The 55,832-nt window shown below is 63.1% G+C and carries 54 protein-coding genes and 1 tRNA gene (2 of these 55 running past the window's edge); 29 read left to right on the top strand and 26 right to left on the bottom strand.

Annotated features, from left to right (window positions below):
* Positions 1 to 138, bottom strand: the 5' portion of a protein-coding gene (locus FJ941_RS14985; RefSeq protein ID WP_140506676.1) for a hypothetical protein. Its footprint begins 348 nt before the window's first position; 138 of the gene's 486 nt are visible here — the first part of the coding sequence; it begins with the start codon at positions 136 to 138; the stop codon falls past the left edge of the window.
* Positions 139 to 494: 356 nt separating this feature from the next.
* Between FJ941_RS14985 and FJ941_RS14990 the strand changes: the two genes are divergently transcribed.
* Genes FJ941_RS14990 through FJ941_RS15005 form a run of 4 tightly spaced genes read left to right on the top strand, consistent with a single transcriptional unit; the run spans position 495 to position 2,613 of the window.
* A complete protein-coding gene (locus FJ941_RS14990) occupies positions 495 to 1,169 on the top strand; it encodes a GntR family transcriptional regulator (RefSeq protein WP_140506677.1) in 675 nt (224 codons plus the stop codon).
* A 45-nt stretch (positions 1,170 to 1,214) separates the two neighbouring features.
* A complete protein-coding gene (locus tag FJ941_RS14995; protein WP_348640746.1) occupies positions 1,215 to 2,048 on the top strand; it encodes a Crp/Fnr family transcriptional regulator in 834 nt (277 codons plus the stop codon).
* A gap of 36 nt (positions 2,049 to 2,084) precedes the next feature.
* On the top strand, positions 2,085 to 2,378 hold the full coding sequence (locus FJ941_RS15000) for a hypothetical protein (protein WP_245262076.1): 294 nt from the start codon (positions 2,085 to 2,087) through the stop codon (positions 2,376 to 2,378).
* Positions 2,379 to 2,385: 7 nt separating this feature from the next.
* A complete protein-coding gene (locus tag FJ941_RS15005) occupies positions 2,386 to 2,613 on the top strand; it encodes a hypothetical protein (protein ID WP_140506679.1) in 228 nt (75 codons plus the stop codon).
* A gap of 135 nt (positions 2,614 to 2,748) precedes the next feature.
* Here FJ941_RS15005 and FJ941_RS15010 read toward each other — a convergent pair.
* Both FJ941_RS15010 and FJ941_RS15015 read right to left on the bottom strand, forming a co-directional pair.
* Positions 2,749 to 2,824: transfer RNA gene (locus FJ941_RS15010), tRNA-Ala, on the bottom strand.
* 172 nt (positions 2,825 to 2,996) lie between these two features.
* Positions 2,997 to 3,389 carry a TIGR02300 family protein gene (locus FJ941_RS15015; RefSeq protein ID WP_140506681.1) on the bottom strand — a complete coding sequence of 131 codons (393 nt, stop codon included), beginning with the start codon at positions 3,387 to 3,389 and terminating at the stop codon, positions 2,997 to 2,999.
* A 206-nt stretch (positions 3,390 to 3,595) separates the two neighbouring features.
* On the opposite strand from FJ941_RS15015, the gene aroA reads away from it, so the two are divergent.
* The 3 genes from aroA to rpsA all read left to right on the top strand — a co-directional run bounded on the left by aroA (position 3,596) and on the right by rpsA (position 7,687).
* The gene (aroA, locus tag FJ941_RS15020; RefSeq protein ID WP_140506683.1) at positions 3,596 to 4,954 is read left to right on the top strand and encodes a 3-phosphoshikimate 1-carboxyvinyltransferase; all 1,359 of its coding nucleotides are present in this window, start codon (positions 3,596 to 3,598) and stop codon (positions 4,952 to 4,954) included.
* Positions 4,955 to 5,133: 179 nt separating this feature from the next.
* Positions 5,134 to 5,784 (top strand): (d)CMP kinase, encoded by a 651-nt coding sequence (gene cmk / locus FJ941_RS15025; RefSeq protein WP_140506685.1) that lies wholly within the window; start codon positions 5,134 to 5,136, stop codon positions 5,782 to 5,784.
* 205 nt (positions 5,785 to 5,989) lie between these two features.
* Positions 5,990 to 7,687 (top strand): 30S ribosomal protein S1, encoded by a 1,698-nt coding sequence (gene rpsA / locus FJ941_RS15030; protein WP_008872513.1) that lies wholly within the window; start codon positions 5,990 to 5,992, stop codon positions 7,685 to 7,687.
* A gap of 132 nt (positions 7,688 to 7,819) precedes the next feature.
* Here the strand turns inward: rpsA and FJ941_RS15035 are convergent, their stop codons facing one another.
* The 4 genes from FJ941_RS15035 to FJ941_RS15050 form a co-directional block, all read right to left on the bottom strand.
* Complete coding sequence (locus tag FJ941_RS15035; protein ID WP_027142833.1) at positions 7,820 to 8,527, bottom strand: SDR family NAD(P)-dependent oxidoreductase; 708 nt, start codon at positions 8,525 to 8,527, stop codon at positions 7,820 to 7,822.
* Between the two features lie 237 nt (positions 8,528 to 8,764).
* Positions 8,765 to 10,345 (bottom strand): 5-guanidino-2-oxopentanoate decarboxylase, encoded by a 1,581-nt coding sequence (locus FJ941_RS15040; protein WP_140506686.1) that lies wholly within the window; start codon positions 10,343 to 10,345, stop codon positions 8,765 to 8,767.
* A gap of 105 nt (positions 10,346 to 10,450) precedes the next feature.
* Entirely contained in the window at positions 10,451 to 11,122 is a 672-nt protein-coding gene (locus FJ941_RS15045) for a TetR family transcriptional regulator C-terminal domain-containing protein (RefSeq protein WP_140506688.1), read from the bottom strand.
* Positions 11,092 to 11,964, bottom strand: coding sequence for a dimethylarginine dimethylaminohydrolase family protein (locus FJ941_RS15050; protein ID WP_140506690.1), 873 nt, complete (start codon positions 11,962 to 11,964; stop codon positions 11,092 to 11,094). Before FJ941_RS15050 ends, FJ941_RS15045 begins: the two co-directional genes overlap by 31 nt.
* Positions 11,965 to 12,177: 213 nt before the next feature.
* Here FJ941_RS15050 and FJ941_RS15055 point away from each other — a divergent pair, with 213 nt between their 5' ends.
* From FJ941_RS15055 to FJ941_RS15080, 6 genes are all read left to right on the top strand, one after another.
* Positions 12,178 to 12,993: an ABC transporter ATP-binding protein gene (locus tag FJ941_RS15055; RefSeq protein WP_140506691.1), complete on the top strand. Its 816-nt coding sequence runs from the start codon at positions 12,178 to 12,180 to the stop codon at positions 12,991 to 12,993.
* Positions 12,994 to 13,049: 56 nt separating this feature from the next.
* Positions 13,050 to 13,847 (top strand): transporter substrate-binding domain-containing protein, encoded by a 798-nt coding sequence (locus tag FJ941_RS15060; protein WP_140506693.1) that lies wholly within the window; start codon positions 13,050 to 13,052, stop codon positions 13,845 to 13,847.
* Between the two features lie 205 nt (positions 13,848 to 14,052).
* A complete protein-coding gene (locus FJ941_RS15065) occupies positions 14,053 to 14,718 on the top strand; it encodes an ABC transporter permease (RefSeq protein WP_140506889.1) in 666 nt (221 codons plus the stop codon).
* Positions 14,718 to 15,527, top strand: coding sequence for an ABC transporter permease (locus FJ941_RS15070; protein ID WP_140506695.1), 810 nt, complete (start codon positions 14,718 to 14,720; stop codon positions 15,525 to 15,527). The genes FJ941_RS15065 and FJ941_RS15070 overlap by 1 nt, the downstream gene beginning before the upstream one ends.
* A gap of 88 nt (positions 15,528 to 15,615) precedes the next feature.
* Positions 15,616 to 16,617, top strand: a complete 1,002-nt coding sequence (locus tag FJ941_RS15075) for an Ldh family oxidoreductase (RefSeq protein WP_181169814.1) — start codon at positions 15,616 to 15,618, stop codon at positions 16,615 to 16,617.
* Positions 16,618 to 17,038: 421 nt separating this feature from the next.
* Positions 17,039 to 18,016: a complex I NDUFA9 subunit family protein gene (locus tag FJ941_RS15080; RefSeq protein WP_140506698.1), complete on the top strand. Its 978-nt coding sequence runs from the start codon at positions 17,039 to 17,041 to the stop codon at positions 18,014 to 18,016.
* A 19-nt stretch (positions 18,017 to 18,035) separates the two neighbouring features.
* Here the strand turns inward: FJ941_RS15080 and FJ941_RS15085 are convergent, their stop codons facing one another.
* Positions 18,036 to 19,409, bottom strand: a complete 1,374-nt coding sequence (locus tag FJ941_RS15085) for a cytochrome P450 (RefSeq protein WP_140506700.1) — start codon at positions 19,407 to 19,409, stop codon at positions 18,036 to 18,038.
* A gap of 209 nt (positions 19,410 to 19,618) precedes the next feature.
* Between FJ941_RS15085 and FJ941_RS15090 the strand changes: the two genes are divergently transcribed.
* The 4 genes from FJ941_RS15090 (at position 19,619) to FJ941_RS15105 (ending at position 26,646) form a co-directional block, all read left to right on the top strand.
* On the top strand, positions 19,619 to 20,188 hold the full coding sequence (locus FJ941_RS15090; protein WP_140506702.1) for an NADPH-dependent FMN reductase: 570 nt from the start codon (positions 19,619 to 19,621) through the stop codon (positions 20,186 to 20,188).
* A gap of 81 nt (positions 20,189 to 20,269) precedes the next feature.
* On the top strand, positions 20,270 to 22,957 hold the full coding sequence (locus FJ941_RS15095; RefSeq protein WP_246673836.1) for a caspase family protein: 2,688 nt from the start codon (positions 20,270 to 20,272) through the stop codon (positions 22,955 to 22,957).
* Between the two features lie 81 nt (positions 22,958 to 23,038).
* Positions 23,039 to 25,510, top strand: a complete 2,472-nt coding sequence (gene gyrB, locus FJ941_RS15100; protein ID WP_140506704.1) for a DNA topoisomerase (ATP-hydrolyzing) subunit B — start codon at positions 23,039 to 23,041, stop codon at positions 25,508 to 25,510.
* Between the two features lie 215 nt (positions 25,511 to 25,725).
* Positions 25,726 to 26,646 carry a hypothetical protein gene (locus FJ941_RS15105; RefSeq protein WP_140506706.1) on the top strand — a complete coding sequence of 307 codons (921 nt, stop codon included), beginning with the start codon at positions 25,726 to 25,728 and terminating at the stop codon, positions 26,644 to 26,646.
* A gap of 73 nt (positions 26,647 to 26,719) precedes the next feature.
* Here FJ941_RS15105 and FJ941_RS15110 read toward each other — a convergent pair whose 3' ends face one another.
* The 10 genes from FJ941_RS15110 to FJ941_RS15155 form a co-directional block, all read right to left on the bottom strand.
* Positions 26,720 to 28,126 carry an NAD(P)(+) transhydrogenase (Re/Si-specific) subunit beta gene (locus tag FJ941_RS15110; protein WP_140506708.1) on the bottom strand — a complete coding sequence of 469 codons (1,407 nt, stop codon included), beginning with the start codon at positions 28,124 to 28,126 and terminating at the stop codon, positions 26,720 to 26,722.
* Between the two features lie 6 nt (positions 28,127 to 28,132).
* Positions 28,133 to 28,561 (bottom strand): NAD(P) transhydrogenase subunit alpha, encoded by a 429-nt coding sequence (locus FJ941_RS15115; protein ID WP_181169816.1) that lies wholly within the window; start codon positions 28,559 to 28,561, stop codon positions 28,133 to 28,135.
* A complete protein-coding gene (locus tag FJ941_RS15120) occupies positions 28,558 to 29,832 on the bottom strand; it encodes a Re/Si-specific NAD(P)(+) transhydrogenase subunit alpha (protein ID WP_140506711.1) in 1,275 nt (424 codons plus the stop codon). The genes FJ941_RS15115 and FJ941_RS15120 overlap by 4 nt, the downstream gene beginning before the upstream one ends.
* Positions 29,833 to 29,920: 88 nt before the next feature.
* Positions 29,921 to 30,145: an aa3-type cytochrome c oxidase subunit IV gene (locus FJ941_RS15125; RefSeq protein ID WP_027142816.1), complete on the bottom strand. Its 225-nt coding sequence runs from the start codon at positions 30,143 to 30,145 to the stop codon at positions 29,921 to 29,923.
* Between the two features lie 163 nt (positions 30,146 to 30,308).
* Positions 30,309 to 30,458 (bottom strand): DUF3096 domain-containing protein, encoded by a 150-nt coding sequence (locus FJ941_RS15130; protein ID WP_084636514.1) that lies wholly within the window; start codon positions 30,456 to 30,458, stop codon positions 30,309 to 30,311.
* 122 nt (positions 30,459 to 30,580) lie between these two features.
* Positions 30,581 to 31,267 carry a hypothetical protein gene (locus FJ941_RS15135; protein WP_246673838.1) on the bottom strand — a complete coding sequence of 229 codons (687 nt, stop codon included), beginning with the start codon at positions 31,265 to 31,267 and terminating at the stop codon, positions 30,581 to 30,583.
* A 242-nt stretch (positions 31,268 to 31,509) separates the two neighbouring features.
* Positions 31,510 to 33,825, bottom strand: coding sequence for an EAL domain-containing protein (locus FJ941_RS15140; RefSeq protein ID WP_140506713.1), 2,316 nt, complete (start codon positions 33,823 to 33,825; stop codon positions 31,510 to 31,512).
* Positions 33,826 to 33,916: 91 nt separating this feature from the next.
* The gene (locus tag FJ941_RS15145) at positions 33,917 to 37,411 is read right to left on the bottom strand and encodes an indolepyruvate ferredoxin oxidoreductase family protein (protein WP_140506714.1); all 3,495 of its coding nucleotides are present in this window, start codon (positions 37,409 to 37,411) and stop codon (positions 33,917 to 33,919) included.
* 217 nt (positions 37,412 to 37,628) lie between these two features.
* Complete coding sequence (locus tag FJ941_RS15150) at positions 37,629 to 38,174, bottom strand: hypothetical protein (protein WP_140506716.1); 546 nt, start codon at positions 38,172 to 38,174, stop codon at positions 37,629 to 37,631.
* Entirely contained in the window at positions 38,155 to 38,763 is a 609-nt protein-coding gene (locus tag FJ941_RS15155) for a CGNR zinc finger domain-containing protein (protein ID WP_140506718.1), read from the bottom strand. Before FJ941_RS15155 ends, FJ941_RS15150 begins: the two co-directional genes overlap by 20 nt.
* 141 nt (positions 38,764 to 38,904) lie before the next feature.
* On the opposite strand from FJ941_RS15155, the gene FJ941_RS15160 reads away from it, so the two are divergent.
* The 4 genes from FJ941_RS15160 to FJ941_RS15175 all read left to right on the top strand — a co-directional run bounded on the left by FJ941_RS15160 (position 38,905) and on the right by FJ941_RS15175 (position 43,412).
* Positions 38,905 to 39,810: a branched-chain amino acid ABC transporter permease gene (locus FJ941_RS15160; RefSeq protein ID WP_140506891.1), complete on the top strand. Its 906-nt coding sequence runs from the start codon at positions 38,905 to 38,907 to the stop codon at positions 39,808 to 39,810.
* 182 nt (positions 39,811 to 39,992) lie between these two features.
* The gene (locus FJ941_RS15165; protein WP_140506720.1) at positions 39,993 to 40,577 is read left to right on the top strand and encodes a TRAP transporter small permease subunit; all 585 of its coding nucleotides are present in this window, start codon (positions 39,993 to 39,995) and stop codon (positions 40,575 to 40,577) included.
* Positions 40,577 to 42,364 (top strand): TRAP transporter large permease subunit, encoded by a 1,788-nt coding sequence (locus tag FJ941_RS15170; protein WP_140506893.1) that lies wholly within the window; start codon positions 40,577 to 40,579, stop codon positions 42,362 to 42,364. The genes FJ941_RS15165 and FJ941_RS15170 overlap by 1 nt, the downstream gene beginning before the upstream one ends.
* 19 nt (positions 42,365 to 42,383) lie before the next feature.
* Positions 42,384 to 43,412 (top strand): zinc-dependent alcohol dehydrogenase family protein, encoded by a 1,029-nt coding sequence (locus FJ941_RS15175; RefSeq protein WP_140506722.1) that lies wholly within the window; start codon positions 42,384 to 42,386, stop codon positions 43,410 to 43,412.
* 102 nt (positions 43,413 to 43,514) lie between these two features.
* On the opposite strand, the gene FJ941_RS15180 is transcribed toward FJ941_RS15175, so the two are convergent.
* On the bottom strand, positions 43,515 to 44,624 hold the full coding sequence (locus FJ941_RS15180; protein WP_140506723.1) for a TRAP transporter substrate-binding protein: 1,110 nt from the start codon (positions 44,622 to 44,624) through the stop codon (positions 43,515 to 43,517).
* Between the two features lie 263 nt (positions 44,625 to 44,887).
* On the opposite strand from FJ941_RS15180, the gene FJ941_RS15185 reads away from it, so the two are divergent.
* The gene (locus FJ941_RS15185) at positions 44,888 to 45,661 is read left to right on the top strand and encodes a gamma-glutamyl-gamma-aminobutyrate hydrolase family protein (protein WP_140506725.1); all 774 of its coding nucleotides are present in this window, start codon (positions 44,888 to 44,890) and stop codon (positions 45,659 to 45,661) included.
* Here FJ941_RS15185 and FJ941_RS15190 read toward each other — a convergent pair whose 3' ends face one another.
* The 5 genes from FJ941_RS15190 to FJ941_RS15210 form a co-directional block, all read right to left on the bottom strand.
* A complete protein-coding gene (locus FJ941_RS15190) occupies positions 45,662 to 46,066 on the bottom strand; it encodes a hypothetical protein (protein WP_181165950.1) in 405 nt (134 codons plus the stop codon).
* Between the two features lie 79 nt (positions 46,067 to 46,145).
* Positions 46,146 to 47,129 (bottom strand): 2-hydroxyacid dehydrogenase, encoded by a 984-nt coding sequence (locus FJ941_RS15195; protein ID WP_140506728.1) that lies wholly within the window; start codon positions 47,127 to 47,129, stop codon positions 46,146 to 46,148.
* A complete protein-coding gene (locus FJ941_RS15200; RefSeq protein WP_140506730.1) occupies positions 47,126 to 48,148 on the bottom strand; it encodes a LacI family DNA-binding transcriptional regulator in 1,023 nt (340 codons plus the stop codon). Before FJ941_RS15200 ends, FJ941_RS15195 begins: the two co-directional genes overlap by 4 nt.
* A 65-nt stretch (positions 48,149 to 48,213) precedes the next feature.
* The gene (locus FJ941_RS15205; protein WP_181165949.1) at positions 48,214 to 49,098 is read right to left on the bottom strand and encodes a DMT family transporter; all 885 of its coding nucleotides are present in this window, start codon (positions 49,096 to 49,098) and stop codon (positions 48,214 to 48,216) included.
* Between the two features lie 307 nt (positions 49,099 to 49,405).
* Positions 49,406 to 49,774, bottom strand: coding sequence for a DUF4304 domain-containing protein (locus FJ941_RS15210; RefSeq protein WP_140506734.1), 369 nt, complete (start codon positions 49,772 to 49,774; stop codon positions 49,406 to 49,408).
* Positions 49,775 to 49,870: 96 nt separating this feature from the next.
* Here FJ941_RS15210 and FJ941_RS15215 point away from each other — a divergent pair, with 96 nt between their 5' ends.
* Together FJ941_RS15215 and FJ941_RS15220 are read left to right on the top strand one after the other, a co-directional pair.
* The gene (locus FJ941_RS15215) at positions 49,871 to 50,350 is read left to right on the top strand and encodes a hypothetical protein (protein WP_140506736.1); all 480 of its coding nucleotides are present in this window, start codon (positions 49,871 to 49,873) and stop codon (positions 50,348 to 50,350) included.
* Positions 50,351 to 50,409: 59 nt separating this feature from the next.
* Positions 50,410 to 50,853 carry a hypothetical protein gene (locus FJ941_RS15220; protein ID WP_210242223.1) on the top strand — a complete coding sequence of 148 codons (444 nt, stop codon included), beginning with the start codon at positions 50,410 to 50,412 and terminating at the stop codon, positions 50,851 to 50,853.
* A 16-nt stretch (positions 50,854 to 50,869) separates the two neighbouring features.
* On the opposite strand, the gene FJ941_RS15225 is transcribed toward FJ941_RS15220, so the two are convergent.
* Positions 50,870 to 51,277 (bottom strand): DUF2000 family protein, encoded by a 408-nt coding sequence (locus tag FJ941_RS15225; RefSeq protein WP_140506737.1) that lies wholly within the window; start codon positions 51,275 to 51,277, stop codon positions 50,870 to 50,872.
* Positions 51,278 to 51,331: 54 nt separating this feature from the next.
* Here FJ941_RS15225 and FJ941_RS15230 point away from each other — a divergent pair, with 54 nt between their 5' ends.
* On the top strand, positions 51,332 to 52,201 hold the full coding sequence (locus FJ941_RS15230) for an AraC family transcriptional regulator (RefSeq protein ID WP_140506739.1): 870 nt from the start codon (positions 51,332 to 51,334) through the stop codon (positions 52,199 to 52,201).
* Positions 52,202 to 52,213: 12 nt separating this feature from the next.
* On the opposite strand, the gene FJ941_RS15235 is transcribed toward FJ941_RS15230, so the two are convergent.
* Positions 52,214 to 52,684 carry a MarR family transcriptional regulator gene (locus FJ941_RS15235; protein ID WP_140506741.1) on the bottom strand — a complete coding sequence of 157 codons (471 nt, stop codon included), beginning with the start codon at positions 52,682 to 52,684 and terminating at the stop codon, positions 52,214 to 52,216.
* Positions 52,685 to 53,104: 420 nt separating this feature from the next.
* Between FJ941_RS15235 and FJ941_RS15240 the strand changes: the two genes are divergently transcribed.
* The 4 genes from FJ941_RS15240 to FJ941_RS15255 all read left to right on the top strand — a co-directional run.
* Positions 53,105 to 54,169: a GTP-binding protein gene (locus FJ941_RS15240; protein ID WP_140506743.1), complete on the top strand. Its 1,065-nt coding sequence runs from the start codon at positions 53,105 to 53,107 to the stop codon at positions 54,167 to 54,169.
* Positions 54,170 to 54,248: 79 nt separating this feature from the next.
* Positions 54,249 to 54,527, top strand: a complete 279-nt coding sequence (locus FJ941_RS15245; protein WP_140506744.1) for a DUF1778 domain-containing protein — start codon at positions 54,249 to 54,251, stop codon at positions 54,525 to 54,527.
* Entirely contained in the window at positions 54,524 to 55,051 is a 528-nt protein-coding gene (locus FJ941_RS15250) for a GNAT family N-acetyltransferase (protein ID WP_140506746.1), read from the top strand. Before FJ941_RS15245 ends, FJ941_RS15250 begins: the two co-directional genes overlap by 4 nt.
* Before the next feature lie 94 nt (positions 55,052 to 55,145).
* Positions 55,146 to 55,832, top strand: the 5' portion of a protein-coding gene (locus FJ941_RS15255; RefSeq protein WP_140506748.1) for a WD40 repeat domain-containing protein. The gene runs 288 nt beyond the window's last position; the window shows 687 of its 975 coding nt (coding positions 1-687); its start codon is at positions 55,146 to 55,148; the stop codon falls past the right edge of the window.

Raw genomic sequence — 55,832 nt, forward strand, 5'->3', positions numbered from 1 at the left:
GGCGTCGGCGATGCCGTCTAGCCGTCTCACACCGATCGCGCCATAGGGATAGCCGTGCCTTGCCACCGCCAGGCTCAGCGCCATGAGCAAGGCGGTCAGCACCGCGACCAGTGCGAAGGATGTGAGGGCTTTGCTCATGATGTTCCTGTCCCGGGCGAATCAGACAGGAACTGATGTAGCCGATGGTCGTAAATTGCGGGTAAGCTTTCACCCGGGATAACCGACAAGGGCGAAGCCACTTAGCTCGACGGTGCCGCTCGTCCCGGCCGCCGGTGATAAATCAGCTCCAGGCGTGCAGCGGCGGATTTTCGCCGTTGAGGAAATTATTTGCCGAGGATCTAATGTTTCCAGCGCACCGGATCGTGCAGCGTGTGCGTGCGGGCGCTGCGCCAGCGTCGAGGGTGCCGGCCAGTCCGCGTCGACCGAGGCTCCCATTCCGATTTACATTCTAATATAATCTGACCATTCCCGGTGAACGAAGCTATGGATTTGCCATGGACCTGGACCCTTCGACCCTCAATCGGGCGCTGCCGCTCCGCGATCAGATCTATCAGAAGATCCGCAACCTGATCGTCGTCGGACAGATGAAGCCGGGGGAAGTGATCAACGAGGTGGCCATCGCGGAGGCGCTCGGCGTTTCGCGCACGCCGGTGCGGGAAGCGGTCAAGCGCATCAGTGACGAAGGCCTGGTCAAGATCCTGGCGCAGACCGGCACCTATGTCGCGCCGATCAGCCGCGCCGATCTCGAGGAAGCCTATATCATCCGCCGGACCCTGGAGATGGAGAGCGCCAGGCGCGCGGCCGTCAAGCTCACGCCGGCGTCCGCCGAACTGCTGGAGGACAATATGGCGGCGCACAGGCTTGCCATATCGCGCGGCAGATACGCGACCGCGATCCAGCTCGACGATGTCTTCCATCGCACTATTGCCGAAATCTGCGGCCTGCCGATGATCTGGCGGGCGGTCGACATCTCGAAGGCGCAGATGGACCGCGGCCGTTACCTCGCCATTCCAAAGCCCGGCTATGGCGAACAGACGATCGAGCAGCACGAAGCCATTCTCGACGCCCTGAAGCGACACGATGCCGAGGGCGCGGCACAGGCGATGGAAAACCACCTCGAGACGTCGTTCCGCAACACGCTCGAAGTCGCCGCCGACCTTCTCGGCTGAAAACCCGCGACCGGAAGCGATCGTCGCAGGAAGAAGGGTCTTAGGGTGGCCTCGCCCGACGCGGGGCGCAATTATTTGCCAAGCCCGCCTATGGGGCGTAGACTTGATTATCGGCCGCCATTTATCCGGATGCAGCCGACAGTGAGAGGTACGTGCTCTTGCCCGTTAGGGAGAAGAGCCATGCCTCAATCGACTTTTCGCAACCATGTTTTGAATACCCTCACGCCTGAGGATTTCGCGCTTTTACGGCCATCGATGCATCACGTCGAACTGGCCATCAAAGCCCGGCTGGAGATCGCATATCAGCCGATCGAGCATGTATATTTCCCCGAGACCGGTATCGCATCGGTGGTCGCCGCCATGACCGGAGGGCGGCAAAGCGAAGTCGGCCTGATCGGCTATGACGGCATGACGGGCATTGCGGTCGTCCTCGGCCAGGACAGGTCTCCCAATGAAACCTATATCCAGGTCGCCAGCAAAGGCTGGTCCCTGCCGGTTGAACCGCTTCGCATGGCGATCGCCGGCAGCCAGACCCTTCGCCCGTCACTGCTTCGCTACGCCCACGAATTCCTGATCCAGTCTTCGCGAACGGCGCTGGTCAATGGCCACTCGAAAATCGAGGAACGGCTGGCCCGCTGGTTGCTTATGGTCAACGACCGCGCCGAAGGAGATATCATCTATCTGACGCATGAATTTCTGGCGACCATGCTTGGTTCCCGACGCCCCGGCGTTACCACGGCTCTCCAGATGCTTGAATATCGAGGGCTTGTTCACGCCAAGCGCGGCGAGATCACGATTGTCGACCGCACCGGAATGATAAAACTCACGCACGGCGCATATGGCGAGGAGGAGCAGCGTCACTTCGGCATCGCCGGCTGACTGTCCGGAATCGGACAGAGCCTTGAAGAGCGCCGCATGTTGGTCGAAAGTCGTATTGGCTTGGATTTCAGGGAGGCATTCTTGATGACCAATACGTTTCACACCATCACGGTGGAAGGAGCGGCCGAAGCCTATGTCCTTTCCAGGGGCAAGGCCCGCTTTCTCTCCATTGCACAAGCAATCCGCGCCATCCGAACACTTATGCCGGCATGCAAGGCCACCGATCACGAATTGGAGGAGATGCTGGCGGCGGCCTGCATCGCTCACATGGTGCCCGTCGCCTTCGACGCGGCAGAGCCAGACGGCTCAGCACCGCGTCTCCATTCGTAGGCCGGAGATGTTCGCGCTGGCGCAGAGGACTGTTTCCACGGAGGTTCGCCAGGCGATTGTCCGCTACCTGATCGACAATGTTGACAGCCCCTGCGTTTCGCTATCCGAAATTATCCGCGCCGTAAGAAACATGTTTCCGCTTTGCGAGCTCACGGATTGGGAACTTGGCGACCACGTAGCGCGAAGCGCGATAGATGCGGGATTTGCCATCGAATTCGACGCCGACGTTCCGTGACCGTTCGAGCTCGGTCGCCCCTGATTTGTTGAATGAGGGGCATCCGGATGCGCAGCCCAAGTCAGACGTCGCCGCGAAGCTGGAGACGTCACGCCAGATCAGTACACTTCAAAGGGTTGTCCTAAATAGACTGTTTGGTGGAGCCAATCGGGATCGAACCGACGACCTCTTGAATGCCATTCAAGCGCTCTCCCAACTGAGCTATGGCCCCACTCCCGGCAGTCAGCCGGCGCCGTTTCCGGCGAGAGATCGGCGCGGGTTGGAAAACCGCGCCGTTAGTGCAGGCGGCTTCTAACCCCGCCTTTCCCAGATATCAAGCCTTCATCGGCGGCTTTTTCTTCACAGGCGGTGAAAGCCGGCAAAGGCTCGCGTTCGAGACCTTATCAGACCTCGTCATCGTCGTCGCCGACGCCGATCATGTCGGAAACGTCGTCTTCTTCTTCCTCTTCGTCGGCGAGGAAGGTGTCATCCTCGTCGTCGCCGAGGTCGACGTCATCCTCGTCGTCGCCGAGATCGGGAAGATCGTCGCTCTTGGTATCGTCTTCCGCCTCTTCGAGCGAGACGACCTCGACGCCCTCTTCGTCCTCGGCGTCCACTTCCTTCTCGGCCACTTCCTCCTCCTCCTCCTCGACGGCGGCGATCTTGCCTTCATCGAAATAGGAACGTGGATAGCTCTTGCCGGTATAGGGCGAGACGATCGGGTCCTTGTTCAGGTCGTAGAATTTCCGGCCCGTTTCAGGGTCGATACGTTTTGTGCCAAGTTCGGTTTTTACCACGGCCAAGCCTCGTCAATAAAAGAGTGGTCCCCTTAACCACAGTTTGCAGCGCTGTCAAAGCGAAAAGCCGGCGTCACAAAACCAAGCATTGAAAGGCCTCGCGCCAAGTGAGGACCACGGGGATGACCATTTCGCCTCGCCGTGATACGAGACCGCCGCAACAAATGAAAAGCGCCGGTCAGCCGGCATCCGTCCAGGGAAATTCCATGTCTCACGCCGCCGCTGCCAAGCCGGCCATCGCCCGCAAGTCACCAGCCCTTTCCGGCACGGCCCGCGTGCCGGGCGACAAATCGATCTCGCACCGCTCCTTCATGTTCGGAGGGCTCGCCTCCGGCGAAACCCGCATCACCGGCCTGCTCGAAGGCGAGGACGTGATGCGCACGGGGGCGGCCATGAAGGCGATGGGCGCGCATATAGAGAAGCACGGCGCCGAATGGGTGATCCGCGGTACCGGCAACGGGGCGCTGCTGCAGCCGGAAGGACCGCTCGACTTCGGCAATGCCGGCACCGGCTCGCGGCTGACCATGGGCTTAGTCGGCACCTACGACATGGAGACGACCTTCATCGGCGATGCTTCGCTATCCGGCCGGCCGATGGGGCGCGTGCTTGAACCCTTGCGCCAGATGGGCGTGCAGGTGCTCAAAGCCACGCCCGGCGACCGCATGCCGATCACGCTGCATGGCCCAAAACACGCGGCACCGATCACCTACCGCGTGCCGATGGCCTCGGCGCAGGTGAAGTCGGCGGTGCTGCTGGCCGGGCTGAACACGCCAGGCATCACCACGGTGATCGAACCTGTGATGACGCGCGACCATACCGAAAAGATGCTGAAAGGCTTTGGCGCCAACCTGTCGGTCGAGACCGACGAGCGCGGCGTGCGCCACATCTTCATCGAAGGCCAGGGCAAGCTGACCGGCCAGACCATCGCGGTGCCGGGCGACCCTTCATCGGCGGGTTTCCCGCTGGTGGCTGCGCTGATCGTGCCGGGCTCGGACATCACGATTGAAAATGTGCTGATGAACCCCACCCGCACCGGCCTGCTTCTCACGCTGCAGGAGATGGGCGGCCAGATCGACATCTTGAACCCGCGCAATGCCGGCGGCGAGGACGTCGCCGACCTGCGCGTGCGCTACTCCGAACTGAAAGGCGTCACCGTGCCTCCCGAGCGGGCGCCGTCGATGATCGACGAGTATCCGGTGCTGGCCGTTGCCGCCAGCTTCGCCGAGGGCGAGACGCTGATGCAGGGGCTGGAAGAACTGCGGGTGAAGGAGTCCGACCGGCTCTCGGCCGTGGCCACCGGGTTGAAACTCAACGGTGTCGACTGCACCGAGAGCGAAGCTTCGCTTGCTGTGCGCGGCAGGCCGGACGGCAAGGGTCTGGGCGGTCATCCCAACGGGCGGGACACGACCGTTGAGACCCATCTCGACCACCGCATCGCCATGAGCTTTCTGGTGATGGGACTGGCGACGGAGAAGCCGGTGACGATCGACGACCAGGCGATGATCGCGACGAGCTTTCCGGAGTTCATGGGGTTGATGAAGGGACTTGGCGCGAAGATTGAGTGACCGTTAATGGCAAACCTCCAAGGTAGCGGCCAAATAGGGATGTCGGAGGGACAAAGAAAAGGCGCCAGCGCCGAAACTGCCAATCTCCCCCCTTGTTGTGGGGGAGATATCCGGCAGGACAGAGGGGGGCGCGACAGATCGCTACGCCTGTCTGGATCATTGCACTTGGCGGCCCCCCGATGAGCACACCATTCACCATCGCCATTGACGGCCCCGCAGGCGCCGGCAAGGGCACACTGGCGCGGCGGCTGGCCGACCACTACCGGCTGAACCTGCTCGACACCGGACTGACCTACCGCGCCGTCGCCTATGCGCTACTTCAACACGCACTGCCGCTCGACAATGTCTCGGCGGCCGAGACCGCTGCCCGCCAGGTCGACCTGGCAAAACTCGACCGGGCGGTGCTGTCGGCGCATGCGGTTGGCGAAGCGGCTTCGAAGATCGCGGTTTTCCCGACCGTGCGCCGCATCCTGGTCGAAAAGCAGCGCGACTTCGCCAGGACGCCGCCGGGTGCGGTGCTTGACGGCCGCGACATCGGCACCGTCGTATGCCCCGACGCCGACATAAAGCTCTACGTGACGGCCAGCGCCGAAGTGCGGGCACAACGGCGGCTGGCCGAGATCGAAAGCATCGGCGGCACGGCCAATTTCGCCGAAATCCTTGCTGATATCCAACGCCGCGACGAGCGCGACATGGGCCGGGCCGACTCGCCCTTGAAGCCGGCCCCCGACGCGCACTTGCTTGATACCAGCGAAATGGCTATAGAAGCCGCGTTTCTCGCGGCCATGTCTGTCATCGACGACGTGCTGGCCAAGAGAAACAAGGCCTGATCCGGGTTTTCATGCTGCTTCCGATTGCCGGAGGCGAAGAAAATACCCATATCGGGCACGAACCAGCCTGCCAGCATTCTTCATGCGCCGGAATTGCCGCCCAAAAAGCGGCCCAGGGCTTTTAGCCCGGAACGCCGGCAGGCCAACGCAACGCTAACCCACGGCGCCCGTCCCGCTTGAGATGCGGGGCACTCCAGGAGAAACAATGTCAGCTGCAAATCCCACTCGCGATGATTTCGCGAGCCTGCTCGAAGAATCATTCACCGCCGGCCACTCCGGCGAAGGTCAGGTCGTCAAGGGCACGATCACCGCGATCGAAAAGGACATGGCCATCATCGACGTCGGCCTCAAGGTCGAAGGCCGCGTGCCGCTGAAGGAATTCGGCGTCAAGGGCAAGGACACCACTCTCAAGGTCGGTGACACCGTCGAAGTTTATGTCGAGCGCATCGAGAACGCGCTTGGCGAAGCGATGCTTTCGCGTGAGAAGGCCCGCCGCGAAGAGAGCTGGGTCCGTCTCGAAGAGAAGTTCACCAAGGGTGAGCGCGTCGAAGGCGTCATCTTCAACCAGGTCAAGGGCGGCTTCACCGTCGACCTCGACGGCGCCGTGGCCTTCCTGCCGCGCAGCCAGGTCGATATCCGCCCGATCCGCGATGTTTCCCCGCTGATGCACAACCCGCAGCCTTTCGAGATCCTCAAGATGGATCGCCGCCGCGGCAACATCGTGGTGTCGCGCCGTACCGTGCTCGAGGAGAGCCGCGCCGAACAGCGTTCGGAGATCGTGCAGAACCTCGAAGAAGGCCAGGTTGTCGAGGGTGTCGTCAAGAACATCACCGACTACGGTGCGTTCGTCGACCTCGGCGGCATCGATGGACTGCTGCACGTCACCGACATGGCCTGGCGCCGCGTCAACCATCCGACCGAAATCCTCAACATCGGTCAGACGGTCAAGGTGCAGATCATCCGCATCAACCAGGAAACCCACCGTATCTCGCTCGGCATGAAGCAGCTCGAGAGCGACCCGTGGTCCGAGATCGGCACCAAGTTCCCGATCGGCAAGAAGATCAAGGGCACCGTCACCAACATCACCGACTACGGCGCGTTCGTCGAGCTGGAGCCGGGCATCGAGGGTCTCATCCACGTTTCGGAAATGTCGTGGACGAAGAAGAACGTGCACCCCGGCAAGATCCTGTCGACGACGCAGGAAGTCGATGTGGTGGTGCTCGAGGTCGATCCGGCCAAGCGCCGCATCTCGCTCGGCCTCAAGCAGACGCTGGAGAATCCGTGGCAGGCTTTCGCCTCGAGCCATCCGGTCGGCAGCCAGGTCGAGGGCGAGGTCAAGAACAAGACCGAGTTCGGCCTGTTCATCGGCCTCGAAGGCGACGTGGACGGCATGGTGCACCTCTCCGATCTCGACTGGACCCGTCCGGGCGAGCAGGTCATCGAGGAGTACAATCGCGGCGACATGGTCAAGGCGCAGGTGCTCGACGTCGACATCGACAAGGAGCGCATCTCGCTCGGCATCAAGCAGCTGGCCAAGGACACGGTCGGCGAAGCAGCGACGAGCGGAGAACTGCGCAAGAACGCGGTCGTCACCTGCGAAGTCATCGGCGTCAAGGATGGCGGTCTGGAAGTGCGGCTGGTCGACAGTGGCATCGAGACCTTCATCAAGCGCTCCGACCTCAGCCGCGATCGCGACGAGCAGCGCCCCGAGCGCTTCACCGTCGGCCAGAAGGTCGACGCCCGCGTCATCGCGTTCGATAAGAAGACCCGCAAGCTGCAGGTCTCGATCAAGGCGCTGGAAATCGCCGAAGAGAAGGAAGCGGTCGCCCAGTACGGCTCGACCGACTCCGGCGCTTCGCTGGGCGATATCCTGGGTGCCGCGCTGAAGAAGCAGGGCAGCTAAGCTCTTCTCGCAGCCTTGAAAACAAAACCCCGCCGGATCGCTCCGGCGGGGTTTTTCTTTGACGAATGCTGTCGGAGGCCGGTTACAGCATGTCGCGGCGACTAGGATTCGCCCGACCTGCTGCGACATGCATTAAGCGCGTCCGTAAAGCGGCACCAGCGTTCCGCTCATCGCCTGGTTGGTGGGCGAGGCGAGATAGGCGATTGCTTCAGCCGCCGCTTCGAGGCTGACCCATTTGGTGAAATCGGCATCCGGCATGTCGGCGCGGTTTGCCGGCGTGTCGAGCGTTGAGGGGGCGACGGCATTGACCAGGATGCCATTGGCCTTGAGCTCTTCCGCCATTGCCACCGTCATGGCGGCCACCGCGGCCTTGCTGGCCGTGTAGGCGACCATCCCGGCGCCGCGCCTGGGGTCGAGCCCGGCGCGCGCGGTGACATTGACGATGCGGCCGGCAGAGCCCGACGCCAGCATCGAGCGGATAGCCGCGCGGCTGCACAGGAAGGTGGTGCGGGCGTTGGTGTCCATCATCTCGGCAAAGGATGCCGATTCGATCTTTTCCACCGGTGCCTTGGCAAAGCCGCCCGCCAGATGGATCGATCCCCACAAGGCAGGGACCTGGGAATAGAAGGCTTCGACCTTGGCGGAGTCCGACAGGTCGACATTGTGCGCCAGCTTCACATTGTCATGCGCGGTGAAGGGGAAATGTGAAGGCGCGGCGGCGTGCGCGTTCGGCACATGGCAGATCGCGCCCTGCTCCAGCAGTCTGCCGACCACCGCCCCACCGAGCGCGCCGGTTCCACCGGTCACAACGATATGCCTGCCTTCAAGTGTTTCCATCATCCTGGACCGCTCCTGTCATTTTTATGACTTTTGTCGTTGGTTTGCCGCGCCGACGCGAAGCGTCGCGCCTTTCAGCCGATCACTCAACCGATATCTCGACATGGCAGCCGTCACGTCTTTGCATGCGTCAGGACATCGTCGAATAGCGAAGCCACCCGGAAGCGGCGCACGCCTTTCAGGACTACGTCGGCGAATGATCCGCCTCCGGACGGGGGGACCAAGGCCAGCCTGGATGGTTCAAACGACCGTGATTTCGATCACGCGCGGCAGTCCCGTTGCCCGGGCGTGCTTCAGCGCCTGAGGCAAGGCGCCGATGTCGGCCAGCCTTTCGGCGCCAATACCATAGGCTTCGGCCAGCTTGCAGAAATTGGGCGGCGCCGGCGACACGCCGACAGGTTCAACGCCGACATCGAGCATCGAGGTCTCGATCTCGCGATAGCCCCTGTTGTTCCAGACGACGAAGATGACAGGCGCTTCGGAATCCAGCGCTACGGCTATCTCCGGCAAGGTGAACTGGAAGCCGCCGTCGCCGGTCAGGCAGACCACCGGTGCATCGGGCATGGCGAGTGCCGCGCCGATCGCCGCCGGAGGGCCATAGCCCAGCGCGCCGAAGCCGGTCGCGGCATTGAACCAGCCGCCAGGCCGGTCGTGGTCGTAATAGAGATTGGCGGCGTAAATCGGCTGCGTCGAGTCGCCGACGATGATGGCCCCGGGCAAGGCATCGCGGATCATTTCCACGGCGTGCACCTGCGCCGCATAGGCCGGGCTCAACTCGGCAAAGGCGGCCTTTCGCCCCGTCGCGGCGCGGCCATGACCATCTTCACCGGCTCTGTGGGCCGGATCGATCGCCGTAAGCAGGGCCTCGATCGCCTCGGCGCAGTCAGCCTGGATGGCGACCGTCACCGGGCGCCGCGCAAGCTGGTCGGCACCGATGTCGATACGGATCAGGTTTGAAGGCAGCACAAAGCCGCCGTCGCCATAGCCGTCATAGTCGGTCGCGCCGAATTCGGTGCCGGCGGCGATCACCAGATCGGCATCGGCCATCAGCGCGCGAACCGCCTTCAGACTCGGACTTGCCGGTACGCAGAGCGGATGGCGGTGCAGCAACCCGCGCGCATTGGTCGTCTCGACGACGGGAGCGCCCAGCCTTTCGGCGAGGCGCCGCAGCGGGGCTTCCGCCTTCTTGGCACCGCCGCCGGCAAGGATCAGCGGACGGCGCGCGGCGGCGATGAGCTTGGCCGCGTTCACAATTGCCGCACCATTGGGTGCCGGAGGCGCCGCATTGCTGAGCAGGGCGGCGATGCCGTCCGCCGGCTTGACCATGACGTCGGTCGGGATCTCGATATGCACAGGACCGGGCCGCGAGGAGGAAAACAGGGCGAAGGCCCGCGCCAGCGCACCGGGCAACTCGCTGGCCCCGGTGACGCGTACCGACATCAGCGCCACCTTCTCCATCATGCCGCGCTGGTCAGGCAATTCATGCAGAAAGCCGAGCCCCTTGCCGAGCGTATCGGTGGCGTTGACGCCAGAAATCACCAGCATCGGCACCGAATCGGCGCGCGCCTGGCCCATGGCGGTGATGGTGTTGGTCAGACCCGGCCCGGTGATGACGAAGGCGACGCCCGGCCTGCCGCTGGCGCGGGCATAGCCGTCGGCCATGAAGCCGGCGCCCTGTTCGTGGCGCGGCGTGACATGGCGGATCTTCGACCTCGCCAGGCCCCGATAGAGCTCGACCGTGTGGACGCCGGGGATGCCGAAGACGGTGTCGACGCCATGGGCCTCGAGTAGCGAAATCAATGCTTCGCCGATGGTGGTCATTGGTTTTCTCCCGGTTAGAGCGGATTATTGGTTCCGCTCTGTCTCTTTGTTTCCTACGCAATTGCGAAGGGAAAGCGTACGCGGTTTTCCCGGGAAAACCGCTTCTCACTTTTCCTGGAATTGCTCTAGCGGCGCGAGGCCGAGCTCGGCCTCGACAGCCTTGACGCCAATCGCCGCCAATTCGCCGGGCGAGAACATCTCGCCGGCCAGGCAGCCTTCTATCCAGAGCCCGTCGATTATCGCATTGATCGCGATGGCATGGTGGCGCAGCTCGCTTGCGTCCGGCTTGTGCTGTTCGGCGGCGAGCACTTCAGCCACAACCGCTTCCACCTCGTTGCGAAAGCCAAGGTAGCCTTCGCGGTGGGCACGGGCCAGGGCAGGATCCGCACTGGCGCGGCCGATGAAGGTTGCCCAGAGCGAAAACACCCGCGCGTCGATGATCGGCGCATTGAGATTGGCGGTGACGAAGGCCGCAAGGCGCTGGCGCGGCGAGGCGCCGTCCATGACCAACGCCGCCTTCGCCTGCTCGGTCATGCGGCTGACCAGCGCCGTATAGGCTTCCTGCAGCAATTCTTCCTTGCCCGGGAAATAGTGCCCGATCAGCCCGGCGGTGACGCCGGCACGCAATGCGATGGTGCGCAGGCTGGCGCCTTGCAGGCCATGTTCCGCCACGCTGTCCAGAGTCGCTTCGATCAGATCCTGCCGCCGCCGCCCCTCGCCCTCGCGACGGAACTTACGGCGCGCATTCATTGGCGCAGGATCGGTCGCGTCAGGCATGTCGGCCCGCCTTCGCAGGCGATGCAGAGCGCATCCGCCTCGAAGATTTCAACCGTGCAGCCGGCGGCTTCCATCGCGGCCTTGGTTCTGGGAAAGCCCGCGACGGCAATGACGTTGAGCGGGCTGGTCGGCAGTACGTTCAGGCTGAGGCCATTGGACGCGGCGAACTCTTCGGCATCGCCTTCGACCAGCCGGATGCCGCGCGCCTTCAGCGCCTGATAGAACGGGGCCGGTAAAAGCGGCGAATAGACCAGCGCCAGGTCGTCGGCCAGCGGGCTGATCACCGACATCAGATGCAGGCACGCCTCTTCGCCCTGCCACAGCGGCAGATCGAAGCCGTAGACGGAAATGCCCAGCGGCGTCAGCAGATTGGAAACCTGCTGGATGCCTTCCTGGTTGGAGCGGACACCGCGCCCGATCGCCAGCGTGCGGGCATCGACCCATACACAGTCACCACCTTCGACCTGGCCAGGAGCCTCGACGCGGCCGAGGATCGGAATGCCCAGTCTTCTGTAGGTTTCCTCATGCAGCGAAGGCTCGCCGGCCCGCAACGGCTTACCCATGGACAGGATCAGCGCGCCGCGGTCGGTCATCAGCGAGGGGTCGTGCGTGAACACCGAATCCGAAAGTCCGTCGGCCTTGTCCTCGATCCATTCGATCTCGGCGCCTGAAGCGGCCACCAGCTCAGCAAGGACCGCGTGCTGCGAGGCTGCTTTCGCCGGGTTGAATCCCGGGCCATAGTGCCAGGCGGCCCTGTCGGCGTCGCGCATGGCGTTGGCCGCCGACCGCATCAGCACGCGCCGCAGCGGCGCCGCCATGGACTGTGATCCGAAAGCGCTCATCGATGCCCTTTTTAGGCTGAAAAAAATCGAGAAAATTTCATGAGACGTTATTTATACACTTGCACAACAAGGCCGCAAGTGCCGTAATGAGCGGGATTGACGGGCTCGCTCTGTTGAGTCCATGCTTGAAATCTGGAGCAGGGCAGTACAGCGTATGTTGATTAGCCGGGTAGACGTTCGACGAACCGCCGGCGGCCATATGGAGGTCATTTGGTGAGCGCTCTGGCAGCTGCCAAGATCTCATCCGGCGAGGCGCAGGACTGCGCCGCAGAAGCCATCCATGTCGAGAACCTGCACAAGAAATTCGGTCAACTGCATGTGCTGAAGGGCGTATCGCTGTCGGCGCGCGACGGCGAGGTCATCGCCATCATCGGCGGCTCGGGCTCGGGTAAATCGACGCTGCTGCGCTGCATCAACTGCCTGGAAAATCCGACCAGCGGCATCATCCGTGTCAATGGCGAGGAGATCAAGCTCAAGGCGGACAGCCATGGCCACACCATTCCGGCCGACCGCAGGCAGATCGAACGCATCCGCTCCAAGCTCGGCATGGTGTTCCAGAATTTCAACCTGTGGAGCCACATGACGCTGATCGAAAACGTCATAGAGGTGCCCGTGCATGTACTGGGCATCAAGCGCGACGAGGCTGTCGCCCAGGCCGAAAAGCTGCTGGCGCGTGTCGGGCTCGCCGAGAAGCGCGATGTCTACCCGGCCTATCTCTCCGGTGGCCAGCAGCAGCGCGCCGCGATCGCTCGCGCCTTGGCCATCAATCCGCGTGTCATGCTGTTCGACGAACCGACCTCGGCCCTCGATCCTGAACTGGTCGGCGAAGTGTTGAAGGTGATCGGCGATCTGGCGCGCGAAGGCCGCACCATGGTGCTGGTCACCCACGAAATGAAATTCGCCCGCGAGGTCGCGACCCACGTCGTCTACCTCTACAACGGGCTGGTCGAGGAGGAGGGACCACCGGAGCAGATCTTCGGCGCGCCCAAATCCGAAAGGCTCAAGCAGTTCATCCGCAACATCGGCTAGGGAACGGCCGGGACGGAAGAAAACCGGGAACCAACAACAAACTGGGAGTTCTGAAAATGAAGACTGTTCTGAAGACATTCGCCACGGCGCTGCTGCTCGGCGTCGCCGCCATGGGCGTGGCCAAAGCCGATCCGGTCAAGATCGGCGTCGCCGCCGAACCCTACGCGCCCTTCACCTCGCCCGACGCTTCGGGCAAATGGGTCGGCTGGGAGATCGACTTCATCGACGCCGTTTGCGCCGAGGAAAAGCTCGATTGCGTCATCACCCCTGTCGCCTGGGACGGCATCATCCCGGCGCTGACCACCAAGAAGATCGACCTCATCGTCTCGTCGATGTCGATCACCGACGAACGCAAGAAGACCATCGACTTCTCGGACAAGTACTACAACACGCCGACCGCGATCATTGGCCCGAAGGACCAGAAGTTCGGCGCCACGCCTGACGATCTCAAGGGCAAGGTCCTCGGCGTCCAGGTGTCGACGGTGCATGCCGTCTACGCCAAGAAGCATTTCGGCCCCACGGCATCCGAGAACAAGGAATACCAGACGCAGGACGAAGCCAACAACGACCTTGCCGCCGGCCGCCTCGACGCGGTGCAGGCCGATTCCATCGCGCTCAAGGAGTTCCTCAAGACAGACCAGGGCAAGGCCTGCTGCGACCTCAAGGGCATGGTGGCCCCTGACGACGAAGTGCTCGGACCGGGCGTCGGCGCCGGCGTGCGCAAGGAAGACACCGATCTGAAAGAGAAGATCAACGCCGGCATCAAGGCGATCCGCGCCAACGGCAAATATGACGAGATCTCGAAGAAATACTTCGATTTCGACATTTACGGCGGCGCCACGCAGTCGAACTGACGACCCTCGCATGGGCTGGAGGACAGGGCGCTGACGTCCCCATCCTCCAGCTAGCCAGTCCACGCATGCTTGCCGCCGGCCGCTGGTGCCGGCGGATCGAGCCAGCAATCCGGGGGCGACGCTGATCGAATCCTTTCTTCCGGCCTCCGCGGCCGGCATCGTCGAACTCCTCTCGCCGGCGCCCGTCGGCTGGGGTGGGACCCTTTTGCTCGGGCTCTTGCATTCGCTCGAGATCGCAGTCGGCGCCACGATCGTCGGCCTGCTGATTGGAACCTGGGGTGCCTATGGCAAGCTCTACGGCGGGCCCGTGGTGCGCGACCTGTTCGCGGTCTACACCACGGTGGTGCGCGCCGTGCCGGAACTGGTGCTGATACTGCTGCTCTATTATGCCGGTACCGACCTGATAAACCAGGTGCTGGCCGCGATGGGTTACCAGCGTGTCGATATAAGCGGGCTGGTGGCCGGCATTGCCGTGCTCGGCTTCGTCCAGGGCGCCTATTCGACGGAAGTCATCCGCGGCGCGATCCTCGCCATTCCGCAGGGCCAGATCGAAGCCGCTCGCGCCTTCGGCATGTCTCCCGGCCTTCTATTGCGGCGCATCACACTGCCGGCGATGCTGCCTTTCGCCATTCCGGGCCTCGCAAATCTGTGGCTGATCGCCACAAAGGACACCGCGCTGCTGGCCGTCGTCGGCTTCTTCGAACTGACGCTGGCGACACGACAGGCGGCGGGCGTCACCAAGGCCTATCTGGTTTTCTTCCTCGCCGCCGGCGTGCTGTATCTCTGCGTGACGCTGGTTTCGAACTTCCTGCTTGGCCGCGCCGAGAAATGGGCGCGGCGCGGCATGCCTTCCATCAAGGAGGCACGCTGATGACCAGCGAAACAGCCGTCATCGACACGGCGGCGCGCGCTTCGCTCTGGCTGCAGCCACATCGCATCGTGCTGATCCTCATCGCGTTGGGGCTCGTGGCCTCGGCCGCCTATTTCATGCGCTGGGACTGGCTGCCGCAATATTGGGAAATGGGCCTGATGGGCATCTGGCGTGCCCTGTGGATCCTGGCCGTCACCTGTACGCTCGGCGTCATGATCGCCCTGCCCGTCGGGCTGGCGCAGGCGGCTGGTTCGATCTGGGTCGCGGCACCGGCGAAAGTGTTCTGCACCATCATTCGCGGCACGCCGCTGCTTCTGCAGCTATGGCTGCTCTATTACGGGCTGGGCTCGCTGTTCCCGCAATATCCATGGATCCGCGAATCCTGGATGTGGCCTTATCTCAGGCAGGCCTGGCCGTACGGCGTGCTGGCGCTGACCTTGTCCTTTGCCGGCTATGAAGGCGAAGTGATGCGCGGCGCCTTTGCCGGCGTGCCCAAGGGGCAGCTGGAAGCCGCCCGCGCCTTCGGCATGAGCCGCTGGAAGATCTTCCGCCGCATCTGGCTGCCTCAAGCGTTCTATCGGGCGCTGCCGACGCTGACTGGCGAGACCGTGCTGCAGCTGAAATCGACGCCGCTGGTGGCGACCATCAGCGTGATCGACATCTTCGCCGTCTCGTCCAAGGTGCGGCAGGACACCTACCTCACCTACGAGCCCTTGCTGCTCCTGGCGTTGATCTATATGGCGATCACCGGCATTCTGGTCTTCGCGTTCAGCCGGATCGAGGCGCGGATTCCGGTCAAGATCGGGTAAGCGAGTAGTGAATAGGAAATAGTGGGCTGCTTGCCGGTTTTATCCTACTGACTACTCCCTATTTCCTACTCACTCAGGAGCAGCCCTGATGCAACTCAGTCTCGACCAGGCAAAAGGACTGTGCCGGATGGCGGCACTTGGCGCCGGCGCCAATGAGGAAGCGGCGCAATCGCTCACCGCCTCGATCGTCGCGGCCGAGGCGGAAGGACTTGCCACCGTCGGGCTGTCGCATTTCATCGATTACCTCGAGGCGTTCGAGGCCGGGCGCATCGACGGCAATGCCGATCCGGTGATCACGCGGCCGGCGCTGGCCATCTATCTCTCGGACGCACGCCGCGGGCTGGCGCATACCGGATTCGACCGCACCATCGACGACCTCGCCAAGGCGGCAAGACTGTTCGGCGTCGCCATCTTCTCGCAGAAAAACGCCTATACGTGCGGGGCGCTCGGCTACTTCACCGGCCGGCTGGCGGCGCAGGGGCTGGTGTCGTTCGCCGCCACCAACGGCCCGGCCGTCCTGGCCGGCTCGGGGTCGGTCAAGCCGGTCTATTGCACCAATCCGATGTCGTTCGCCGCGCCCGCCGCCGACGGCGCGCCGCTGGTCATCGACCAGTCGTCGAGCGCCACCGCCTTCGTCAACATCCGCAAGGCGGCGGAAGACGGCAAGAAGATTCCCGAAGGCTGGGCGCTGGACGCCAGCGGCAATTCGACGACCGACCCGGCCGCCGCCATGAAGGGCGCCATGCTTGCCTTTGGCGGCCAGCGTGGCGCCAACATCGCGCTGATGGTCGAAGTGCTGGCGGCGGGCCTGTCGGGCGCCAACTGGTCGCTCGACGCACCGTGGTTCAGCGGCGGTCCCGACAGTCCGGGAACCGGCCTGTTCGTGCTCGCGGTCGAGCCGAAGCTACTCGATCCGGATTTCGAGCAGCGCATGAAGGACCAACTCGACCGGCTGCGCCGACGCTATGGCGTGCATGTGCCCGGCCGCGCCCGGGCCGAAGCGGTCGAGAAGGCGCAGGCGCGCGGCATCACCGCGCCCAAGGCGGTGATCCAGCGCATCTCCGAATTCGCTGAGCGCTATTCGGTCTGAAGAAACTGACGAAATTTCCCGCGCGTCGGTGAACCTTCCCGCGCCTCGCGACGACCAATGGCTGTCCGGGTCGGGTTTGCCCGGTCGGTGTCTTCTGTCGGATGCGTTCAGGGCTGGGGCGGGCGTACTTGCTTCACGCCACGCTGATACCGTCTCAGGTCAGGCCGCCTCGTTGGACCCTGCTTTCGGCGCGAACGTCACCCGGAAAACCCCGCTTCGGCGGGGTTTTCTGCGTCTGTCGTTCGCGGCGCCAAAACATGATGAAAGTGCCATGCGCTTTCGCCAAAAACCGCTTCACACTTTTTCTGGAATTGCCCAAGAAACAAGGATGACGCGACGACGCGTCACCCTTTGCCTTTAGCGCAAAACGGACTATGAAACGGCTCAGCCAAGCCATCTGGAACGCGCGCCGGAGCCCGCCATGACCGAAATCCTGCAGACCCCAAAGCTCGTCGTCGTCTTTGGCGGGTCAGGCTTTGTCGGCCGTCATGTCGTGCGGGCGCTGGCCAAGCGCGGCTATCGTATCCGGGTCGCCTGCCGGCGGCCCGATCTTGCCGGCCATTTGCAGCCACTCGGCAATGTCGGTCAGATCCAGCCGGTGCAGGCCAATGTGCGCGTACGCTGGTCTGTCGACCGCGCCGTGCAAGGCGCCGACCACGTCGTCAATCTCGTCGCCGTCCTGCATGAGAGCGGCCGTCAGAAATTCTCCGCCGTGCACGAATTCGGTGCTCGCGCTATCGCCGAGGCCGCGCGCGCCGTAGGCGCCGGCTTCACCCATATTTCGGCGCTCGGCGCCGATCTGGACTCCAAATCGGATTATGCGCGCACCAAGGCGTTAGGCGAGAAGGCCGTGCTGGAGACGATCGCGGACGCCGTGATCCTCCGGCCGTCGATCAATTTCGGGCCCGAAGACAGCTTCTTCAACCGCTTCGCCAACATGGCGCGTTATTCGCCGGTGCTGCCGCTGATCGGCGGCGGCCAGACCAAATTCCAGCCGGTCTATGTCGGCGATGTTGCTGAAGCTGTTGCGCGCTCGGTCGACGGCAAGATCGATGGCGGCCGGGTCTATGAGCTTGGCGGCCCCAACGTGCTCACTTTCAAGGAGTGCATGCAGGAAATGCTCACCGTGATCGAGCGCAAGCGCCTGCTGGTGCCGGTGCCGTGGTGGGTGGCCAACATCCAGGCCTCGATCCTCGGCCTGCTGCCCAATCCGATGCTGACCAAGGACCAGGTGACACAGCTGCGCGAGCACAACATCGTTTCGGACGAAGCCGCCAAGGCCAACCGGACACTGGCGGGGCTCGGCATCCAGCCGCAATCGATCGCGACGATCCTGCCCAGCTATCTCTGGCGCTTCCGCGCCGCCGGCCAGTTCCAGCAGCGCAAGCCCGCGGTATAATCTCCAGAAGCGTCAGCCCTCAACGATGACGAGGCGTGATCCGCATCGGCAGCCCGCCTTGCGGCTGCGTGGTTAATTTCTGCACCGGCCAAGGTTTTGTTTCAGCGGTCGCGTCGAAGCGGAAGCGTGACAAAAGGATGGCGAGCGCGATGATCGCCTCCTGCATGGCGAAACTGGCGCCTATGCAGACGCGCGGTCCCGCGCCGAAGGGCAGATACTGGAAGCGGTCGATCTTTTCACGGTTTCCCGGGTGGAAGCGTTCGGGCAGGAAAGCGTCGGGCCGGTCCCACAACTTCCTGTGGCGGTGGACGACCCACGGCATCACCAGCACGGCGGCGTGCTTGGGAATATAAAGGTCCCTCCACATTTCCGGCACGATCGGCTCGCGGTTGATCGATGGCGCCGGCGGGTAGAGCCGAAGCGCCTCGTCGAAGGCGGCGCGTGTCAGCGGCATGGCGTCGAGCCACTTCGTCGGATCGGGCTCGCGCGCCAGCACCTGGTCGATCTCCTGTTCGACGCGGTCGCGCTCCCAGGGCGATTCGGCCAGGCAATAAAGCGTCCATCCGAGCGCGCGCGCCGTGGTCTCGTGGCCGGCACCGATGAAGGTGATGATGTTGTCCTCGACTTCCGGGCGTGTCAGTCCGTCGGGGCCTTCGGCCTTGAGCAGCAGCGTCAGGAAATCCTGGGGCACGGCATCGGGGTCGCGCCTGAACTTCTCTTCGCGCATCTTGACCGTGTCGGTCACGATCTTGCGGAAATAGGCCATCGTCTTGCGGCCGCGGATGCGGGTCAGCCGTGGCAGCCAGTCGGGCGCACGCAACAGGTCGAGCGGGTCGACGCGGCCCATGGTCTCGAACAGGCGGTCGATCTCGTTTTCGAAACTGCCCGGCTCGCCTGCGATCTCGCCGGAAAACAGCGTCTCGGCTAGGATGTCGTAGGTGAGCAGCGTCATGTCATGGGCGATATCGGACGCGCCGCCTGCCTCGTAACGGGTGACGAACTCCAGCGTGCGTTTCAGCATCGGCTGGGCAAAGCCGAAAATGTGGCGCGGTGTGAACACCGGCGCCATCGCCTTGCGCGACCGCTTCCACACCTCGCCCTCGGCGGTCAGCAGGCCATCGCGCAGGATCGGCCTCAGGATCTTCTGGCGCACCGTCGCCATCTTGTAGTTTTTGGCGTTGTCGACCAGCACATGGCGGATCAGGGCGGGATCATTAGCGATGACCAGCGGCCCGCCGGCGCCCTTGGCCGAAATCCAGGGTTCGTTGTAGGTCGGCTCGCCCCAGAGTTCGAGCGGGTTGCGATAGACGATGCGGATCATCTCCAGCGTCGAAGGCGGCGACGTGCGCGGCTTCGGGGCGGGAGGAACGAAGGGGGCGGGCTGAGTATCCATGGAGTGCTCCGCTGTTCCCATCAATGTAGTGGCTGGCACACCGGGCGTCCATGTGGCCAAACGGCAGAGCGGACCATGACTTCAGGAACGCAGGCAGACGGTCTGTTCATCCGATCGTGACCGTTCCGTCAGGGCTCCGACCTTGTCCGCTGGAACGCTCTGCCGTAGTGACGGTCACCAACGGATACCGCCTGACAAAGGAGCCTGCCTTGAAGCACCAGTTGAACATCATCATCGGCAGCACGCGGCCCGGCCGCGCCGGCTCGGTTTTCGCCGAGTGGCTGGAGACGTTCGCGCGCGAGCACGGAAAATTCGAGCCGGTGCTGACCGACATCGCCGCGTTCGGTCTGCCGGTGCTGGACGAACCCTATCATCCAAGGCTCGGCAATTATCAAAACGACCACACCAAGGTCTGGTCGAAGGCGATCGACGCTGCAGACGCCTTAGTCTTCGTGGCGCCGGAATACAATTATTTCGTGGCGCCCGCGATCGTCAACGCGGTCGACTATCTCGCCCGCGAATGGAGATACAAGCCAGCCGCCATCCTCAGCTATGGCGGTGTTTCCGGCGGCCTGCGCGCGGCGCAGGCGCTGAAACCGCTGCTGACCGCGGTCGGGATCATGCCGATCCCGGAAGGTGTCGCGCTGCCGCTGTACCAGAAACTGCTCGACGAGAATGGCGCCTTCGATGCCAGCGAGCAGGTGCGGGGCGGAACCAAGACCATGCTGGACGAACTGTTGCGCTGGAGCGAGGCGTTGAAACCAATGCGCGCTGCCTGAGAGAGCCGCTCTCAGCGCGGCTTGCTCGCGCCATAAAGAGGTGGAATGGTCGGCAAATGACTGAGCCGGGGGCGGTTCGACTTGCGTTTGCTGTTTGCCTTGCTGCTGATGCTTGCGACCACCGCCGCGGCGGTGGCGGAGCGGCGCGTGGCATTGGTCATGGCCGATGACGACTACCGGCTGGTCCGGCCGCTTGCCAACCCCATCCATGACGGCGAGGCGATGGAGGCGGCGCTGAAGAAGCTTGGTTTCGAGGTGGTGCTCGAAACCAATCGTGACCTCAGGCGCATGCGCCGCGCGCTCGACGATTTCCGCGAAGACGCCAAGGGCGCCGACGTGGCGCTGGTGTATTTCTCAGGCCATGGCGTCGAAATATCGGCCGACAACCGGCTGCTGCCGGTCGATGCCGACGCGTCTTCGCTCGATGCGCTGGACAAGACCAGCCTGCCGCTGGAAGAGGTGCGCGACGCGGTCGCCGCCACCGCGAAAGTCGGGCTGATCGTGCTCGATGCCTGCCGCAGCGATCCGTTCTCGAGGAATGGCGGCACCAGTCGTGGCGCGACCTCGCTGGCCAAGGATGTCGCCGACAGCGTAAAACCGGGTCTTGGCCGCATCGGGCGGGCGGAAAACATCCTGTTCGCGTTCTCGGCCGCACCCGGCGAGACGGCCGCCGATGGCACCGGCCAGAACTCACCCTTCACCACGGCGTTGACCAAATATCTCGGCACCGACGGGCTTGAGATTCGCTCGGTGCTGACGCTGGTGCAGCAGGAGGTCTACGACGTGTCGCGCGGCAAGCAGCTACCCTATGTCGAGAGCGGCCTGCCGAAGCTGTTTTTCGCCGCTGCCGCCAAGGAGCAATTGCCGGAGCGCGAAAGGCTGCTGCTGGCCATGGCCGACGTGACGCCGGAGATGCGGGGCGAGGTCGAGCGGATCGCCAGCGACGCCGACATGCCGCTGGCGCCGCTCTATGGGGCGTTGATCAGCGCCGACACCAGCCATCTGTCGGCGGAGAGCCTGAATGCCCGGCTGCGCGAGGCGGCGGACGCCTTCGTCAAGGTGCGTGCCGAGATGAAGACGCTGGCTGCCGACGATCCGCGTATGACGGATCTGCGCCGTCAGGCCGAGGAGCAGCTGGCCCTGGGCGCCTTCGGCACCGCACAGGCGAAGTTGGCCGAGGCGGTCGGCATCGACGAAGTGTCGCGCAAGGCGCTGAAGGTGAATTTCGTCGATCGAACGCTGTCGCAGGCCGCGACGCTGTTCCTGTCGGCGGGCACGGCGCGCGCCGACCTCGATTATGCGGCGGCCATCAAGGGCTATGAAACGGTGCTGTCGCTGTATGGCGAGGCCGGACAGACCTCGCTCAGCCTGGAACAAGCCGACCGCCAGAGCAGCACGCTGGACGAGCTCGGTCTGCTCTATACGACGGTCGGCAATGTCGAGGCGGCCGGCCGGGCCTTCACCGCCCTGTTGGCCAACCTCGAGCAGCGGTTGCTTCTGGAAACCGATCCCAGCGTCAAACGCGATCTCGCCATCAGCCATATCAAGCTCGCCAACATAGAGATGGCGCAAGGCGATCTGCCAAACTCGCTCGAAAACTATGAGGCGGCCAGGGGCATGCTGCAGGAGCTGACCGCAAGCGTGCCGGACAAGAAAGACTGGCTCGGTGATCTTGCCATGGCCAATGACAAGATCGGCAACGTGCTGGCGACGCAAGGCGATGTGGGTGCGGCGGCCCAGGCCTATCAACAAAGCCTGTCGATCAAGCAGAAATTGGCCGACGCCGAGCCGAACAGCGCTTATCTGCTGCGCGACCTGACCATAACCTATGACGAAATCGGCGACCTTGCCCGTACCGCCGGCCAGTTGAACAGCGCCCAGACCGCCTTTGAAGAGAGCCTGAGACTCCGGCGGGCGCTGGCCGAGAACAAACCCGACGACCTTGAGCGCCAGCGGGCTGTCTCTGTCAGCCACGAGAGGATCGGCGACGTGCTGCGCGAGCGAGACGACGCCGCCGGCGCGCTTGTGGCCTACAACAAGAGCCAGGCGATCGCCGGGAGCCTGGTGCGCCGCGACCCTAACGATACCGACTTGAAGCGCGACCTGTCGATCAGTTACGCCAAGATCGGCAACGCGTTCAACGACCAGGAGAACTGGCCGGCAGCACTGGTCTCCTATCAGAAAGCGCTGGCCGTAGCGCGTGACCTTGCCCGGAGTGACCCCGGCAACACCGGCTGGCAGCGCGACCTGTCGGTCTGTCTGGAAAAGGTTGCCGGTGTGCTTGATGCGCAGGGCAATGTCAGCGAGGCGCTGCAAAACTACCAGGACAGTCTTGCCATCGCCGACCGGCTGGCCCAGCTCGACCCAGGCAATTCCGACTGGCAACGCGACCTGTCGATCACTCTGTCGGAAATCGGCATGCTGGAGACCAAGCAGCGCCACTTCGAGGGCTCCAAGAGGGCCTTCGAAGCCAGCCTCGGCATCCGCCAGCAACTGGCTCAGTCCGATCCGAACAATGCGGTTTGGCAATTTGATCTGGTGCAGGCTTACATCAACTATGCGCGCCAAGGATCCGAAGGCGGTGCTGACCAAGGCGCTGAACCTGACGCTGGAGCTCGACCGCACGGGCCGGCTGGCGCCCAGGGACAAATCCACGATCAAATATTTGCGCGGCCTTCTCGCCAAAATCAACGCCCGAAAAAAATAGCCGGCCGCCGGCTTGGGATTTGCGCCGGAAATGCCTGCAAACCTTGGAAAAACCGCCTTTAGCGCCTATATCTATCGATCTCAGAAGCGCGATTCGGGGCTAATTTTCGCGCTGCAAAAACGGCATCTAGACAATAGGTTTTCATGAGCGACCAGACCGAGAACACCAACGGCGCTGAAGCCGAATACGGCGCCGATTCCATCAAGGTTTTGAAGGGGTTGGATGCTGTCCGCAAGCGGCCGGGCATGTATATCGGCGACACCGATGACGGCTCGGGCCTGCATCACATGGTCTACGAGGTGGTCGACAACGCCATCGACGAGGCGCTGGCGGGCCATGCCGACCTGGTTTCGGTGACGCTCAACCCCGATGGCTCGGTGACGGTTATCGACAATGGCCGTGGCATTCCGACCGACATTCACCCCAGCGAGGGCATTTCGGCGGCCGAAGTGATCATGACGCAGCTGCATGCCGGCGGAAAATTCGACCAGAACTCCTATAAGGTGTCTGGCGGCCTGCATGGCGTCGGCGTCTCGGTGGTCAACGCGCTATCGGCCTGGCTGAAGCTCAAGATCCGCCGCAACGGCCAGATCTTCGAAATGAGCTTTACCCATGGCGATGCGGACGCGCCGCTGAAGGCGACCGGCAGCTACGAACAGAACAAGCGCCCGGGCACCAATGAGGGCCGCAGCGGTAGTGAGATCACCTTCTTTCCGTCCGCCGAGACCTTCACCATGGTCGAGTTCGATTTCGGCACGCTGGAGCACCGGCTGCGCGAGCTCGCCTTCCTGAACTCCGGCGTGCGCATCGTGCTGACAGACGCCCGTCATGCCGACGTCGTGAGGCATGAACTGCACTATGACGGGGGCCTCGAAGAGTTCGTCAAATATCTCGACCGGGTCAAGAAACCGCTGATCGAGAAGCCGATTTCCATCAGGGCCGAGCGTGACGGCATCACCGTCGAAGTTGCGATGTGGTGGAACGACAGCTACCACGAGAATGTGCTGGCCTTCACCAACAACATTCCGCAGCGCGATGGCGGCACCCATCTGGCCGGTTTTCGCGGCGCACTGACCCGCCAGATCACCGGCTATGGCGAATCCTCGGGCCTGACCAAGAAGGAAAAGGTCTCGCTGATCGGTGACGATTGCCGCGAAGGCCTGACGGCGGTGCTGTCGGTCAAGGTTCCCGACCCGAAATTCTCGTCGCAGACCAAGGACAAGCTGGTCTCGTCGGAAGTCCGTCCCGTGGTCGAGGGACTGGTCAACGAAGCGCTCGGCACGTGGCTCGAAGAGCATCCGGCCGAGGGCAAGGTGGTCGTCGACAAGGTGATCCAGGCCGCGGCGGCGCGCGAAGCCGCGCGCAAGGCGCGCGACATCACCCGCAAGACCTCGCTCGGCGTCACCTCGCTGCCGGGCAAGCTGGCCGACTGCCAGGAACGCGACCCGGCGAAGTCCGAAATCTTCATCGTCGAGGGCGACTCGGCCGGCGGCTCCGCCAAGGGCGGCCGTTCGCGCCAAAACCAGGCGATCCTTCCCCTGCGCGGCAAGATCCTCAATGTCGAGCGGGCCCGCTTCGACCGAATGCTCTCGTCCGACATGATCGGCACACTGATCACCGCGCTCGGCACCTCGATCGGCAAGGACGAATTCAACGCCGACAAGCTGCGTTATCACAAGATCATCCTGATGACCGACGCCGACGTCGACGGCGCCCATATCAGGACCCTGCTGCTCACCTTCTTCTTCCGGCAGATGCCGGAGCTGATCGAGCGCGGCCACCTCTACATCGCCCAGCCGCCGCTCTACAAGGTGACCCGCGGCAAGAGCTCGCAATACATCAAGAATGAGAGCGCCTTCGAAGAATTCCTTATCGATTCGGGATTGGAGGAAGCGTCCCTTACGCTCGGCTCAGGGGAAGTGCGGACCGGACAGGATCTGCACGGCGCCGTCGCCGATGCGCTTGCCGTGCGCCAGCTCATCAACGGCTTGCACACGCGCTATAACCGCGACGTCGTCGAGCAGGCGGCGATCGCCGGCGGGCTCAATCCCGATGTCTTCGCCGATCTCGGTCGCGCCAACGCGATGGCCGAGCGGATCGCGCAACGCCTCGACATCATTGCCGAGGACACCGAGCGCGGCTGGACCGGCCGCATGTCGACCTCGAACGAGGGCATCGGCGGCTATGTCTTCGAACGCACCGTGCGCAGCGTCAAGGAATACGCCCATCTCGACATGGCACTGATCAATTCCGCCGACGCACGCCAGCTCGACCGCTACGCGCAGCGCCTCAGCGAGGTCTACGGGGCGCCGCCGGTGCTGCGCCGCAAGGAGGTGTCCGAGACAGTCTCGGGACCGCTGGCGCTGCTCAACGCGGTCTTTGCCACCGGCCGCAAGGGGCTGACCATGCAGCGCTACAAGGGTCTCGGCGAGATGAATGCCGAGCAGCTCTGGGAAACCACGCTCGACCCGAATGTGCGTTCGCTGCTGCAGGTCAAGGTCAACGATGCGACCGATGCCGACAGCCTGTTCTCGCGGCTGATGGGCGACGAGGTGGAGCCACGACGCGAATTCATCCAGGACAACGCACTGTCGGTTGCAAATCTGGATATTTGAGGTTTCGCCCAGCCTTTTCGGTACATTGGCGTAGCTCGGGCGCGCGCCAATAATGAGGACCTGCCGGAACAGAAGGCTTTCAGAGACATTGTGACAGTGTCGATCACAATTTCTTGCAGGAGGCTTTCATGGGACGCGGCATTCTACTCTGGTTGCTCGGAGTTCCGATTCCGATCATCATTCTTCTCATGCTTTTCATGCGATAGGGGGCCGCTATGCAGTCCGCCACCCTATCGGCTGTCGACGTATCAGCTTCAACGGAATCGTCCTCCACCGCCGTCAGCTGGGGACCGATCATTGCCGGCGCCTTCGCGGCCTCGACGCTGACGTTCATCCTCATGCTGCTCGGCTCGGGCCTTGGATTGAGCATGGTCTCGCCATGGTCCGGGTCCGGTGCATCGGCGACCACTTTCGCGGTATCGACCGCCATCTGGCTTATCATCGTGCAATGGCTGTCGTCGGGCGTCGGCGGCTACCTCGCGGGCCGGTTGCGCACCAAATGGGTCGGCATCCACACCGACGAGGTCTATTTCCGCGACACCGCGCACGGCTTCCTCGCCTGGGCATTGGCCACCTTGCTGGTCGTCGGCGTGCTCGGCTCGGCGCTTTCCGCCGCGATTGGTTCAGGCGTCCAGGCCGCGTCCACCGTGGCCTCGGGAGCCGCCATGGGTGCGTCGGCCGGTGCCTCCGCCAATGCCAGCGCCACCTCGGCCGATAATGCGACGTCCTATCTGGTGGATTCGCTGTTCCGCCCGGCCGATCCGGCCAAGCTCGCGACCGCCAATCCAGGCGACGAAGCGGCCGCGGCCGGGCAGGCCTCGCGCATCCTGATCGCCGGTGCTGTCGCCGGCGAGGTCCCCGCGGAAGACAAGACCTATCTTGCCCAATTGGTCGCCGCGCGCACCGGTCTTTCCGAGGCAGACGCCAAGACGCGTGTCGACACGGTGCTGGCGAAGGCGCAGGACGCGAAGGTCAAGGCAAAACAGGCGGCCGACACGGCAAGGAAGGCAAGCGCCACCTTTGCGCTCCTCGGCGCCTTGTCGCTGGTCATCGGCGCCTTCATCGCCAGTGCGGCCGCCGCGCTCGGCGGCCGGCAGCGCGATGAAGAGGAAGCGGTCTTCCTGACCAACGGTTGAACGCAGCACCACGCCAGAATCACAGAGCCCGGATCGACCGGGCTCTTTCTATTCGACGGTCAAGATCGGCCGGTCAGTGATCCATGGCCTTGACGATTTCCTCGGTCATCTTCTTGGCGTCACCGAGTAGCATCATGGTGCCGTCCTTGTAGAACAGCGTGTTGTCGATGCCGGCATAGCCGGAACCGAGCGAGCGCTTGACGAACAGGCAGGTGCGCGCCTTGTCGACGTCGAGGATCGGCATGCCGTAGATCGGACTGCTCTTGTCATCACGCGCGGACGGGTTGGTGACGTCGTTGGCGCCGATGACATAGGCGACGTCGGCCTGGGCAAACTCCGAGTTGATGTCCTCGAGCTCGAACACTTCGTCGTAAGGCACGTTGGCTTCGGCGAGCAGCACGTTCATATGGCCAGGCATACGGCCGGCGACCGGGTGGATGGCGTATTTGACGTCGACGCCATTGGCCTTGAGCTTGTCGGCCATTTCACGCAGCGCGTGCTGCGCCTGGGCGACCGCCATGCCGTAACCCGGCACGATGATGACCTTCTGCGCGTTCATCATCAGATAGGCGGCGTCGTCGGCCGAACCCTGCTTGACCGTGCGCTCGATGCCGTCATCGGCGGCAGCCGCCGTTTCGCCGCCGAAGCCACCGAGGATGACCGAGATGAAGCTTCGGTTCATGCCCTTGCACATGATGTAGGACAGGATCGCGCCCGACGAGCCGACCAGCGCGCCGGTGATGATCAGCGCCAGATTGCCGAGCGTGAAGCCGAGTGCGGCCGCTGCCCAGCCCGAATAGGAATTCAGCATTGAGACGACGACCGGCATGTCGGCACCGCCGATCGGGATGATCAGAAGGATGCCGAGCACCAGCGAGGCGGCGACGATAAGCCAAAAGACCAGCTTCGATTCCGTGGTGACCAGCAGCACGATCAGCATAATCAGGGCCACGCCAAGCGCGGCATTGATGAAATGGCGGCCGCCGATCATGATCGGCTTGCCCGACATGCGGCCATCGAGCTTCAGGAAGGCGATGACCGAGCCGGTGAAGGTGACGGCGCCGATGGCGACGCCCAGGCTCATCTCGATCAGGGCCTGGGCATGGATGTCGCCCATAGTACCGATGCCGAAGCTTTCGGGCGCGTAGATGGCCGCGGCCGCGACCATGACGGCGGCGAGACCGACGAGGCTGTGGAAAGCGGCGACCAGCTGCGGCATCGAGGTCATGGCGATGCGGCGCGCGGTCACGGCGCCGACGCCGCCGCCGATGGCGAGACCGAGCACGATCAGACCGTAGCGGCCGGCCGACGGGACCAACGGGACTGCCAGCGCCAATGTGGTGGCAATGGCGATGCCCATGCCGATCATGCCGTAGAGATTGCCCTGGCGGCTGGTGGTCGGGTGTGACAGGCCGCGCAACGCCATGATGAACAGGACGCCGGAAACCAGATAGAGGAAGGACGCGAAGTTGGCGTTCATGGCGCTCTACTTGTCCTTCTTCTTGTACATGGCCAGCATGCGCTGGGTGACGAGAAAGCCGCCGAAGATGTTGACCGAGACCAGCATCAGCGCGACGAAGCCAAAGCCGGCGGCGACGCCGGAGGCCGCTATGCCGACGGCGAGCAGCGCGCCGACGACGATGACCGAGGAAATAGCATTGGTGACCGCCATCAATGGCGTGTGCAGTGCGGGGGTCACTGACCAGACGACGTAGTAGCCGACGAAGATCGCCAGGATGAAGATGGCAAAACGGAAGACGAAGGGGTCGATGGCGCCGCCCGACAGCGCGTGCGCGGCGTCACCGGCGGCCTCAGTGCCACCCGGGGCATTGGCCAGGGTCTGCACCGCGAGCCTGACGGCGGCACTCGCCTGGTCGAGCTGGTCCAGGGCTTTCTGCAAGGTCTGATCCATCACGCGGTCCCTTTCGGCTTCGGCGAGGGTGACTTGGATGCGGCGGTCTTCCGGGTCGATGACTTCTTCGGCGCTGCCGAAGCATCGGCGACCATGGTCGTGGCCGGGATCGCGGGCGGCTCGATATAAGGCTGCTGGTCGGCCTTGGCGAAGGCCGGATGGACGACCTTGCCGCCATCGGTCAGCATCGTCGCCTTGACCAGATCATCGTCGCGGTTGATGGCCAGCGTCTTGGTGGTCTTGTCGACCAGCGTCTCGAGGAATGCGAACAGGTTCCTGGCATAGAGCAGCGAGGCGGATGCCGCGATGCGACCCGGCACGTTGAGATGGCCGACGATCTTCACATTGTTGGCGGTGGTGACGATCTTGCCCGGCTCGGCACCCTCGACATTGCCGCCACGCTCGACGGCGAGGTCGACGATCACCGAGCCAGGCTTCATCGAGGCAACCATGGCCACCGAGACAAGCTTAGGCGCCGGCCGGCCTGGGATCAGCGCGGTGGTGATGACGATGTCCTGCTTGGCGATATGTTCGGCGGTGAGCGCCGCCTGCTTGGCCTGATACTCCTTCGACATTTCCTTCGCGTAGCCGCCCGCGGTCTCGGCGGCCTTGAACTCCTCGTCCTCGACGGCCAGGAATTTTGCGCCGAGCGAGGCGACCTGTTCCTTGGCGGCGGGCCGAACGTCGGTGGCGGTGACGACCGCGCCGAGACGGCGCGCCGTGGCGATCGCCTGCAGGCCAGCGACGCCGACGCCCATGATGAAGACCTTCGCGGCCGGCACCGTGCCCGCGGCCGTCATCATCATCGGCAGCGCCCGGTCATATTCGGCGGCTCCGTCGATCACCGCCTGGTAGCCGGCAAGATTGGCCTGGCTGGACAGCACGTCCATCGATTGCGCGCGGGTGATGCGCGGCATGAACTCCATCGAGAAGGCAGTGACGCCGGCTTTGGCAAGGGCCGCGACTTCAGCATCGTTGCCGTACGGATCCATAATGGCGATCACCGCTGCGCGGGCTTTGTAGCCCTTCAGCTCCGCATGCGTTGGCCGGCGAACCTTCAGCACGACATCGGCCTTGGCGACATCCGCCGCCTTGCCGATGGCAGCGCCTGCCTTGGCAAACTCCTCGTCGGGGATGCGCGAGCGGGTGCCGGCACCGGCTTCGACGATGATGTCGAATCCCAGCCCCGCCAGCCGCTTCACCGTATCGGGCGAGGCGGCAACGCGCGGCTCGTTCGCATCGAGCTCACGAGGGATGAAAACCGTCTGTCCCACCGCATGATCCTTTCGGCTGGAACCTGTCTGCGCGAAGTTTCGGCCGGGATATCCGGCTACTTCAACCGCAAGAGGGTTTTTGGAAGGTCTATCGCAGAATGAAGGCGCCGACGGCCAGAATAAGCACGAACAGGATCAGCGCAGAGAAGAACCCGCCCGCGAAGAAGCCGAAAGCCATCGCCAGAAGAAGCGCACCGCAGAAGAGCGAACCATATTTGGCCAGCGCCAGGAAGCCCGCATAGGTGCGGTCATGCTCGGCATAGTCCATCTTCGCGCCCAGTTCTGCAGGACCGCTCGGCGTATGCTCAGCCATAGGAATACCCCTTCGAAGACATCTTTCAGGCACATACCGAAAAGCCGCGCGGAGAGCAATGGCGCTATTGCCGCATCGCAGCCGACAACTGCCTCAAGGGAAAATTGAAACTGGCGGGCCGATGCCCGCAGGGATGGGTTTTGCGCGAGGCCTGCCCAGCGTCTCAGCCAGCAAGGTGAGGAAAAAGCCCGAGCAGCCCAACGATGATCAGATAGAGCGCGACGATATAGTTCAGCAGCCGCGGCATGATCAGGATCAGCACGCCGGCGATCAGCGAGATCAGCGGCGTGAGCGCGAGCTGGGATAGATGCATGTCGTTGTCCTTTCAAGAAGCGATAAGCATCAACTCGCGTCGACGCCGCCAGTCACAACGCGGTCAGGCCTGGAAAGCTCCATCGACCCGCAGGAGGCATAAGGCCCGGAAATGGCGTGGGGTCAGGCCGCCTCGAAATACTTGGCCGTGGGCAAAATGGTCAGCGGCGCCAACTCGCCCCGCCTGGGGCGTTGGAAAAGCATGCGCTGCTCGAACGCCGTGGAATTGAAGAAAGGGAAACGATCCAGCGTCGCCTGCATGTTCTCGGAGCATTTCGACTGGAACAGATGCACGGGAACGGTAAGTCCGGGATAATTCCGCGGCGGCACCGCCTGCTCGGAACGGAAGATGCGGTGATAGAAAGCGGAATGCTCTTCCTTGATCGCCGTCAGGCAATAGGTTGGCTTGAAATGGCTGCAGGCGACCACCGCCAGCCTCAACGTGATGTAGGGCAGCACCCGCAGGCTGCTCGACCACTCGAGATCGGCGGCGAACCGGCTCGGGTCGACGAACGTCTCGCCAGAAGCCAGACGCCGTGACAGCACGTCGCCGAAAACATCGGTGCTGGGTGAAACAGGATACCTCGCGCTGGCGTAGTGAATTCTGATGGTGCTGACGAGCGTGCCGTCGAAGAAGACGCCAAAGCGGTAAGAATTGGGCAGATCGTCGAAGCTGTCCTTCACCATGTGGGAAGCATCTGATTTGACCATGCCGGCGTGAAGGTAGGAATTGTAGCGAAGCTTATAGATCGCTTCCAAATCCTCGGCGCCATCGCAAAGGCGATACTCCACGTGCTCCAGAACGTCCATGATGTGATCTGTAAACACCGAAGGACGATTCTTGTCCCTGCCCGCAGCCGCCGCCAGCGGCCTACTCACCAACTTATTGTCCATTTGACCCTCGTACCGCCGCACAAACGACCATAGCGAAGCGCTGGAGGAACAAGAAGCAAAATTGCGAGCTTTCGCGTTTACCCTAAATTAACGTTAACAGATCGTAAATACCGAGCACGGGAGCATCATGCCCCTCGACGAACGACTTCATGACGATGTCAGGTGGTGGCGCGCTTCTTGAGCGGCCGCAATTCGGCAGCGAAGGGCCAGGTCACGTTGGACATGGTTTCGATGCCCGACGCGCTGAGCGCGGCGCCGAAAAGGAAGCCCTGGACAAGATCCGGCTTCACCGATTGCATGAGGATCTTGAGCTGCTCGAATGTCTCCACGCCTTCGATGGTGACGGAGAGTCCGAGGATGCGGATCAGGTCGACGACGCCCTTCAACAGCTCGAGCGAGCGCGGATTGTGGGTGATGTCCATCACGAACGACCGGTCGATCTTGATCTTGTCGAGTGGAAGCTTGTGCAGATAGCTCAGACTTGAATAGCCGGTGCCGAAATCGTCGAGGGCGATGCGGACGCCGAGCTGCTTCAGTTCCTCGATATATTGGCGGGTCAAGGACTTGTCGTCGAGCAGCGCGGTTTCCGTGACTTCGATTTCCAGGCGGCTAGCGGGGAGCCCGGAGTTCGCCAAGGCATCGCGCACCTTCTGGATAACGTCCCGGCTGCGGAAATCCCTGGCCGAGAGATTGACCGAGACACTGGTCTGGTCAGGCCATTTGGCGCATTCGGTGCAAGCCGCATGCAGCACGAAGGTGCTGATCTCGGAAATGATGCCCATCTCCTCGGCAAGCGGAATGAAGATGCCGGGCGAAATCGGCCCGAGATCGGGATGATCCCAGCGGCAAAGCGCCTCGCAGCTGGCGATGCGCATGGTGTTCATCGCCACGATCGGCTGATAGACGACCCGCAGGTCCCTGCTTTCCACGGCGGTGCGCAGGTCCGCCTTCATCAGCTGGCGGTTGCGGAACGCAGCGTCCATCGCCGCCTCGAACAGCCGCCAACCGTTCTTGCCCAGTTCCTTGGCCTTGTAGAGCGCCAGGTCCGCCTTGACGATCATGGCGTCGACATCGATTTCGTCGACCTTGGACAGCACCGCGCCGGCGCTGGCCTGAATCCGCAACCCATGGCCCGCGACGTCGACCTCTCCCTGCAGCTCGGCGAAAATCTCGTCGAGCAGGCTCGCCAGATGGCTCTCATCATCAATGCGATCGAAGAACAGCATGAACTCGTCGCCGCCGAAGCGGCTGACGGTAAGGCCTTGTCCGGCAATGGCCGCCAGCCGTTCGGCGACGGCGTAGATCAGGCCATCGCCGACAGGATGGCCGAGCGTGTCGTTGACGCTCTTGAAATCGTCGAGGTCGACCACGGCCAGGCCGCACATGCGATCGCGGTCGCCCGAGGCCATCAATTCGCCGACCAGTTCGTGGAAATAGGCGCGGTTCGGAAGGCCGGTGAGGTTGTCGTAGCGCGCCATGAACCGGATCTTTTCCTCCGCTTCGACACGCGCCGTGACGTCCTCGAAGGTGATGACGCCCAATTCCTGGTTGCCCTCGCGCGCCGAAAATTCGAAGTTCTGCCCGTTGGAAAAGGAAACCAGCACCTTGCGGTCGCGCCCTTCGCGCAACGCGCGCGTCAGCTGCGCCTCGACATAGCGGCAGTCCTTTGGTGCGAGCATGCCGCCGGCGACGCCGCGCAAGAGCAGCGAATGGATCGACCGTCCGAGCAACTGGTCCGGCGATTTGAGCGACATCAGACGGGCGGCTTCCGCATTGCCGACGACCACCTTGCCATCGGGGCCGAGCATGACGAGGCCATGCGACATGGTGTTGAGGGCGCGATTGAAGCGCTGCGCGATCTGCCTCGCCTGCTTGTGTCCGACAACGGCCGAAAACAGCACGTTGCGGACATGGTCGGCGCTGCCCTTGATGATGAACATGAACGGAATGATCAGCAGGCCAAGCACGACGTAGGGAATGTCGAACCTGAGAATGAGGGCGGCGGCGATCGGCCCGACGAAGGTCACCGCGAAGATCATGACCATGCGCGGCGAGCCGTAATTTCGGCCCACGACAGTCACCAGCGAGGACAGCGTTACCGACAGCGCGCCGATCTCGGCATAGGAATCCGAGTAGACATAGATGGAAATGAAGCAAAAGAACCCCAGCAATAACCCCTGAAGGCTTCCCTTCAGGATGTATTCGCGCTCCCACCTGGTCGCATCGGCGGCGTCGCGCATCACGCCACCCGAGCGGTGGAACCGCCGCAGGCTGAAGTAGCGCCAGACGCCGATGGCAAGCAGCGCGCCTGCGAGAACCAAGAAGATGGGTTGGCCGTTGCGCCAGTACACCATGAGGCTGATGACGGCATGGCAAAGCGCGCCGATAACCAGCATATGCGCGTTGTCGAACAACGAGCGCACAAACTGGATATAAACATCCACCGGGATGTTATCGGTTTTTGTTCTGCCCATTACTGGCGCCCAATGAGCCCCAGCCTTGGCATAGTCCCATTAAAAAACCTTTAGCTTGGGCTCAAACGCCTGATTTTCGGGCGCTTTTGGCTCACTCGGCGGCCTGGAGTTCAGGCCTTGCCGGTGCCGCCGCAAGACGGTCGAGCAACCTGCGGCGCTCGCCCGCCGCCTTTTCGGCGCTTGCCCGCCGGACATGGCCATAGCCGCGGATCAGCGTCGGGACCGAGGACAGGGCTACCGCGGCCTCGATTTTGCCCGGCGCCAGCGAGCTGGCCACGAGCTGCAGATCGGCTTCGTACTGCGCCAGCAATTGCCGTTCCGTGCGCCGCTCGGCGGTGTAGCCGAACAGGTCGAAAGCCGTGCCGCGCAGGCCCTTCATCGCCGCCAGCAGGCGAAAGCCCTTCATCATCCAAGGCCCGAAGCTCGATTTCCTCGGCTTGCCGTCGTTACCGCGACGCCCCATGATCGGCGGCGCGAGATGGAATTCGAGCTTCTCATAGCTCTGGAACTGCTTGCCAAGCTCGGCGGCGAAGGAGCCGTCGGTGTAGAGCCGCGCCACCTCGTATTCGTCCTTGATCGCCATCAGCTTGAACAGGCTTTTGGCAGCGGCCTCGGTCACGGTCGTCGAACCCGGCATGGCCTTGGTTTCCGCCGCTCGCAGCGTCGAGATCCTGTCGGCATAGCGCTTGCCGTAAGCAGCGTTCTGATAGGCCGTGAGGAAAGTGACGCGGCGGGCGATGATCTCGTCGAGCGTCTCGGCGGCCGGCGCGGCGTGCCCGGTCTTGTCGGCGAAGGTTGAGCCCGGCTGGGCGACGAGGCCGCGCACAAAATCCGGCTGATGTGCGGCGCGGCGGCCCCACTGGAAAGCGGCGATGTTCATCGCCACCGCTTCGCCGTTCAATTCAATGGCCTTTTCAACGGCTTCGGCCGAGAGCGGCAGACCACCGTGCTGGAAGGCAAAGCCAAGCATGAACATATTGGCGCCGAGCGAATTGCCGAACAGTGCGGTGGCGGTACGGGTGGCGTCGAAGAAATGGGCCTTGTCGTCGCCGGCGGCGGACCGGATCGCCTTCTTCAGGCGCTCGACCGGCAGCGAGAAATCGGCCGATCGGGCAAATTCGCCCGGCATGATCTCGGCGGTGTTGGCAAGGAAGATCGTATGGCCCTCGCGCACCGCCGTCAGCACCTTCTTGGCCCCCGATACGACGAGATCGCAGCCGAGCACGAGGTCGGCCTTGCCCGCCGAAACGCGGATGGCATTGATGTCTTCCGGTGTGCGGGCGATGCGGACATGGGTGAACACAGAGCCGCCCTTCTGGGCGAGGCCGGCCATGTCGATCATGCCGCAACCCTTGTCCTCCAGATGCGCCGCCATGCCGAGCACGGCGCCGACGGTGACGACGCCGGTGCCCCCGACGCCGTCGATAATCGCCGCCCAACCCTCGACGCCGAGCGGGAATTCCACTGGTGTCGGTACGCCTTCGAGCGGGTCGGTCTTGCCGGCCAGGCCTTCTGCCTTGCGGATCTTGGCACCGTGCACGGTGACGAAGGACGGGCAGAAGCCGTTGACGCAGGAGAAGTCCTTGTTGCAGCTCGACTGGTCGATCTTGCGCTTGCGGCCAAATTCGGTCTCGACCGGCTGGATCGAGACGCAGTTCGACTGCACGCCGCAATCGCCGCAGCCTTCGCAGACCAGTTCGTTGATGAAGACGCGCTTGTCAGGATCGGGAAAAGTGCCGCGCTTGCGGCGGCGGCGCTTTTCGGCAGCGCAGGTCTGGTCGTAGAGCAGGATCGATACGCCCTTGACCTCGCGCAGCTCGCGCTGGACGAGATCGAGGTCGTCGCGGTGGTGGATAGTCGCGCCCGCCGGAAACTCGGCCTTCCCAGCATATTTGTCGGGCTCGTCGGTGACGATGGCGATGCGGTCGACGCCCTCCGCCCGCACCTGCCTGGCGATCATGTCCACGGTCAGCCCGCCTTCATGCGGCTGGCCGCCGGTCATGGCGACGGCGTCGTTGTAGAGGATCTTGTAGGTGATGTTGGCTTCGCTCGACAGGGCAAAGCGGATCGCCAGCGTGCCCGAATGGTTGTAGGTGCCGTCGCCGAGATTCTGGAAGATGTGGCCGCGCTTCGAGAACGGCGCCTGGCCGACCCATTGCGCGCCCTCGCCGCCCATGGCGGTGAAGCCGAGCGTGTTGCGGTCCATCCAGAGCGCCATGAAGTGGCAGCCGATGCCGGCGGCGGCGATCGAGCCGTCCGGCACCTTGGTCGAGGAATTGTGCGGACAGCCCGCACAGAAGAAGGGCGTGCGCGATCCGATGTCGGTAGCGTCCTTCAGCATCGCCTGGAACTGGCGCAACTTCGCGATCCTTGCCGAAATCTCTTCGGACGGGCCGATGGTCTTCACGATCCTCTCGCCCAGTGCAATGGCGATCTCGTTGGGGTCCAGCGCCCCCTTGGCCGGGAACAGCCAGTCGCCGCGCTCGTCCTTCTTGCCGACGATGACCGGCTGCGTGGCGGTGCCATAAAGGCTTTCGCGCAGTTGCACCTCGATCAGCGAGCGTTTCTCCTCGACGACGACGATGGTGTCGAGACCGCGCGCGAACTCGGCGATGTGCTGCAGGTCGAGCGGCCAGGGGCAGCCGACCTTGAACAGCCGCACGCCGATGCGGTTGGCTTCCGCCTGGTCGATGCCGATATCCTCCAGCGCCTGCCGGACGTCGAGATAGCTCTTGCCCAGCGTGATGATGCCGAGCTTCGGATTGCGGCCGCCCGAATAGACGATCCTGTTCAGCCCATTGGCATGGATGAAGGCGGAGGCCGCGGCACGCTTGTGCTCATGCAACCGCTCTTCCTGGCCGAGCATGTCGATCTCGTGGCGGATGTTGAGACCACCCGGCGGCATGTCGAAATCCGGGACGACGATGTTCAACCGTTCAAGCGAGGCATCGACCGAAGCTGTCGATTCGATATTGTCCTTGACGCATTTGATCGCCGCCCAGGTGCCGGCGAAGCGCGACATGGCAAAGCCATACAGGCCGTAGTCGATGATCTCCTGGACTCCGGCCGGGTTCAGGATCGGCACCATGGTGTCGACGAAGAGGAATTCGGTGGCGTGCGCATTGGTCGAGGATTCGGCCATGTGGTCGTCACCCATGAGCGCGAGGACGCCGCCATATCTAGACGAGCCGGCGAGATTGGCGTGGCGGAACACATCGCCTGAACGATCGACGCCCGGACCCTTGCCGTACCAGACCGAAAACACGCCGTCATGGGTACCCTCGCCCAACAGTTCCGTCTGCTGCGAACCCCAGCAGGCGGTGGCGGCAAGCTCCTCGTTAAGGCCAGGCTGGAAAACGATATCGGCCTCGCCGAGCTGCTTTTTTGCCTTCCAAAGCTGCATATCCAGGCCGCCGAGGGGCGAGCCGCGATAGCCCGAGACAAAGCCTGCCGTGTTCAGGCCGGCGCGGCGGTCGCGCTCGCGCTGCATCAGGAGCATGCGGATGACCGCCTGCGCGCCGGACAGGAAGATGCGCTCCTTACCAAGATCGAATTTGTCGTCGAGCGCGACATCATGCAGCGTCATCAGGCATTTCCTCTGCGAAGGCCGCGCGGGGCAGCGGCCAACGTCGGGATCGGATGACGCATCCTTTCTTCCCTTGCAAGACAGGTCAAACAAAATCGAAAGGACCAGCCAACGCGCAACAAACAGTCCGGCGGGTGCTGGGCCGCGCATGAAAGGGTGCGCCGACAGTGCGACGGCGCACAAAAATTCCGGGCGAAATCGATGCCGTCGGAAGGCGTCAGCCGGCTTTCGAGCAGTTCGGCTTTGGCTCGCCCGGCAGCTTGCCGTCGGGATGGCCGGCGAGATCGGGATTGGCCGTGTAGAGCTGGTCGATGACCAGCGGCCGGTCGGGCAGGATGGACTGGTCTTCCGTCGACATCAGCGTGGTGTCGATGGTCTGCAGGACGGCACCGTCGGCGCCCTTGATGCTGATGGCGATGGCATAGGGCTTGTTCTTGACGACGCAGGTGAGCGCCGGGCTTTCCAGGCTCACCTTGTCGAGCTTCGGCCAGATCTTCTGTTCGACCACGAAGGGCGCGCCGCCGGCCGGATTCTGGAAACTGGCGACCGCCACCTGACCCTCGCCCATGGGCCGCAAGGGCCGCAGCGTCACGACATAAGTCGCCCTGGCGAGACGGTAATTGAAGATGAATATCTTGCCGGAAACCTCGAACAGCTTGCCCTCGCCGCCGGTATCGCGACAGGCGCCGAGTGCCATCGCCGCTACCAGCGCCACGCCAACAACGATCAAGCGGGAAAGAATTCTAGGCATTCCTGACCTCATTGGCCGCGATACGGCGACGGTAGTGACGGCTTGCCTTCTGCCGGTTGCCGCACACCGCCATGTCGCACCAAAGGCGGCTGGAATTGCGGCTTCTGTCGACGAACAGCCAGGTGCAGTTGGGGCAAATCCTGAGCCTCGCGACCGTGTCGCCGCGCAGCAGTGAAAGGGCTGAAACCGCCAGCGCCGCCTCGAAGGCGATCGGCGTCGCCGGATCGCCGAACGGCCGTCCCGGCGCCCCGATCTCGGTCCGGCCGGCGACCAGGCCGTCGGCGCAGGCCCGCAGGAATTCAGGCAGATCGGCGGTGGCGATCGCGCCCTTCGAGACCGCGCCTCGAAACAGCCGGTCGGTCGTCTCGCGGATCGACAGCACGACGGGCGCGATTGCAGCCGGCGAGGACACCGCCAGCCGCCTGTCGCCAAGCTCGACGGCGCGAAAGCCGCTGGCCGCGTCGGCGAAGCGGGCGATTTCGACCGGATCGTCGAAGCGGTCGAACGTGCGCTCCGGATCGCCGCGCAGCACGACGGTGTTTGCCGTGTCGAGCGCAAGCAGGCCGCCGGCGAAGCGGTGTGGGGTCCAGGCGACTGTCATTCCGAAAATCTAACCGATAAATCGCATTTGACAAGTTAGATTCGGCGATGCAAACCTCAGATGCGCACGGTATGATTGCCTTTATCCGATCCGCTCCTGTCCGATCCGCTCTTGGGCGGGATGATTGTGGTGTTGTCGAGCATGCTCTATTTCTTCCAGCAGGTGCTGAACGGGCTGCATTCGGGCGCGCTTTATGCCCTGCTTGCCTTCGGCTACGTGCTGACTAACGGCATCCTGCACCGTACCAACCTCGCCTATGGGGCGCTGTTTGCCTTCTGCGGCCAGGCAATGATCCTGAGCGTCGCCTTCGGCTATCAGGTGCTGTGGCTGACGCTGCTGGCTTCGGTGCTGTTCGGCGTTGTCGCGGCGTTCCTCTATGCCGCGCTCATCAGCCATGTCCTGTCACGCAGCGTCTTTGAACCATTGGCCGACCGCTCGCCCAATGCCATCGTGGTGACGACTCTCGGCATCCTGATCATCCTGTCGGAAGCAAGCCGCATCGCGGCCGACACGCATGATCTGTGGCTGCCGCCGATGCTGGCCGAGCCCATCGTTTTCGCCGAAGGCTCCGGTTTCAAGGCGACGCTGACGCTGATCCAGGTGCTCGACTGCGTCGTGGTCCTGGCGGCGGTCGCACTCGCTACATGGGCGTTTGCCCACTCAAACTTCGGCCGGTGCTGGCGTGCCGTCTCCGACGACCCCAGGGCCGCCGCCCTGTGCGGCGTCGACGTGCGTGGCGTGTTTAGGCGCGCCGTGCTGTTCGGAGGCTTCTGCGCCGCGCTGGCCGGGGTCATGGCCAGTCTCTATTACGGCAATGTCAGCTTCGGTTCCGGCCTGGTCTACGGCCTGAAGATCCTGTTCGTGACGGCTGTCGGCGGCTATCTCTCGCCGCCAAGGGCCGCGCTGGGCGCGGCCGCTTTCGGCATGGCCGAATCACTGTGGGCGGGCTATTTCCCGGTCGAATGGCGCGATGCGTGGATGTATCTGTTCCTGGTGACCATGCTGATCCTGATCGGCGCCGGCCGCGACGCCGGCAAGGTCGTCTGAACCCATCAGACTTTGGTTGCATGACGTGTCGTCAGGCTGCGGTTTTCCACCGTGCCGCAAGAGCCGATGGCCTGCATCCTTCCTCCTCGTGTTGACCAACCGGGCCACGCACTGCATACGGTTGGGCCAGGCGGCGCGACGAAAAAAGGGGGATCGCGCGTCACCGCATCAGGGAGGAATGCATGGCAGGGCTTCTCGCTCTATCTAGAACGATCGATCGTATGAACGAGTTCATCGGCAAATCGGTATCCTGGCTGATCCTGCTGGCGATCCTGGTGAGTGCGGCCAACGCGGTCATCCGTAAGGTGTTCGACACGTCGTCGAACGCGTGGCTCGAGCTGCAATGGTACCTCTTCGGCGCCGCCTTCATGCTGGCCGCCGCCTATACGCTGAAACAGAACGAGCATATCCGCATCGATATCGTCTACGGCCTGTTTTCACGCCGCCTGCAGCACTGGATCGACCTCTTCGGCCACCTCTTCTTCCTGATGCCGTTCGTGACGCTGATGGTGTTCTATTTCGTGCCCTACGTATCGCTGTCGTTCCACAGCGGTGAAATGTCGACCAACGCCGGCGGCCTGATCGTGTGGCCGGCCAAGGCCATCCTGCTGGTCGGCTTTTTCCTGCTCGCGCTGCAGGGCATTTCCGAGATCATCAAGAAGATCGCCATCATGCGCGGCATCATTGACGATCCCAACCCGTTCATTTCCGTGCACGAACAGGCTGAACTCGAAGCCAAGGCGCTCGCTGAAGAGGTGCGTTCGTGATGGAGTTCATCGCCCAGAACATGGCGCCGATCATGTTCGCCTCGCTGATCCTGTTCATGCTGATCGGCTATCCCGTTGCCTTTTCGCTCGCCGCCAACGGCCTGATGTTCTTCTTCATCGGCGTGCTTTTGACGCCCTATTCGGGGGGCGCGATCAATCTCGCCTGGCCGCTGCTCTATGCGCTGCCGGACAATTTCTACGGCAGCCGGGTGATGTCGAACGACACGCTGCTGGCCATTCCGTTCTTCACCTTCATGGGCATCGTGCTTGAGCGATCGGGCATGGCCGAGGACCTGCTCGACACCATCGGCCAGTTGTTCGGACCGATCCGCGGCGGCCTCGCCTATGCGGTGATCTTCGTCGGCGCGCTGCTGGCGGCGACCACCGGCGTGGTGGCGGCATCCGTCATTGCCATGGGGCTGATTTCGCTGCCAATCATGCTGCGCTATGGTTATGACCGCCGGGTCGCATCGGGCGTCATCGCAGCGTCGGGCACGCTCGCCCAGATCATTCCGCCATCGCTGGTGCTGATCGTTCTCGCCGACCAGCTCGGCCGCTCTGTGGGCGACATGTATGCCGGCGCCCTGATCCCCGGCCTGGTGCTGACCGGCCTATACACGCTCTACATCGTGATCATGTCGATCGTCCGGCCAAAGTCGATGCCGGCGCTGCCGCTCGAGGCGCGGACACTTGGCCATGGCGTGGTGTCCTTGCTGATCGCGTTGATAGCGGCCGTGGCCATCGCTTACGCGGCCTACCGTTACCTAGTGCCAGCTCATGGCGACAATGCCGACATTCTCGGCGCGGTCGTCGGCGTTATCTTCATCTACGTCGTCGCGATTCTCGACCGCGGCCTGAACATCAACATGATGTCGCGGCTGGCGCAGCAGGTCGTGATCGTGCTGATCCCGCCGCTGGCGCTGATCTTCCTGGTGCTCGGCACCATCTTCCTCGGCATCGCCACCCCAACCGAGGGCGGCGCCATGGGCGCGGTCGGCGCACTGGCGATGGCGGCGATGAAGGGCCGGCTGTCGATGGACGTGATCAAGCAGGCACTGGCCTCGACGACGCGGCTGTCGTCCTTCGTGCTGTTCATCCTGATCGGCGCGCGGGTGTTCTCGCTGACCTTCTACGGCGTCAACGGCCAGATCTGGGTCGAGCACCTCTTGACCTCGCTGCCGGGCGGCGAAGTCGGCTTCCTGATCGGCGTCAACATCCTCGTCTTCTTCCTCGCGTTTTTCCTCGATTTCTTCGAACTCGCCTTCATCATCGTGCCGCTGCTGGCGCCGGCCGCCGACAAGCTCGGCATCGACCTGATCTGGTTCGGCGTGCTTCTGGGCATCAACATGCAGACCAGTTTCATGCATCCGCCGTTCGGTTTCGCGCTGTTCTACCTGCGCTCGGTCGCCTCGCGCGTGCCCTATCTCGATCGCTTGACCGGCAAGAAGATCGCGCCGGTGACGACGGGCCAGATCTATTGGGGCGCGGTGCCGTTCGTCTGCATCCAGGTCATCATGATCGGCCTGACCATCGCCTTCCCGCAAATGGTGATGCGCTACAAGGGCGCGGCCGTCGATTCCGGCACGATCGACTACAAGGTGCCGGAAATGCCCAGCCTGTCGCCGCTTGGCAGGCCGGAAGGTGGCGGCGCGCCTGCCAATGGCGGTGGCGCACCGGCGGCGCCCGGCACGCCCGACCTGTCGCAACCGCCAAATTTCGGCGATACGCCGCCGGCCAAGCCGGCGACGCCGACGCCGGACCTGTCGCAGCCGCCGAATTTCAATTGAGATCGGAGGGGAAGACGCCATGAAAGCCGTGCGGCTGGAGAGAGTGGGCAGCATCGCGCTGCGCGAGGTCGCCAAGCCGGCCCCCGGTCCGGACGAGCTTCTGGTGCGGATCGAGGCCTGCGGTGTCTGCGGCACCGACCGGCATCTTTTTCACGGCGAGTTTCCCTGCAGGCCGCCGGTGACGCCGGGGCACGAATTCTCCGGCATCATCGAGGCGATCGGCACCGCCGTCTCAGGCTTTGCTGTTGGTGATCGGGTCACTGGCGATCCCAACATCGCCTGTGGACGCTGCGGCCACTGCCATGCCGGCCGCGTCAATCTGTGCAGCAATCTCACCGCCATCGGCATCCACCGCGACGGCGGCTTTGCCGATTATGTGGTGATGCCGCAGAAACAGGCCTTTGTCCTTCCCGCGGATATGAAGCCGACACATGGCGCTTTCTGCGAGCCGCTCGGCTGCTGCCTGCACGGCGTCGACCTTGCCGAGATCAAGCCAGGCAGTTCGGTTGTCGTGCTCGGCGGCGGTGTCATCGGCCTGCTCACCGTTCAACTGGCGCGGCTTGCCGGGGCCACCACCATCATCCTGTCGACAAGGCAAGCCTCGCGGCGCGCGCTTGCCAGGGAACTCGGTGCGACGGCGACGGTCGACCCCACAGCCGCCGATGTGATCGATGCCATCGCCGGTCCGACCGGCCTGATGCCAGACGGCGTCGACGTCGTGTTCGAATGCGCCGGTGTGCGCGAGACCGTCGAGCAGTCGATGCGGCTGGCAAGGGCCGGCGGCACCGTCGTCATCGTCGGCGTGACGCCGCAAGGCATGAAGGCGGAATTCGAGCCCTTCGACCTGTTGTTCCGGGAGCTGAAGGTGCTGGGCTCGTTCCTCAACCCCTACACACACCGCCGCGCCGCCGCGCTCATCGCGTCGGGCGCCATCGAGATCGACCAGCTGATCTCCAGGCAAGTCACGCTCGAAGAGGCGCCGGCGGTGATCGCCAACGCGCCGGCTCCAGGCGAAGTGAAGGTGCTGGCGGTGCCGGGTTTGGGCTGAGGCGCGGGCTTCGGGCGTCTGGCAATTGCCGTCGCCGATGAGCAAGGAAAAGCCCCGGGACAGAAGAGCCCCGGGGCTTTCGAACAAACAAAGTGCGATCGCCTACAGCTTGCCGTTGCGCTGCTGGACCATCATGAAGGTGTCGTAGTTGTATTCGGCCACCTGCGCCCAGAGATAGTGCTCCTTGCGGAAGCCTTTGATCGATTCCCAGATCTTCTTGAACGGCGCGTTCGAGGTTTCCATTTCGGCATAGACCTCGTTGGCCTTCTCGAAGCACGCGGCCATGATCTCCTGGCTGAACGGACGCAGTTTCGCCCCGCCGGCCACCAGCCGCTTCACCGCCGGAGGGTTCACGTAGTCGTATTTCTGCAGCATGTTGGCATCGGCGGCCTGGGCGCACGTGCGCAGCAGCGATTTGTAGGTCGGCGAAAGCTCGTCGTATTTCGCCTTGTTGAACATCAGGTGGACGGTCGGGCCGCCCTCCCACCAGCCTGGATAGTAGTAATAGGGCGCGACCTTGTAGAAGCCGAGCTTCTCGTCGTCATAGGGACCGACCCATTCAGCGGCGTCGATAGTGCCCTTTTCCAGCGCCGGGTAGATGTCGCCGCCGGCGATCTGCTGCGGCACGACGCCGAGCTTCTGCACCACTTTGCCGGCAAAGCCGCCGATGCGCATCTTGAGGCCGGAGAGGTCGGCGACGGTGTTGATCTCCTTGCGGAACCAGCCCCCCATCTGCACGCCGGTGTTGCCGCCCGGCAGGCCGAACAGACCTTGCGTGGCGAGGAACTCATTGAACAGGTCGATGCCGCCGCCATGGTAGTGCCACGCATTCATGCCGCGCGCGTTGAGCGAGAAGGGCACCGCCGCACCCAGCGCCCATGTCGGATCCTTGCCCCAGTAATAATATGCCACCGTGTGGCAGGCCTCGACCGTGCCGGCCGTGGTGGCGTCGGCGGCCTGCAGGCCGGGAACGAGTTCGCCCGCGGCAAAGACCTGGATCTGGAAATTGCCGTCGGTGGCTTCAGACAGCATCTTGGAGAACACTTCGGCCCCGCCATAGATGGTGTCGAGCGACTTCGGGAAGGAGGACGCCAGCCGCCATGTCACCTTGGTATTGGACTGGGCTATTGCCGGTGCGGCGAGCGTGGCCGCTGCCGCGGCTGCGCCGACGCCGGTGACGCCGGCCTTGCGGATGAATGAACGACGATCCATGCAGTTCCTCCCTTTTGGATCAACAGACCGACGTTCGGGAAATCCTCGGCCCCCGCATCGGTTCGCACGAAACAATACACGGGCAAGGAGTCGAGTCCAGCACCGCGGCCGGATTTGGTGGGGAAGCCGCGCGATCCTGCAACTATAGTCTAACAGGCAGTTTCCTGGCCCATGCGGCACGCCGAAACTTGGCTGGAAAAATGCCCGGGGATCGCTTATTTTAAAGGCAGGACATCCCTTGCCAGATGGAAAACAGACCCAAAATGCAGCAGCCGCTCGTCGCCATATCGACCGACGTCCGTCAATTCGACAACTACACCTGGCATGCCGCGCCCCAACAATATCTGGAAGCAGCAATCGTAGGTGCCGGCGTTTTCCCCTTGCTCGTGCCTTCGTTCGGCGACCGGCTGGACTTCGACGAACTCCTGTCGTCGGTCGACGGCGTCATGCTGACCGGCTCGAAATCCAATGTCGATCCCTCACTCTATGGCGGCGATGCCAGCGAAGCCAATGGCCCCTATGACACCGCGCGCGACTCCACGACGCTGCCGCTGATCCGCAAGGCGATCGAGCGCGGCGTGCCGCTGCTTGCCATCTGCCGTGGCATCCAGGAGCTGAACGTGGCGCTTGGCGGCACGCTGGGCACCGAGATCCAGGAGCGCGAGGGGTCGCTGGACCACCGCGCGGCGGTGAGCGACAAACAGGATGAGCGCTTCGCCATTCACCAGACCATTTCGATCAAGCCAGGCAGTTGCCTCGCCGGCGTGTTCGGCGCGGGCGACATCAAGGTCAATTCCTTGCATCGCCAGGCGATCGACCGGTTGGGCTCGAAGCTCGAGATCGAGGCTGTCGCCGCCGACGGCACGGTCGAAGCGGTTTCGGTCAAGGGCGCGCGCGCCTTCGCCGTCGGCGTCCAGTGGCATCCCGAATACTGGGTCAAATCGGACAGCAATTCCGCCAAGATTTTTCGCGCTTTCGGTGATGCGGTGCGTTTGCACGCGGCGGCGAAAGCCGGCGCACGGGCCGCGGCTGAGTAGTCAGTTTCCGCGCTTCAAGCCACCGTCTGATGCCAGCGACAGCAACGGCAGCGCCGGGGCGTAGGATTCGTAGCCGTTGCCGTCAGCCACGGCGAAGGTGACGATCGGATCTATGCCGTTGGCGCTGAAGGCGACCGTTCCGTCGTTTTGCTCGCGCCAGAATTTCGCCTGCTCGAGGCCCGGCAGGAGCCGTCGGCAATTCGGAGCCACGGTCAACAGCGACAGGCCATCCGAGACCGAGGCGCCGCGCGTGACCGCGCAGGCCCCCTCGTCGCCATTGGCAACCAGCCTGTAGGCATTGGACTGCGTGGCCTCATTGGCAGTGCTTTCCCCGCTGCCGTCATGAAACAGTTGAATGCCGCCCAACAGCGCGGCGGCGGCGATCAATGCGGAAAGCGTTTTCATCATTCTTCATCCAGCATACAGGATGAAGAATGATTTCAAAGGGTTAAGCCGACGTTAATAGGGATGGCAGCGCCACCGCTCAAGGGCGAGCCTTCACATGCGCCGTCTCGGGCACCGGTGTCAGCGGCCGGCGTTCGCTGAACCACGACACCAGATTGTCGACGCACAGATCGGCCATGGCGCGGCGCGTGTGCTCCGAGGCCGAGCCGACATGCGGCAACAGAGAGGTGTTTGGCAAGTCGAGCAACGCCTTGGGGACATTCGGCTCGTCGGCGAAGACATCGAGCCCGGCTGCGGCGATGGTGCCGTCGGCGAGAGCGGCCGCGAGGGCCGCCTCGTCGACGGTGCTGCCGCGGCCGATGTTGACGAAGACGCCGTTCGCGCCGAGCGCCGACAGGATTTCGGCATTGACCGCTTTCTGTGTCGATGCACCGCCGGGCGCCACCGAAATCAGCGTGTCGACTGCCTCGGCCAAGCCCTTCAGCGTCGCGTGATATTGGTAGGCAAGACCTTCGACACGACGCCGATTGTGATAGGCGACCGGCAGTCCGAACGCCTCCAGCCGCCGTGCAATGGCCTGGCCGATGCGGCCCATGCCGAAAATGCCGACACGGCGCGCGCGCAAGGTCAGCCGGCTCAGCGGATAGTTGCCCTTGCGCACCCAGCTGCCGTCACGCAGCCAGGTCTCGGCGCGCGGCAGGTCGCGGATTGTGTTGATCAGCAGGCCGATCGCGGTGTCGGCGACCTCCTCGGTCAGGACGTCGGGCGTGTTGGTGACCATGATGTTCTTCGCCGCCGCATGGTGGACGTCGACCGAATCATAGCCGACGCCGAAGGAGGCGATGAGTTCGAGATTGGGCAACGCATCCATCATCGCCGCACTGATGCCGGCAAAGGATGCGATGCCACGCACGGCGCGGCGCATCTCCTCGGTGACCAGCGCCGGATCGGCGCGCTCGATGCCGACGCGCCTGAAGGTCCGTTGGATACGCCCGACAGCGTGATCGCTGAAATCCGCCGGCACCAAAATGGCAACGGCTTGCAGATCCTTGGCCCTGGTCATGCACGCTCCACCGGCTTGCCGGTCGACTGGCGCACATGCAGTTCCGGCTTGATCAATTCCTGCGAGGGCCGCACCGTCTGCCCGTTGAGCTTGTCGAGCAGCGCGCTGGCGGCGCGGCGACCGACCTCGCGCTGGCCGTTCCAGACGGTGGTCAGCGCCGGTGTTGCGATCGCCGCCTCCTCGAGATCGTCATAGCCGGTGACGGAGATGTCGATGCCCGGCACCAGGCCGGCGCGCGCTATGCCGTTCATCAGGCCGATGGCGACGAGGTCGTTCCAGCAGCAGGCGGCGGTCGGTCTGTCCTTCAGCGCCAGGAACTGCCCGGCCGCCTCGAAGCCGGCTTGCTTGGTGCGCGGGCCGGCAATGCGCCAGGACGGTCTGACTTCAAGCCCCGCCGCCTCCATGGCATTGACATAGCCCTGGTAGCGATCACGCCCGGTCGAGGTCTGGTCGGTGCCGCCAATCATGGCGATGCGCTTGTGGCCGAGCGAGATCAGGTGGTTGGTGGCGAGGCCCGTGCCATAGGCATCGTCACCGCGAAACACCGGCACGTCGGCGCCCTCCACGGTGCGTGCGATCAGCACCGCCGGCAAGCCGTTGTCCTCGGCCATGACGATATCTGATGCGGGCGTGCCGATGGCCGGCGACATGATGACGCCGTCGGCGCCGAGCTGCAGCAGCGTATCGATGAAGGTGCGCTGCTTTTCGAGCTGATCATAATGATTGGACAGGATGAAGGTTTGCCGGCTGCGGTCGAGCTCGCTCTCGATCGAGCGCAGGATCTCGGCGAAGAACGGATTCATGATGTCGTGCACGACGACACCGACAATGCCCGAGCGCGAGGTGCGCAGACTGGCGGCGCGGCGGTTGTAGATATAGCCGATGGCGCGGGCGTGTTCCTTGATGCGGTCGCGCGTCGAGCCGGCGACCAGCGGACTGTCGCGCAGGGCCAGCGACACCGTGGCCGTGGACACGCCGAGCGCATCCGCGATCGTCGACAGCTTGATCTTCTGTGCCAGGCTTTCGCTCCCCGTCGTTTTTTAAACTGTTTAAGGGCGGCCTTATGCCATCGATCGGGGTCAAATCAAAGTTTTTTTGCCAGCGCTTCGGCCTCGACATCCGAGGCCGCGCGGCTGCGGAGCCGAAGCCGGTGTTCGCGATGGACGATGTAGAGGCCGCTGGCGACGATGATGGCGGCGCCGACCAGCGTCCAGCGGTCGGGGAACTGCTTGAAGACAAGCCAGCCGGAAATGATCATCCACACCATCTGCGAATAGGGATAGGGCGCCAGCGCCGTGGTCGTCGCCAGCCGATAGGCCTGCACCAGCAGCCAATGGCCGACGCCGCCGAACACACCAAGCATGAGCAGGACGAACCAGTGCCACCCATCGTGCGGCAAGGAAAAGGAGAACGGCAGCATGGGTAAAAGCAGCACCGCCGGCGCCAGCGCCGAGAACAGGATCAGGCTTTCCGACGTCTCGGTCGCCGACATGCGGCGCGTCATGATGACATAGAAGCAGTTCGACAGCATCGAGCCGAGCGCGAAGAGATGTCCGACGCCGAAAACACCGACACCCGGCCTCGTGATGATCAAGACCCCGGCGAAAGCGGCCAGGATCGCCAGCCAACGCCGCCAGCCGGCCCATTCGCCCAGCAGCGGGCCGGCAAGCGCGGTGATCACCATCGGCCCGAAGAAATAGATCGATGTCGTCTCGGCCAGTTGCAGGGAGCGCAGCGCCAGGACGTTGAACATGGTCGAGCCGAACAGGAAGGCGCCGCGTATCACATGCGCGGGCAAGTTGACCGGGCGAAACCGCACCGGCTCGCGCCAGCCGCGCAGCAGCGCCCCGACCAGCACGACATGCACGGCAAAGCGCACCCAGGCGACGATCAGGACGGAGACGCCTGCAAGGACGAGATATTTGCTGCTGGTGTCGAGGAAGGTGAAAAAGACATAGGTCGTCAGCATGCACAGGATCGCCACCGGCGGCGTCGCGCTTTCTGCATCTCTTTGGGAAGGATTCACGTGCAGGCCGGGGGAAAAGCTGGGCTGGAGCCCACCTTTTGCGGGAATTGTCGCTTGCCGGCAAGCCAAAAGCGTCTGGCACAACAAGACGCCTGGACAGGCTTAGCCTCTTCCGGCATTTCACGGCCCAAACCGCCATCCGCTCAGGTCAAGTCTGAGTGCAGGCTCCATGGTCCCTTTTGTTGATCGACGTCGAAGCATGCCGACTTGACGACATGCACCTTTCCGCCTAGCCGTGATGGGTAGTGGGTCAGTTTGAAATTTGAGCAGAGCGCTGATTCAGCAGGTTCGTTAAAGCGATTGTCGTAAGCCCAGTTATTCGCGCCCGGTTTCTGGCTAGGTCGTCAAGCGACCTAAGGTCTTCAGCGACGGCAAAAAGTGTTTGAATGTCATCAGCCCGCATCCTGAAATGAAACTTGCTCTCCGCGAGCGTCGGCGGCTCTCCAAATACCAAGGGCCATAACGCGAAGTTGAGGTAATTTGCGTCGCTTGACCACGACGATTTTTGCAGGTTGATCAGTTGAACAAAATCATCAGTCTTCCGGTACCAGTTCTGCTTTCCTCGACGCTTGAAGCCGTGACGGGTGGCTCCTTCATGGACTTCGTCTGGATCAAACATGGGACTCCGCTGTCAGGATATTTTCAATTTCGCTTCTTAGGCCGTGAACTCATAAATTGAGTAGAATCGGTCATGCAAGTCGGCTAGTCGTAGTCCATGCTCAAGTTTGTTAAACTACAACTCGGCCAAGGTTGGGTGGCCGAACCAAATGCGCCAGAACCCCAGGTTTCAGTTGAGGGCTCCTCCGTCAATGTCCGTTTCCGCTCGTATAGGCCCGTGCGCGACAAAAACCCGACGGGTATTCTCAGGGCGTTGAGCCTGTTTTCGAAGACCAGTCCGAAATTTGATGAGACATGGGGCACTTTGAGATTTGTTGGTTGCAGCCGCTGGCGCTGGGACAGCACCAATGATCATGAGTGGTATAAGGTAGACGGCCATGGTCGCTACAGCGGTGTGGCTCCTCGTTGGGGCGAGTTCTATGAGCTAATCGGTCTCGCCCCCGACCGCGATGCCGTGTCTTGGGAAAAGATCGGGGCAGACACCGTTAGCTCTCGGCATTTTCTATATTATTTTCGCGATGAAACGCTTGAGTTCATGGGCGAAGAATGGTCGTTCATCCCCGACCTGACGGCCTAAGATGGAGGAAGGCGAAGCCGAGCTTTTGACGTGACCCTTTCAACAAGCTCGGCTTTTACATGGGATTAGTCCCGACCGGCTTCATTCTCGGCAGCTATTTGGCCGGGCGTTACGCCTGGAAGATCTCGCTGAGCGCCACACTTGTTTTTGCACGCCTCCTGACCTGCGCGGGTCTGCTGGTCGGCCTGGTCCTGTCAAGCTTTGGCACCACGCACGTTCTGGCCCTCTTTGGGCCTTGCGTGTTCATCGGTGTCGGCAACGGGTTGACCATGCCCGCCGCCAACAGCGGCGCATTGTCGGTACAGCCGGATCTGGTTGGCACCGCCGCAGGAATGGCCGCCGCCGTGAGGATCGGCGGCGGGGCACTCATCGCCTCCATCGCAGGCCTGTTTCTTGCAGATTCAGCTCCAGCGCTTTTTTCCATGATGCTGGTGTCGGCGATATTCGCATTGCTGGCGGCACTGTATGCCGCTCTTCTCGATCGTCGGCAGCCAGCCGATTGAGTTTGTGAGTTTGCCTCTATGCATGCATGCGGGCACCCTTGGTGATCTTGTCGACGACCTTCTTGTCGGCGCGCAGCGCGATGCCGACCACCTTGGCGTCTTCGGGCGCGAATTCGGCAAAGACGGCGCGATTGGCGGCGTCGAAGCCGGTCGAAAACATCTCCTCGACATAGAGCGAGGTGGTGACGCCGCGTTCCAGCGCACGCCGGTGGATCGCACCAAGCGCCGCATGGTCGGCCGAGAGCACGATGACCGGCTGGATCGACAGGGGATTGTAAAGATTGTCGGCGCGGTCGCGATAGGGCTCGCCGATGATGTCGGGGAATTGCGCGACGACGCCGCTGGTCAGGAAGGCGGTGACGTTGAGTTTCTGCCAGACGGGCAAGTCTTCCCGCAGTACGATTGCAAATTTCGTATCGAACATGAGAAAATGCGCCATTCGAGGTTAGGGCCCCGTATTGCGAGGCTGAAGGAGACGATGTCGTTCGAACTAGACCGTCAGGCCTTCGAGGGTCTTGGACGTTTGTGCGCCGATGCCGCTGAAAGCTGCATCATCTCCGCTACCGACCCTGCGGGGATGGAGCGCATCGAGGCGCGGTTTCACGGCAGCGCCTTCGATCCGCATCGCCACGACACCTATGCGATCGGGGTGACGCTGCGCGGCGTGCAGAGCTTTCGCTATCGAGGTGCCGCGCGGCACAGCCTGCCAGGCCAGATCATCGTGCTGCATCCGGACGAATTGCACGATGGCGGCGCGGGCACCGAGGAAGGCCTGCGCTACAGAATGCTCTATCTCGAGCCGTCACTGATGCTCGACTGTCTCGGCGGCACAGCGCTGCCGTTCGTCAGCGACGGCGTGGTGAGCGACGATGCCTTCCGCGCGACGCTGCTTTCGGCGCTTGGGCCATTGGAGCAGGAACTCGACGAGCTATTCGTCGACGACTTCCTGGCTCAACTGATGCAAAGCCTCGCCCGGCATGCCGGTCAGCCGGCAAAGGCACTAGCCGGGACGGCGTGGCGAGCGGTGACACTGGCGCGTGAATATCTCTCGGAAAACCTCGACCGGCCCGTGCGTTCGGACGAGTTGGAAGCCATCACGGGTCTCGACCGCTATGCCCTGTCGAGACATTTCCGCGCGGCCTTCTCGACCAGTCCGCATCGTTTCCTGGTGATGCGCCGGCTTCAGAGCGCGCGCAGGATGATCGCCGCCGGCGAGCCCTTGGCACAGATCGCGGTCGAGGCCGGCTTCAGCGACCAGAGCCATTTCAACAGGCAATTCAAGAAAGCGTTCGGCATGACACCGGGACGCTGGTCGTCCTTGATCCACGGAGCTACCGCGGCGGCTTGATAGCCGAAGAGATCATTCGTCCGCCTCGGCGTCGTCGTCGATCAGCACCAATTCCTCGTTGGAGAGGTTGGCCTCGATACGGGCGAGCAGCTTGAACAGCGCCTTCTGGTCTTTCTTGTCGAGGCCCTTCAGCGCCTGCTTTTCGGTCTTCTTCACCGACTTCTCGATAGCACGGATGGTTTCACGGCCGATATCGGTGAGGAAGATATGGGCCTGGCGGGCATCGGAGTTCGACGCGCGTTTTTCCAGAAAACCCTGTGCCTGCAGCCGGTTGATGGTCTTGGTGATGGTCGGCGGACGCACGCCGAGACGCCCGGCAAGGTTGCCCGGTGTCTGGCCGTCCTCGCGGTCCAGCGACAGCATGATCTGGTCCTGGCCGGCGTAGAACCCGTGCGCCAGAAGCCGTGCCGCCAGCGCGGTCCTTGCCAGCCTTGCCGCCGAATGCAGCCGGCTCATCGTTGCAGTCTTGTCCGCCTTGGCCATGGTCATCCCTCTTCGGCCGTACCGGTGCGCACAGCATAGACGCAGCCGGCCGGTTGGCAATCGACGATCGAAAAAATTCCGGCATCCGAAACAGCTTTGCCGGCAAGCATTTGCGGTGTCCGCCGTGGTGATGCCAGATGTTTATTTCAGTTAGATGACAAACGAGTTTCGCGTGCAGGACATTCGGACCAACCGCTGCGTGAATGCGGTCCGACACCCGGCAGCCCGGGCAAGGCGCCCCCCTGATCATTCCATCGCGCGGCGGCGACCGCTTTTCGCGGCCACGATGTCAGAACGAATCCCAGCCGTTAAATTTGGCCCATGGTTTGCCCCGTGCAAAAGCCCGGCGCACATCCTATATGGAGCCGACAATCCCTTTCGCGGCCTGGATTTCAGGGCCCAGTCATTTCGAGGCAAGCCATGAGCGACGCACAGACGCAGATTCCCGTAACCGTTCTTACCGGCTATCTCGGCGCCGGCAAGACGACGCTGCTCAACCGCATCCTGTCGGAGACCCACGGCAAGCGTTACGCCGTGATCGTCAACGAATTTGGCGAGATCGGCATCGACAACGAGCTGATCGTGGAATCCGACGAGGAAATCTACGAGATGAACAATGGCTGCGTCTGCTGCACGGTGCGCGGCGACCTGATCCGCGTCGTCGAGGGCCTGATGCGCCGGCCCGGCCGCTTCGACGCCATCGTCGTCGAGACCACCGGGCTCGCCGATCCGGTACCGGTGGCGCAGACCTTCTTCATGGACGACGACGTGCGCTCCAAGACCAAGCTCGATGCCGTGGTGGCGCTGGTCGACGCCAAGCATTTGCCGCTGCGGCTCAAGGATTCCAAGGAAGCCGAGGACCAGATCGCCTTCGCCGACGTCGTGGTGCTCAACAAGACCGACCTTGTGACCCCGGAAGAACTCGCCAAGGTCGAGGCGACGATCCGCGCCATCAATCCGGCGGCCAGGATCCATCGTACGACCCGCGCCGGTGTCGAGCTGTCGGAAGTGCTCGACCGCGGCGCCTTCGACCTGTCCCGGGCATTGGAAAACGATCCGCATTTCCTCGAGGCGCATGATGATCACCATGACCACGATCATGATCATCACGACCATGATGGCCACGATCACCACCATCATGATCATGATGGGCATGACCATCACGCGCATCCTTCCGACATCCATGACGTGACGGTGCAGTCGGTGTCGCTGCGCGGCGGCGAGATGGACCCGAAGAAATTCTTCCCTTGGATCGAGAAGATCACCCAGATGGAGGGCCCCAACATCCTGCGACTGAAAGGCATTATCGCGCTCAAGGGCGATGATGAGCGCTATGTCATCCAGGGCGTGCACATGATCATCGAAGGCGACCACCAGCGCGCCTGGAAGGACGGCGAGAAGCACGAAAGCCGGCTGGTGTTCATCGGCCGCGAACTCGACGCCGAGCGGCTGAGGAAGAGTTTCGAGGCCTGCCAAGCCTCGTAGGCTGTATTGGAGGGCTCTCGAGATTGACTATGAGTCCATGTACACATATCATGTGTACATGGACCCGAGGAGATTTCCGATGCCCAGGTCGACCGACAACAAAACGGAGCGCTATCAAATCCGCATCGCGCCTGCGCAGAAGGCGATGATCGCGCGCGCCGCCGCGCTATCTCATCAGGACCTTAGCGACTTTATTCTCAACAAGGTGGTTCCGGAAGCACAGGCCGTAATCGAAGCAGCCGAGGTTGCGAAAGTGTCCGACCGCGATTTCACACGTATACTCGATCTGCTGGAGAACCCGCCGAAACCCAATGCCAAGCTCCGAGCAGCGATCGCAGCCTTGCCGGACACTCTGTGACGCTTCCCGCCTGGCACGAGGAGCCGATTGCGAAACGCCATGATCGGGCCTCGTTCGATTGCGGCGATGCGCAGATGAACGATTTTCTGCGGCGGTTCGCGCGGCAAAGCCACGAACAAAATGCCGCCAAGACTTTCTGTGCGATCGACGATAGGGCTTTGGAGCGGATCTTTGGCTTCTATACGATCGCGCCGTCAGCGATTGCTTATGAAACCGTGCCGGAGACGATGACGAGAGGCTTGGCGCGGCACGAGGTTTCCGGCTTCAAGCTTGCCCGGCTGACGACCGACCGCAGCATCGCCAGGCAAGGACTCGGAGGTCAACTGCTTGCCGCCGCCGCGTTGCGCTGCTTGCGACTTGCTGGCGAAGGCGGCGGCATCCTGCTCATCATCGATGCCAAGAGCGAGCGGGCCGCAAGGTGGTATGCCAGCTACGGGGCCGAGCGTCTCGATGGATCGGATCTGACCTTGGTGATGCCATTGGCGACGTTCGCAACCGATCTGCGGGCGAAGGGGCTGCTTTGATGACAGCCTCTCGCCATCTGATCTGCCGGTTGCCGGAACCGCAAACGTCGAGTAAGCCGCCTCTGTAATCTCATTCAGTTGAACAAAGACAATCATGCCCACAGTCGCCCCGCTTGATCTCGAAGGCCATTGCGTTACCGCCGTCTTCCTTGGCGATGTGCCGCATTTCGCGCTGGCCGATGGCGCTATCCATCGGCTCGACAATGGCCACAAGACTGTGCAGGCCAATGATGGGCTGCTCGCGGCTTTCCATGACGCGGCCAACGACCGGCTGATCACCGGCGGTGAGGACGGCAAGGTGTTTGCCGTCAAAGCCGGCGGTGAGACCCAGGAGGTGGCGAGCGCCGGCAAGAAATGGATCACCAGCGTTGCCGCCGGGCCGCAAGGGGCCATCGCCTATGCCACGGGCAAGACCGCCTTCGTGCGCTTCGCCGATGGCAAGACCCGGGAATTTGCCCATCCGCGCTCGGTCGAGGGGCTGGCGTTCTCGCCCAAGGGCATGCGCTTCGGCGTTGCCCGCTACAACGGCGCGACGCTGCATTTCCCGGCCGCCGAAGGCAAGCCGGTGGAACTCGAATGGGCGGGCGCCCACACCGGCATCACCTTCTCGCCGGACGGCGCCTTTCTGGTCACCACCATGCAGGAAAACGCCCTGCATGGCTGGAAACTCGCCGACGGCAAGCACATGCGCATGAGCGGCTATCCCGGCAAGGTTAAAAGCCTGTCGTGGAGCGTGAAAGGCAAGTGGCTGGCCAGTTCCGGCGCGCCGGCGGCGATCGTC

The sequence above is a fragment of the Mesorhizobium sp. B2-3-13 genome (assembly GCF_006442195.1).
GTDB lineage: Bacteria > Pseudomonadota > Alphaproteobacteria > Rhizobiales > Rhizobiaceae > Mesorhizobium > Mesorhizobium salmacidum.

Excerpts from the sequence above, each read along its gene's own strand:
- FJ941_RS15105 (WP_140506706.1), top strand. The coding sequence starts at position 25,726 with ATGCAGTCCGCCACCCTATCGGCTGTCGACGTATCAGCTTCAACGGAA.
- FJ941_RS15080 (WP_140506698.1), top strand. The coding sequence starts at position 17,039 with ATGACCGAAATCCTGCAGACCCCAAAGCTCGTCGTCGTCTTTGGCGGG.
- FJ941_RS15180 (WP_140506723.1), bottom strand. The coding sequence starts at position 44,624 with ATGGATCGTCGTTCATTCATCCGCAAGGCCGGCGTCACCGGCGTCGGC.
- FJ941_RS15060 (WP_140506693.1), top strand. The coding sequence starts at position 13,050 with ATGAAGACTGTTCTGAAGACATTCGCCACGGCGCTGCTGCTCGGCGTC.
- FJ941_RS15170 (WP_140506893.1), top strand. The coding sequence starts at position 40,577 with ATGGAGTTCATCGCCCAGAACATGGCGCCGATCATGTTCGCCTCGCTG.
- FJ941_RS15160 (WP_140506891.1), top strand. The coding sequence starts at position 38,905 with ATGCTCTATTTCTTCCAGCAGGTGCTGAACGGGCTGCATTCGGGCGCG.
- FJ941_RS15040 (WP_140506686.1), bottom strand. The coding sequence starts at position 10,345 with ATGACCACCATCGGCGAAGCATTGATTTCGCTACTCGAGGCCCATGGC.
- FJ941_RS15245 (WP_140506744.1), top strand. The coding sequence starts at position 54,249 with ATGCCCAGGTCGACCGACAACAAAACGGAGCGCTATCAAATCCGCATC.
- FJ941_RS15205 (WP_181165949.1), bottom strand. The coding sequence starts at position 49,098 with ATGCTGACGACCTATGTCTTTTTCACCTTCCTCGACACCAGCAGCAAA.
- FJ941_RS15165 (WP_140506720.1), top strand. The coding sequence starts at position 39,993 with ATGGCAGGGCTTCTCGCTCTATCTAGAACGATCGATCGTATGAACGAG.
- FJ941_RS14990 (WP_140506677.1), top strand. The coding sequence starts at position 495 with ATGGACCTGGACCCTTCGACCCTCAATCGGGCGCTGCCGCTCCGCGAT.
- FJ941_RS15135 (WP_246673838.1), bottom strand. The coding sequence starts at position 31,267 with ATGGACGTTCTGGAGCACGTGGAGTATCGCCTTTGCGATGGCGCCGAG.
- FJ941_RS15085 (WP_140506700.1), bottom strand. The coding sequence starts at position 19,409 with ATGGATACTCAGCCCGCCCCCTTCGTTCCTCCCGCCCCGAAGCCGCGC.
- FJ941_RS15195 (WP_140506728.1), bottom strand. The coding sequence starts at position 47,129 with ATGACCAGGGCCAAGGATCTGCAAGCCGTTGCCATTTTGGTGCCGGCG.
- FJ941_RS15075 (WP_181169814.1), top strand. The coding sequence starts at position 15,616 with ATGCAACTCAGTCTCGACCAGGCAAAAGGACTGTGCCGGATGGCGGCA.
- FJ941_RS15045 (WP_140506688.1), bottom strand. The coding sequence starts at position 11,122 with ATGCCTGACGCGACCGATCCTGCGCCAATGAATGCGCGCCGTAAGTTC.
- rpsA (WP_008872513.1), top strand. The coding sequence starts at position 5,990 with ATGTCAGCTGCAAATCCCACTCGCGATGATTTCGCGAGCCTGCTCGAA.
- FJ941_RS15005 (WP_140506679.1), top strand. The coding sequence starts at position 2,386 with ATGTTCGCGCTGGCGCAGAGGACTGTTTCCACGGAGGTTCGCCAGGCG.
- gyrB (WP_140506704.1), top strand. The coding sequence starts at position 23,039 with ATGAGCGACCAGACCGAGAACACCAACGGCGCTGAAGCCGAATACGGC.
- FJ941_RS15000 (WP_245262076.1), top strand. The coding sequence starts at position 2,085 with ATGTTGGTCGAAAGTCGTATTGGCTTGGATTTCAGGGAGGCATTCTTG.
- FJ941_RS15130 (WP_084636514.1), bottom strand. The coding sequence starts at position 30,458 with ATGCATCTATCCCAGCTCGCGCTCACGCCGCTGATCTCGCTGATCGCC.
- FJ941_RS15035 (WP_027142833.1), bottom strand. The coding sequence starts at position 8,527 with ATGATGGAAACACTTGAAGGCAGGCATATCGTTGTGACCGGTGGAACC.
- FJ941_RS15225 (WP_140506737.1), bottom strand. The coding sequence starts at position 51,277 with ATGTTCGATACGAAATTTGCAATCGTACTGCGGGAAGACTTGCCCGTC.
- aroA (WP_140506683.1), top strand. The coding sequence starts at position 3,596 with ATGTCTCACGCCGCCGCTGCCAAGCCGGCCATCGCCCGCAAGTCACCA.
- cmk (WP_140506685.1), top strand. The coding sequence starts at position 5,134 with ATGAGCACACCATTCACCATCGCCATTGACGGCCCCGCAGGCGCCGGC.
- FJ941_RS15150 (WP_140506716.1), bottom strand. The coding sequence starts at position 38,174 with ATGAGGTCAGGAATGCCTAGAATTCTTTCCCGCTTGATCGTTGTTGGC.
- FJ941_RS15050 (WP_140506690.1), bottom strand. The coding sequence starts at position 11,964 with ATGAGCGCTTTCGGATCACAGTCCATGGCGGCGCCGCTGCGGCGCGTG.
- FJ941_RS15240 (WP_140506743.1), top strand. The coding sequence starts at position 53,105 with ATGAGCGACGCACAGACGCAGATTCCCGTAACCGTTCTTACCGGCTAT.
- FJ941_RS15110 (WP_140506708.1), bottom strand. The coding sequence starts at position 28,126 with ATGAACGCCAACTTCGCGTCCTTCCTCTATCTGGTTTCCGGCGTCCTG.
- FJ941_RS15220 (WP_210242223.1), top strand. The coding sequence starts at position 50,410 with ATGGGATTAGTCCCGACCGGCTTCATTCTCGGCAGCTATTTGGCCGGG.
- FJ941_RS15175 (WP_140506722.1), top strand. The coding sequence starts at position 42,384 with ATGAAAGCCGTGCGGCTGGAGAGAGTGGGCAGCATCGCGCTGCGCGAG.
- FJ941_RS15185 (WP_140506725.1), top strand. The coding sequence starts at position 44,888 with ATGCAGCAGCCGCTCGTCGCCATATCGACCGACGTCCGTCAATTCGAC.
- FJ941_RS15125 (WP_027142816.1), bottom strand. The coding sequence starts at position 30,145 with ATGGCTGAGCATACGCCGAGCGGTCCTGCAGAACTGGGCGCGAAGATG.
- FJ941_RS15215 (WP_140506736.1), top strand. The coding sequence starts at position 49,871 with ATGCTCAAGTTTGTTAAACTACAACTCGGCCAAGGTTGGGTGGCCGAA.
- FJ941_RS15155 (WP_140506718.1), bottom strand. The coding sequence starts at position 38,763 with ATGACAGTCGCCTGGACCCCACACCGCTTCGCCGGCGGCCTGCTTGCG.
- FJ941_RS15235 (WP_140506741.1), bottom strand. The coding sequence starts at position 52,684 with ATGGCCAAGGCGGACAAGACTGCAACGATGAGCCGGCTGCATTCGGCG.
- FJ941_RS15230 (WP_140506739.1), top strand. The coding sequence starts at position 51,332 with ATGTCGTTCGAACTAGACCGTCAGGCCTTCGAGGGTCTTGGACGTTTG.
- FJ941_RS15070 (WP_140506695.1), top strand. The coding sequence starts at position 14,718 with ATGACCAGCGAAACAGCCGTCATCGACACGGCGGCGCGCGCTTCGCTC.
- FJ941_RS15140 (WP_140506713.1), bottom strand. The coding sequence starts at position 33,825 with ATGGGCAGAACAAAAACCGATAACATCCCGGTGGATGTTTATATCCAG.
- FJ941_RS15210 (WP_140506734.1), bottom strand. The coding sequence starts at position 49,774 with ATGTTTGATCCAGACGAAGTCCATGAAGGAGCCACCCGTCACGGCTTC.
- FJ941_RS15145 (WP_140506714.1), bottom strand. The coding sequence starts at position 37,411 with ATGACGCTGCATGATGTCGCGCTCGACGACAAATTCGATCTTGGTAAG.
- FJ941_RS15190 (WP_181165950.1), bottom strand. The coding sequence starts at position 46,066 with ATGAAAACGCTTTCCGCATTGATCGCCGCCGCCGCGCTGTTGGGCGGC.